Annotated in this window: 43 protein-coding genes and 12 pseudogenes (1 of these 55 only partly in view); 33 read left to right on the top strand and 22 right to left on the bottom strand. The window is 58.9% G+C overall.

The genetic code is table 11. The features are described 5' to 3' along the window. Together DCG74_RS37415 and DCG74_RS37410 are read left to right on the top strand one after the other, a co-directional pair. Positions 1-566: the 3' portion of a TrbI/VirB10 family protein gene (locus tag DCG74_RS37415; RefSeq protein ID WP_172788377.1), read on the top strand. 643 nt of this gene lie to the left of the window's left edge; the window shows 566 of its 1,209 coding nt (coding positions 644-1,209); its start codon lies beyond the left edge, outside the window; the stop codon is at positions 564-566. Between the two features lie 4 nt (positions 567-570). Then, complete coding sequence (locus tag DCG74_RS37410; RefSeq protein WP_172788376.1) at positions 571-819, top strand: DUF2274 domain-containing protein; 249 nt, start codon at positions 571-573, stop codon at positions 817-819. 268 nt (positions 820-1,087) lie between these two features. Here DCG74_RS37410 and DCG74_RS37405 read toward each other — a convergent pair whose 3' ends face one another. Beyond that, the gene (locus tag DCG74_RS37405; RefSeq protein ID WP_172788375.1) at positions 1,088-1,327 is read right to left on the bottom strand and encodes a hypothetical protein; all 240 of its coding nucleotides are present in this window, start codon (positions 1,325-1,327) and stop codon (positions 1,088-1,090) included. Next, entirely contained in the window at positions 1,324-1,722 is a 399-nt protein-coding gene (locus tag DCG74_RS39135) for a TetR/AcrR family transcriptional regulator (protein WP_172788374.1), read from the bottom strand. Before DCG74_RS39135 ends, DCG74_RS37405 begins: the two co-directional genes overlap by 4 nt. Before the next feature lie 99 nt (positions 1,723-1,821). On the opposite strand from DCG74_RS39135, the gene DCG74_RS37400 reads away from it, so the two are divergent. The 9 genes from DCG74_RS37400 (at position 1,822) to DCG74_RS37360 (ending at position 11,048) form a co-directional block, all read left to right on the top strand. After that, a complete protein-coding gene (locus DCG74_RS37400; protein WP_172788386.1) occupies positions 1,822-3,582 on the top strand; it encodes an AMP-binding protein in 1,761 nt (586 codons plus the stop codon). Further along, a complete protein-coding gene (locus DCG74_RS37395; protein WP_172788373.1) occupies positions 3,486-4,298 on the top strand; it encodes a crotonase/enoyl-CoA hydratase family protein in 813 nt (270 codons plus the stop codon). Before DCG74_RS37400 ends, DCG74_RS37395 begins: the two co-directional genes overlap by 97 nt. Positions 4,299-5,117: 819 nt before the next feature. Next, positions 5,118-6,398 (top strand): OpgC domain-containing protein, encoded by a 1,281-nt coding sequence (locus tag DCG74_RS37390; RefSeq protein ID WP_246708977.1) that lies wholly within the window; start codon positions 5,118-5,120, stop codon positions 6,396-6,398. Positions 6,399-6,478: 80 nt separating this feature from the next. Next, the gene (locus tag DCG74_RS37385; RefSeq protein ID WP_306558008.1) at positions 6,479-7,108 is read left to right on the top strand and encodes a DUF411 domain-containing protein; all 630 of its coding nucleotides are present in this window, start codon (positions 6,479-6,481) and stop codon (positions 7,106-7,108) included. A gap of 84 nt (positions 7,109-7,192) precedes the next feature. Then, on the top strand, positions 7,193-7,747 hold the full coding sequence (locus DCG74_RS37380; protein ID WP_172788372.1) for a sigma-70 family RNA polymerase sigma factor: 555 nt from the start codon (positions 7,193-7,195) through the stop codon (positions 7,745-7,747). Then, positions 7,744-8,388 (top strand): NrsF family protein, encoded by a 645-nt coding sequence (locus DCG74_RS37375; protein WP_172788371.1) that lies wholly within the window; start codon positions 7,744-7,746, stop codon positions 8,386-8,388. Before DCG74_RS37380 ends, DCG74_RS37375 begins: the two co-directional genes overlap by 4 nt. An 82-nt stretch (positions 8,389-8,470) precedes the next feature. Next, on the top strand, positions 8,471-8,758 hold the full coding sequence (locus DCG74_RS37370) for a hypothetical protein (RefSeq protein ID WP_246708976.1): 288 nt from the start codon (positions 8,471-8,473) through the stop codon (positions 8,756-8,758). A 1,284-nt stretch (positions 8,759-10,042) separates the two neighbouring features. Further along, the gene (locus DCG74_RS37365; RefSeq protein ID WP_172788370.1) at positions 10,043-10,345 is read left to right on the top strand and encodes a copper-binding protein; all 303 of its coding nucleotides are present in this window, start codon (positions 10,043-10,045) and stop codon (positions 10,343-10,345) included. A gap of 88 nt (positions 10,346-10,433) precedes the next feature. Then, positions 10,434-11,048 carry an RNA polymerase sigma factor gene (locus DCG74_RS37360; RefSeq protein WP_172788369.1) on the top strand — a complete coding sequence of 205 codons (615 nt, stop codon included), beginning with the start codon at positions 10,434-10,436 and terminating at the stop codon, positions 11,046-11,048. An 81-nt stretch (positions 11,049-11,129) separates the two neighbouring features. Here the strand turns inward: DCG74_RS37360 and DCG74_RS37355 are convergent, their stop codons facing one another. Continuing rightward, on the bottom strand, positions 11,130-11,714 hold the full coding sequence (locus DCG74_RS37355; RefSeq protein ID WP_257187508.1) for a MarR family transcriptional regulator: 585 nt from the start codon (positions 11,712-11,714) through the stop codon (positions 11,130-11,132). Between the two features lie 503 nt (positions 11,715-12,217). Continuing rightward, positions 12,218-12,955 carry a flagellar hook-basal body complex protein gene (locus tag DCG74_RS37350; RefSeq protein WP_172788368.1) on the bottom strand — a complete coding sequence of 246 codons (738 nt, stop codon included), beginning with the start codon at positions 12,953-12,955 and terminating at the stop codon, positions 12,218-12,220. Between the two features lie 928 nt (positions 12,956-13,883). On the opposite strand from DCG74_RS37350, the gene DCG74_RS37345 reads away from it, so the two are divergent. Together DCG74_RS37345 and DCG74_RS38905 are read left to right on the top strand one after the other, a co-directional pair. Next, entirely contained in the window at positions 13,884-14,843 is a 960-nt protein-coding gene (locus DCG74_RS37345; RefSeq protein ID WP_306558006.1) for a LysR family transcriptional regulator, read from the top strand. A 94-nt stretch (positions 14,844-14,937) separates the two neighbouring features. Beyond that, a pseudogene (locus tag DCG74_RS38905) lies at positions 14,938-15,336 on the top strand (efflux RND transporter permease subunit); the annotation flags it as partial. A gap of 97 nt (positions 15,337-15,433) precedes the next feature. Here the strand turns inward: DCG74_RS38905 and DCG74_RS37335 are convergent. Next, positions 15,434-15,754: a hypothetical protein gene (locus DCG74_RS37335; protein WP_175421784.1), complete on the bottom strand. Its 321-nt coding sequence runs from the start codon at positions 15,752-15,754 to the stop codon at positions 15,434-15,436. A 607-nt stretch (positions 15,755-16,361) separates the two neighbouring features. Here DCG74_RS37335 and DCG74_RS37330 point away from each other — a divergent pair. From DCG74_RS37330 to DCG74_RS37315, 4 genes and pseudogenes are all read left to right on the top strand, one after another. Further along, positions 16,362-17,777 (top strand): TolC family protein, encoded by a 1,416-nt coding sequence (locus tag DCG74_RS37330; RefSeq protein ID WP_373569541.1) that lies wholly within the window; start codon positions 16,362-16,364, stop codon positions 17,775-17,777. A 12-nt stretch (positions 17,778-17,789) separates the two neighbouring features. Beyond that, positions 17,790-19,172 (top strand): multicopper oxidase family protein, encoded by a 1,383-nt coding sequence (locus DCG74_RS37325; protein ID WP_172788365.1) that lies wholly within the window; start codon positions 17,790-17,792, stop codon positions 19,170-19,172. A gap of 53 nt (positions 19,173-19,225) precedes the next feature. Next, complete coding sequence (locus tag DCG74_RS37320) at positions 19,226-19,708, top strand: plastocyanin/azurin family copper-binding protein (RefSeq protein ID WP_172788364.1); 483 nt, start codon at positions 19,226-19,228, stop codon at positions 19,706-19,708. Between the two features lie 71 nt (positions 19,709-19,779). Then, a pseudogene (locus tag DCG74_RS37315) lies at positions 19,780-20,036 on the top strand (copper-binding protein). 138 nt (positions 20,037-20,174) lie between these two features. Here DCG74_RS37315 and DCG74_RS37310 read toward each other — a convergent pair. Continuing rightward, positions 20,175-21,671, bottom strand: a pseudogene (locus DCG74_RS37310) (TonB-dependent receptor); the annotation flags it as partial. A gap of 2 nt (positions 21,672-21,673) precedes the next feature. Between DCG74_RS37310 and DCG74_RS37305 the strand changes: the two are divergent. The 4 genes and pseudogenes from DCG74_RS37305 to repC all read left to right on the top strand — a co-directional run. Continuing rightward, a pseudogene (locus tag DCG74_RS37305) lies at positions 21,674-22,250 on the top strand (AAA family ATPase); the annotation flags it as partial. A gap of 181 nt (positions 22,251-22,431) precedes the next feature. Further along, entirely contained in the window at positions 22,432-22,683 is a 252-nt protein-coding gene (locus DCG74_RS38900) for a ParB N-terminal domain-containing protein (protein WP_306558005.1), read from the top strand. Further along, positions 22,601-22,906, top strand: a pseudogene (locus tag DCG74_RS39130) (hypothetical protein); the annotation flags it as partial. The gene DCG74_RS38900 and the pseudogene DCG74_RS39130, both read left to right, overlap by 83 nt. After that, positions 22,903-23,616, top strand: coding sequence for a plasmid replication protein RepC (gene repC / locus DCG74_RS37295; protein ID WP_246708975.1), 714 nt, complete (start codon positions 22,903-22,905; stop codon positions 23,614-23,616). The pseudogene DCG74_RS39130 and the gene repC, both read left to right, overlap by 4 nt. A gap of 165 nt (positions 23,617-23,781) precedes the next feature. Here the strand turns inward: repC and htpG are convergent. Further along, positions 23,782-25,071: pseudogene (gene htpG / locus DCG74_RS37290) on the bottom strand (molecular chaperone HtpG); the annotation flags it as partial. A gap of 20 nt (positions 25,072-25,091) precedes the next feature. Here htpG and DCG74_RS37285 point away from each other — a divergent pair. Then, a pseudogene (locus DCG74_RS37285) lies at positions 25,092-25,516 on the top strand (bifunctional uridylyltransferase/uridylyl-removing protein); the annotation flags it as partial. 250 nt (positions 25,517-25,766) lie between these two features. On the opposite strand, the gene DCG74_RS37280 reads toward DCG74_RS37285, so the two are convergent. The 3 genes and pseudogenes from DCG74_RS37280 to DCG74_RS37270 all read right to left on the bottom strand — a co-directional run. Beyond that, complete coding sequence (locus DCG74_RS37280; RefSeq protein WP_172788363.1) at positions 25,767-27,713, bottom strand: glycosyltransferase; 1,947 nt, start codon at positions 27,711-27,713, stop codon at positions 25,767-25,769. Next, entirely contained in the window at positions 27,710-28,060 is a 351-nt protein-coding gene (locus tag DCG74_RS39125; protein WP_373569540.1) for an HlyD family efflux transporter periplasmic adaptor subunit, read from the bottom strand. Before DCG74_RS39125 ends, DCG74_RS37280 begins: the two co-directional genes overlap by 4 nt. Before the next feature lie 1,337 nt (positions 28,061-29,397). Beyond that, positions 29,398-30,305, bottom strand: a pseudogene (locus DCG74_RS37270) (IS5 family transposase); the annotation flags it as partial. Between the two features lie 911 nt (positions 30,306-31,216). On the opposite strand from DCG74_RS37270, the gene DCG74_RS37265 reads away from it, so the two are divergent. Further along, positions 31,217-32,107 carry a reverse transcriptase domain-containing protein gene (locus tag DCG74_RS37265; protein WP_257187507.1) on the top strand — a complete coding sequence of 297 codons (891 nt, stop codon included), beginning with the start codon at positions 31,217-31,219 and terminating at the stop codon, positions 32,105-32,107. 75 nt (positions 32,108-32,182) lie between these two features. Here DCG74_RS37265 and DCG74_RS37260 read toward each other — a convergent pair. Continuing rightward, a pseudogene (locus DCG74_RS37260) lies at positions 32,183-32,623 on the bottom strand (transposase); the annotation flags it as partial. Between the two features lie 400 nt (positions 32,624-33,023). After that, a pseudogene (locus DCG74_RS37255) lies at positions 33,024-34,116 on the bottom strand (transposase). 544 nt (positions 34,117-34,660) lie between these two features. Here DCG74_RS37255 and DCG74_RS37250 point away from each other — a divergent pair. Both DCG74_RS37250 and DCG74_RS37245 read left to right on the top strand, forming a co-directional pair. Continuing rightward, on the top strand, positions 34,661-35,389 hold the full coding sequence (locus DCG74_RS37250) for a reverse transcriptase domain-containing protein (protein ID WP_246708973.1): 729 nt from the start codon (positions 34,661-34,663) through the stop codon (positions 35,387-35,389). A 16-nt stretch (positions 35,390-35,405) separates the two neighbouring features. Continuing rightward, positions 35,406-35,876: a hypothetical protein gene (locus DCG74_RS37245; RefSeq protein WP_246708972.1), complete on the top strand. Its 471-nt coding sequence runs from the start codon at positions 35,406-35,408 to the stop codon at positions 35,874-35,876. Between the two features lie 183 nt (positions 35,877-36,059). Here the strand turns inward: DCG74_RS37245 and DCG74_RS37240 are convergent, their stop codons facing one another. Further along, positions 36,060-36,593: a hypothetical protein gene (locus tag DCG74_RS37240; protein WP_172788362.1), complete on the bottom strand. Its 534-nt coding sequence runs from the start codon at positions 36,591-36,593 to the stop codon at positions 36,060-36,062. A gap of 370 nt (positions 36,594-36,963) precedes the next feature. On the opposite strand from DCG74_RS37240, the pseudogene DCG74_RS37235 reads away from it, so the two are divergent. Then, positions 36,964-37,278, top strand: a pseudogene (locus DCG74_RS37235) (IS5/IS1182 family transposase); the annotation flags it as partial. 90 nt (positions 37,279-37,368) lie between these two features. Here DCG74_RS37235 and DCG74_RS37230 read toward each other — a convergent pair. The 4 genes from DCG74_RS37230 to DCG74_RS37215 all read right to left on the bottom strand — a co-directional run bounded on the left by DCG74_RS37230 (position 37,369) and on the right by DCG74_RS37215 (position 40,265). Further along, a complete protein-coding gene (locus DCG74_RS37230; protein WP_172788361.1) occupies positions 37,369-37,641 on the bottom strand; it encodes a hypothetical protein in 273 nt (90 codons plus the stop codon). A 318-nt stretch (positions 37,642-37,959) separates the two neighbouring features. Continuing rightward, entirely contained in the window at positions 37,960-38,925 is a 966-nt protein-coding gene (locus DCG74_RS37225) for an IS481 family transposase (RefSeq protein WP_172788360.1), read from the bottom strand. 81 nt (positions 38,926-39,006) lie between these two features. Continuing rightward, complete coding sequence (locus DCG74_RS37220) at positions 39,007-39,264, bottom strand: hypothetical protein (protein ID WP_172788324.1); 258 nt, start codon at positions 39,262-39,264, stop codon at positions 39,007-39,009. An 869-nt stretch (positions 39,265-40,133) separates the two neighbouring features. Next, positions 40,134-40,265 carry a hypothetical protein gene (locus tag DCG74_RS37215; RefSeq protein ID WP_257187506.1) on the bottom strand — a complete coding sequence of 44 codons (132 nt, stop codon included), beginning with the start codon at positions 40,263-40,265 and terminating at the stop codon, positions 40,134-40,136. A 599-nt stretch (positions 40,266-40,864) separates the two neighbouring features. Here DCG74_RS37215 and DCG74_RS37210 point away from each other — a divergent pair. The 4 genes and pseudogenes from DCG74_RS37210 (at position 40,865) to DCG74_RS37195 (ending at position 49,253) form a co-directional block, all read left to right on the top strand. Beyond that, positions 40,865-44,635, top strand: a complete 3,771-nt coding sequence (locus DCG74_RS37210; RefSeq protein WP_257187505.1) for an amino acid adenylation domain-containing protein — start codon at positions 40,865-40,867, stop codon at positions 44,633-44,635. Then, the gene (locus DCG74_RS37205) at positions 44,526-47,285 is read left to right on the top strand and encodes an AMP-binding protein (protein ID WP_246708984.1); all 2,760 of its coding nucleotides are present in this window, start codon (positions 44,526-44,528) and stop codon (positions 47,283-47,285) included. Before DCG74_RS37210 ends, DCG74_RS37205 begins: the two co-directional genes overlap by 110 nt. Further along, positions 47,278-48,705: an MATE family efflux transporter gene (locus tag DCG74_RS37200; protein WP_172788359.1), complete on the top strand. Its 1,428-nt coding sequence runs from the start codon at positions 47,278-47,280 to the stop codon at positions 48,703-48,705. Before DCG74_RS37205 ends, DCG74_RS37200 begins: the two co-directional genes overlap by 8 nt. 111 nt (positions 48,706-48,816) lie before the next feature. Beyond that, positions 48,817-49,253, top strand: a pseudogene (locus DCG74_RS37195) (transposase). Between the two features lie 105 nt (positions 49,254-49,358). Here DCG74_RS37195 and DCG74_RS37190 read toward each other — a convergent pair. The 4 genes from DCG74_RS37190 to DCG74_RS37175 form a co-directional block, all read right to left on the bottom strand. Further along, the gene (locus tag DCG74_RS37190) at positions 49,359-50,453 is read right to left on the bottom strand and encodes a cysteine protease StiP domain-containing protein (protein ID WP_172788358.1); all 1,095 of its coding nucleotides are present in this window, start codon (positions 50,451-50,453) and stop codon (positions 49,359-49,361) included. Continuing rightward, a complete protein-coding gene (locus tag DCG74_RS37185) occupies positions 50,443-51,192 on the bottom strand; it encodes a hypothetical protein (RefSeq protein WP_028344164.1) in 750 nt (249 codons plus the stop codon). The genes DCG74_RS37190 and DCG74_RS37185 overlap by 11 nt, the downstream gene beginning before the upstream one ends. Beyond that, the gene (locus DCG74_RS37180; protein WP_210268480.1) at positions 51,189-52,412 is read right to left on the bottom strand and encodes a phosphoribosyltransferase domain-containing protein; all 1,224 of its coding nucleotides are present in this window, start codon (positions 52,410-52,412) and stop codon (positions 51,189-51,191) included. The genes DCG74_RS37185 and DCG74_RS37180 overlap by 4 nt, the downstream gene beginning before the upstream one ends. Before the next feature lie 268 nt (positions 52,413-52,680). Continuing rightward, positions 52,681-52,803, bottom strand: coding sequence for a hypothetical protein (locus tag DCG74_RS37175; protein WP_257187504.1), 123 nt, complete (start codon positions 52,801-52,803; stop codon positions 52,681-52,683). A gap of 524 nt (positions 52,804-53,327) precedes the next feature. Between DCG74_RS37175 and DCG74_RS37170 the strand changes: the two genes are divergently transcribed. After that, positions 53,328-55,130, top strand: coding sequence for an ABC transporter ATP-binding protein (locus DCG74_RS37170; protein WP_172788357.1), 1,803 nt, complete (start codon positions 53,328-53,330; stop codon positions 55,128-55,130). A 930-nt stretch (positions 55,131-56,060) separates the two neighbouring features. On the opposite strand, the gene DCG74_RS37165 is transcribed toward DCG74_RS37170, so the two are convergent. Further along, a complete protein-coding gene (locus tag DCG74_RS37165; RefSeq protein ID WP_172788356.1) occupies positions 56,061-56,279 on the bottom strand; it encodes a hypothetical protein in 219 nt (72 codons plus the stop codon). A 90-nt stretch (positions 56,280-56,369) separates the two neighbouring features. Between DCG74_RS37165 and DCG74_RS37160 the strand changes: the two genes are divergently transcribed. Together DCG74_RS37160 and DCG74_RS37155 are read left to right on the top strand one after the other, a co-directional pair. Next, entirely contained in the window at positions 56,370-56,648 is a 279-nt protein-coding gene (locus DCG74_RS37160; protein ID WP_172788355.1) for a hypothetical protein, read from the top strand. Continuing rightward, entirely contained in the window at positions 56,639-57,133 is a 495-nt protein-coding gene (locus DCG74_RS37155) for a hypothetical protein (RefSeq protein WP_172788354.1), read from the top strand. Before DCG74_RS37160 ends, DCG74_RS37155 begins: the two co-directional genes overlap by 10 nt. Positions 57,134-57,671 lie beyond the last annotated feature (538 nt).

The following is a 57,671-nucleotide window of genomic DNA, read 5'->3' as shown; positions in this document are numbered from 1 at the left end:
TCCTGCAGGCTGGAACTGTCATCCCGGGAGCCCTGATCACCGGAATCAGATCGGACCTTCCAGGGCAGATCACCGCGCAGGTGACCGAAAATGTCTTCGATTCGCCAACCGGGCGCCTCCTGCTCATCCCGCAGGGGGCGCGCCTGATCGGTGTCTACGACAGCCAGGTCGCGTTCGGCCAGTCTCGTGTCCTGTTGGTTTGGACCCGCCTAATAATGCCGAATGGTCGTTCGATCGTTCTGGAGCGACAGCCGGGCGCGGACGCGGCGGGGCATTCAGGATTGGAAGACGAGGTCGACAGTCATTGGGGGGAGCTGTTCAAGGCTGCTGCCCTTTCGACGTTGCTGGCTGTCGGTACCGAACTTGGTGCAGGTTCGGAAGCCAATAGCAACGACAGTGCCATTCTCCAGGCATTACGGCACGGGGCAGGTGCCTCGCTAAATCAAACCGGCCAGCAGGTTGTCCGCCGTAGTCTGAATATTCAGCCGACGCTGACAATTCGTCCGGGATTCCCGGTGCGCGTCATTGTCAACCGTGACCTCGTGCTTGCGTCATACAGAGGGTAACTCGATGCCCAAGCTCAAGATCGGAACGCTGACTGACAATAAGCCAGTCCGACTTACCGTCGACTTGCCGGCCTCTGTGCATCGAGATTTGGTCGCGTACGCGAAAGCTCTTGCAAGTGAATCCGGTCAGACTATTAGCGACCCGGGCAAACTGATCGCTCCCATGTTGGCGCGGTTCATGGCAACGGATCGCGGCTTCGCGAAGCTACGGCGAGCTTTTCAGTCGGGCGATAGCGTTCAGCCAAAAACTTGAGAAAACGCGCCAAGGCAGATTGTGCTATGTGCGCGCCAGTATGCGGAGAGATCAACGTGCGCGAAGGAAACTAGCGACCATATTCGCCGGCCGGGCTGTGCACAGGAGCAGGAGCTTCCAAAAAGTTCCGATCTAATGACAACCGGACACCAGGCGGCCGAATATATCCACCAAACTGGCAAATGGAGATTGGTCGTCAATTGATCAGCAGCTGATGCGGGCACTGTAGCGTTTCTTCCGAGGTCTCTCGTGCAGACACTTTGAACGATCAGTTGCAAGCGCTTGCATATTCCAAACGGGAGACGAGAGCTTCGAGGTGGGCTGATGCAATAGCGTCCAGTGCGCTGTCAAGCATACGCAGGCGACCGGTCTGATGAACGATTAGCGCTCCGATCAGAAAAGCGAAAAGAGCGCTCGTTTCGAGCCGGGCCTTCGCTTCCGTCAGTTGGCCCAATGTCCGAAGAGCATCACGCAACAGATCGAGCGTGCCATTTAAACGTTTGTTCAAGTCCCTATCAAAATCCGGACTGAGCCCTCCGGCCTTAGCCCGTGCCAGAGATAAAGCCCAAGGGCGACCTCATCCGGCTTGTCCTGATAGTACGAGAGAAAAGCGAGCGCTCCTGCTTTCAACTTCATTCGAGGGCCGCGCGCAGTTCGGATTGAACTTTCAACGTATTCGCTCAGTCGGTCCAGGGATTCCGCCAGCAAGTCAGCATAGATAGCTTCCTTCGAAGGAAAGAGAGGATAGATCGCGCCGGTCGTACAGCCCGCCTCAGTGGCAATAGCGCGCATGGTCGCCCCATCGAGGCCGTCACGGGCAAAGACACGCCAGGCTCCATCCAGGACAACCCGACGTCGCGCCTGATTGAGCGCGAAAATAACACTGTTATTTCTATAATCCAACGATATTGCGGGAGGCGGCGCCGAGTGGTTGAGGCGGGACAATCATCAAGCTACGTGGCGGGCTTGGCTGACCAACCGCTACGGGGCGAAACGATCGCAATGGCGCTGGATCGGGCCGCCCAGACCTGGCCTGAGCAACTTGCTGTCGTTGTTCGCGAGCAAGGTTTGCGCCTGAGTTATGCCGCGCTGAGAGATGGGGGCGAGGCGTTCGCCCGCAGTCTCATCGCTCTCGGTCTCACACCCGGAGAAATCGGGATCTGGTCGCCAAACAACATCGAGTGGGTTTTGACGCAATTCGCCGCTGCTAAAGCCGGACTGATCCTGGTCAGCCTCAATCCGGCCTATCGTTCTTCCGAGATCGGATATGCTTTAAGAAAGGTCGGCTGCCGCGCCATCGTATGTGCGACGGCATACAAGAGCAGCCACTACCTTGAAATCTTGGCAGAAGTCGCGCCCGAATTGAAAACGTCAGCGCCTGGTCAACTTCGTGCCGAGGCACTTCCAGAGCTCAAGATCGTAATCCAAATCGGCGGTCCCGCATTTCCGGGAGCGATTTCATTCGAAGACTGTGCGTCAAATCGCAGCGACGCCGGCACGTCTTTGGCTGACATAGCGAGCAAGATTAGCTTTGACGATCCTACAAACATCCAGTCCACCAGCGGCACCACGGGCGCGCCGAAGGGCGCAACGCTCACGGATCACAACATCTTAAACAACGGATACTTTGTCGGTGAAGCGCTCGGGCTGAGTGCCGTGGATCGGGTTTGCATTCCCGTTCCGTTTTATCACTGCTTTGGCATGGTCATGGGCAACCTGGCCTGTCTCACGCACGGCTCAACCATGGTCATACCAGGAGCTGCATTTGAACCGGGCGCGGTGCTCTCCGCCATCGAAGAAGAGGCGTGCGCGGCGCTGTACGGAGTGCCGACAATGTTCATCTCCGTGCTAGAGCACCCTGAACTCGGCCGCTTTCGGCTTGGTTCGCTCCGCACCGGCATCATGGCGGGTGCGCCGTGCCCTATCGAAGTCATGCGACGCGTCGTGGATCAACTGGGCATACGAGAAATTACCATCGCCTACGGAATGACGGAGACTAGTCCGGTCAGCTTTCAAACAAGCCGCACTGACACGCTGGAGCGACGTGTTTCGACCGTCGGACGCATACATCCGCACATCGAGATCAAAATCGTCGACGATAGAGGGGCGATCGTCCCAAGAGGCACAACTGGTCAGCTGTGTACGCGTGGATATTCCGTGATGCGCGGGTACTGGGGCGACGAGCAGCGCACCGCCGAAGTGATCGATGCGGCTGGTTGGATGCATACCGGCGATCTAGCCACTATCAACGGCGACGGCTACTGCAACATCGTTGGCCGCATGAAAGATATGGTTATTCGCGGCGGCGAGAACGTTTATCCACGCGAAGTGGAAGAGTTTCTCCATACCCACCCCGACATCCAAGATGTTCAAGTCTTCGGTGTGCCGGATACTAAATTTGGCGAGGAGTTGTGCGCGTGGGTTCGCCTTCGAGATTCACGCAAACTCGAGGAGGAGGATGTCCGCAACTACTGCCGTGGGAAAATCGCGCACTACAAGGTACCCCGATATGTGCGCATTGTTAAAGAATTCCCCATGACCGTCTCAGGCAAAGTCCAAAAATTCGTCATGCGCGTCCGCCTAGGACGAAACTCGGATTGTTTCGATCGTCTTGACCCCATCGGGGTCAAATACCTATCCAACTCAAACAGGAGAACCAGCCATGAGTGTCTACGTCGAAAAAAAAAGGGCCAGTTACGACGGTCATTAACGACCGGCCCAACGCGCGAAACGCCGGCGATCCGGCAACAGCGGATGCGTTGACCAAGGCATTTCTCGCCTTCGACGCCGATCCGGATGCCAAAGTTGCGGTTTTTTGGGGAGCCGGCGGCGCCTTCTGCGCCGGCTGGGATCTAAAATACGCCGCGGGCCTTTCCGATCGAAAGCGATTCCAAGCAGAGATCGTCGAGGGCCTTGCATTTCCGCTGGGGGCGGCCCCCTCTCCGCGCGGGCCCCTCGGACCATCAAGGCTCGAACTGTCGAAGCCTGTCATCGCTGCCGTAGAGGGCCCCGCCGTCGCCGGTGGCATGGAATTGGCACTCTGGTGCGACATTCGCGTGATGGCCGAGGACGCATATTTCGGTGTCTTTTGCCGACGCTGGGGAATTCCGCTTCTGGATGGAGGCACGGTGAGGTTGCCCAGACTCGTGGGCCAAGGGCGGGCAATGGAAATCATCCTGACGGGCCGCAAAGTTTCCGCGGACGAAGCATACCGTATCGGATTGTGCGAAAAAATCGCGCCAAGGGGGGAGGCAAGGGCAGCCGCTGAAAACATGGCGCAAGAAATCGCTCGCTTCCCACAAGCAGCGGTGAAAGCAGATCGTGCCAACGTTCTCGAGACATACGGACTGCAGGTGCGCGAAGCTCTTAAACGCGAATGGGCGAACGGGATCGAGGCCCATCACAAGCAAGGCGCGAATGGAGCGGCCCGCTTCTCGGCCGGAAAAGGGCGGCACGGCGACTTCGCTGACATCTTGTAGGCCAGCGGCATGTTTCGGGTCGAGCGCTCTCTGGTAAGTGACGCTACGTGCGTCGAATTATTACGTCCGTTCAGCGCAAATAGATCGCTTGGCGCAGCTCTCTGCTTTTGCCATTGGTCACGTGGCGCCTTCGATCGTCCTAGCACCACGCACCAATCATCGGACCGACCACTTGGAATCCACGGACTTGAGTTAGATGAAACTCATCGGTCAAAGAAACTCCTGCGTTAGTCTTTCCTCTCGAAACTGTCGTGGTCTTGTCGATCGTCGCCTGCATCAGTCACCGGATGAACAGCGTCGCCAAGATGGTCTAGCTCAAGAGGTGGCGCTGGAACGGGCTATGAAATCAAGCGAGATGGGATGGAGCACGTTATGGCGGACGAGAAGGTGAGCCGAAAGGTAATGGACGGCGATCACTACCGAAATGGAATTGGGTATCAAGCAGGGCGGCTCGAGCCAGCCCATCAATTCGGGGGCGACGACTACGCTAGTCCTTCCACTAAGCCGTCGAGTGGCACGAAGTAGCGTTGCCGAATGTGAGCAGCTGTTCGCCCGGCAGATCATAATCAGCCCCGGACTGTCGGGCATACTCTGTCGCCGCGAGAGGAGATGATCTTCATCCCTTGAGCGGCGACAGAGAAGGCATGCGAGCACAGTCAGTGAACAGAACTCTGGATCGGCGAAGCCACGGTTCATGCAGACAAAAGCTCCTTGTAACGGCGGAGCCGGGCCGAGGCATTCGCCGTCGATTTGACGTGCTGAGTAGAGCGCAACCGCCGAGGAACGAGACATAATCGTTTGAAATGATGGGAGCAGGCTTTGCCTGACGGGTTAACTGGCCGCACTAACGGCTGGATGCTGCAGATCGCAATGTTCGTTAGGCGGCGGCTTTGGGAAGCGATCACGGTTAGATCCGTGCTGCCGAAGTCGCAGCGCGATCTGCGGTTGGATTTATTCCGAGGGCTCGCGAACTGGCTGATCTTTCTGGGTCATATTCCGGAGTCAATACTCGCCTGGTTCACTACCAGAAACTACGGGTTCAGTGATGGAGCCGATCTATTCGTCTTGATATCCGGCTACACCGCAACCTTTGTATTCGGTAGAATCATGATGGAGCGCGGCTTCGCAATCGGAGCGACCAGGTTGCTTCGCCGTGTGTGGCAACTTTATGCGGCCCATTTGCTTCTGTTTCTATTTTACCTCACTTCGGTGCACTACCTATCGCATAAGTGTGACGATCCTCATCTCATGGATCAATTCAACGTCGCGCACCTCATGAAGTTTCCGGTCGAGACGCTTTCGCAGGGGATGGCGCTGAAGTTCAAGCCGCTCAATCTCGACGTCCTACCACTCTATATCGTTCTGATGGCGGCGTTCCCTATCGTACTTTGGGTCGTGCTGCGATGGCGCAATGTCGTATTGATTGGATCGATCGGGCTATATGCTGCTGCTCGTCAATATGGCTGGAATTTTGCGTCTTATCCTGCGGGAGCATGGTACTTCAACCCTTATACTTGGCAGTTGCTTTTTGTGTCTGGAGCCTGGCTCGCACTCGGTGGGGCTCAGGGCAGCCGTTGGCTGCTCCAGTTTCGCTTCCTGCATGCGCTCGGTTTCGGCTTTTTGCTATTCGCTTTCGTGATCGCGCTCGCGGAGCGGATTCCGGAGTTGCGACAGCTCATTCCAGATGTGATCGACGAGATGTTCATCCCGAATGACAAGACCAATCTCGCGCCCTATCGAGTGATCTACTTGGCGAGCCTAGTGTTCGTCGTCGTCGCACTCATTCCTATCGATTGGCCGGGTCTGCAGTGGTCGATCTTCAAGCCCTTGATTAGATGTGGCCAGCAATCGCTGTCAGTTTTCTGCGTTGGTCTGTTCCTCTCTTTCGTCGCCCATTTTGTACTGGAGCTCGGTTCGGGCGGAGTTCTGGCCCAGCTCCTCGTAGGCGCTGCAGGCCTGTGGATCCTGACGATCATCTCCTACTATCGGACCTGGTCGAAGCAGGTAGATAAAAGTGTGTCTTCTGACCGATCAAACGCAGGGCGTCACTCAGGCTCCGCTGAGCCACTGCGTGTACTTCGCGCAGATGGATCAAAGTGATACGGAGAAGAAATACGCAATCGTGGACCAGCGCTTATTTTGTCACCACACCAAATCGTTAAGCGAGACAAAGGACGTCGATGGTTCAAACGCCTTTCGGAGAAGACTCGATGCCAAGCTCGTTTGGGAAGCTTCGATATTCGCGTAGAATGATTTGTGCTGGAATGATCGGAATGGCGGTAGCACCGCCGCCCCTTCGTGCTGCCACCGACGTCTTGGTTTACAAGGACCCGAACTGCGATTGCTGCGGCGATTGGGTGAAACAAGTCGGCGACGCGGGGTTCTCCGTCCAGATTGAAGAGGCGAGCGATCTGAGCGCGATCCGCAGCCGCCTCGGTGTCCCCCCGGATCTGGCTGGCTGTCATACCGCTGAAGTCGGAGGTTATGTGATCGAGGGACATGTGCCCGTGGCTGCGGTGAGCAGATTGCTTTCCGAGCGGCCTGACGCTGTGGGCATTTCGGCGCCTGGAATGCCTCAAGGATCGCCGGGCATGAGCGGAAGCCCGAAAAGTACTCGGTCATATTGTTCGGACCGCGTGGTCGCCGGACCTTCATGCAGTTCGTCGGCTCGGAAGAGGCAGGCTGACAAGCATGAAATGGGGAAACGAATACCCGCGAACTCCGAATTTACGGGTCCGCAAAACGTGTGCCAAAATTCTGAACACGAGCCTGGCGTGAGACGAATCGAGCGAGGACTTAAGATCGATTGATCTACTGCGTGGCCTCCATCGAGCATTGTTTAGAGCCAACTGTAACCGGAGCAACAAGACTAGCGAACTATTAGCTGAGAAAAGATGACGGCGGAAACAGAGCTCAAGGCGCTCATGGTAGCCAGTCAAGAAGGTGACGCGGTCGCCCATCGTCTGCTGCTTGCTCGATTGAGCAACCATTTGCGTGCATACTACAAAGGCAAGCTTGCCAAGCTCAGCCGCCGTTTGGCGGAATCCGAGGATCTCGTCCAGGAGGCGGTGCTGGCGATCCACACACAGCGACATACCTACGATCCGGTCGAATTGTTCACTCCTTGGGTCCATGCGATCGCACGCTATAAGTTGATTGATTTTCTGCGAAGGGACCGAGCTACTATCGTTGATGTCCCGCTTGATGAGGCTGCCGAAGTAACTGCGCGTGATGATCATATCAGCGCCGAAAGTAGTTTTGATCTCAGCCGACTCTTAAGACGATTGCCGAAGAAGATGAGGTGTTCAATTGAGGCGGTGAAGCTCGAGGGCTTGAGCGTAGCGGAAGCCGCCGAGCGGTGCAGAATCTCGGAGGCAAGTGTAAAGGTCAATATTCATCGCGGGTTGAAGGTTTTGTCGACGTTAATCGCGCGGAGGACGCAGACATGAACACAGATGAGCTAATTGCGGCTCTCAGTAGGAGTGTCGAACCAATCGATCGACAGTTGATCAACCGAAGAATGACTATTGCCCTTGCGATGGCGGTCGTGGTCGCGATCGGGATCGTTCTTATTGCATTGGGCGTTCGCACCGATCTGAGGGCGCCCCGGGCGATTATTTTCATGTCGCTCAAGCTTGCGTTCGCGATTGGCACGGTCGGTGGGGCGTCATATTACCTAGCGCGGCTAATGCGTCCTGGAGGTGAGCGGCGAGCTTCAGTGGTATCGGCCGCGCTTCCATTTGCTGCGACTCTGTTGCTCGCGGCCGTCAGCCTCGGAGGGGCACCAAAATCGCACTGGGACAAGATGGTGATGGGAGATGAGTGGCTCGAATGCCTCATTTCCATTCCCGTCATCGCTATCGTTCCTTTTGCGGTTGTTATCTGGACAGTAAAAAATAATGCAGCTCCGACTAGTCTTGTTCGCGCGGCCGCCATCAGCGGCCTTATTGCCGGCGGCGCAAGCGCAGTTGGCTATGCCCTACACTGCACAGACGACTCGTTACCCTTCGTCGCGCTTTGGTATGGCGGTACAATCGCAATATGTACGATCGTGGGGGCGCTGTTAGGACCGCGGATGCTGCGCTGGTAACCGACAAGTAAAACAGTTGACGTTCCCGTGAATTTGTAACCACCGAGAAATAGGATCCGAACTCCTCATTAGAAGCGCACGCATGCGCCTCGGAAAAATGAATGGAGTGACTATGTGGATCAAAGGTCTTCTCGCAATTGCCTTTTCGGCTGTGTTGTCCGGCACCGCTCAAGCGGGCTCAACCATTACCGACAAGAGCTATTGGCTGAACGAAGCGAGGCGCAGCGTTCAGGCCGGAGCACCTTTCCGGCAGCGCGATCTTTACTCGGCATTCGCCCACAGTCACGGTGCGCCCAAAGGACAGGTTGCGCCAGATGCGACGGGCGGCGGATTCATTTGGCGCTATCAGGGCGGGCCGAAATCTCGCTAATGAGAGCCGGCGACGATGAATCTGCAGCCATATTACGCGGCACATCGCAAAATAGTTTCCTTGGCGCCCCCCCTTGTATGTGGGAATGATCGAAGTGCGGTCGAAGGCGCCTCGTCGTAAGCGCATATTGACGTCAAAGGAGTAGCAGGCCGTGCTAAGACTTGAACGGGGGGCTCGACGTTTCAAAGCGGACGGCTTAATCCTTGGGCCGCCCAGATGTAGGCTCGAAGTTGCGAGCAAATGAAGAATGCCCAACAGGCCTGAAGAGCCCCGGACTGTCGGACTTGCTCCGTAATCCGCAATGGACGGGGTACTCCTCTAGTGATGCGACAGATGAAAGCCGAGTATGTGTCAGGCCTAAAAGTGGGACTTGTAAATAGTTTTGGTTGATTCAGCGACGCTCGAGCACGGTTACAAGATGGGTGGCTTAACAAAGCTAGCGCGCAGATGGTTGGGATGGCTCGCCGCTATCACATATTTGCTCGCGTCGCTGACCCCGACTCTCGCTGTCCGGCTTCCGGCGGATCTGATCGAACCGCTAAATCAAGTCAACCACCTGGCGCCGGATGCCCACGAGCACGCGCATGGTCATAATCTTACGCGTGCGCATGAACAGGGCGGCCACCAACACGGCCCCGCGGGCGCTCTAATGGCTTATGCGGAGCCTGCCGCGGATTCGCCGGATGGGCACGACGGCTGCGATCAACAAAATCAACATGGCAACTGCTGCGGTTCAGTGCTCTGCATGAGCGCCGTCGCTCCTCAATTGCCTTTGCTCGCTCAATTCGAGCCCATGCGATCGCGAGGGGAGTACGAACCGGCCTCCATGTGCGCCGGCGAGAGGTTCGGGCCGCTTTATCGACCCCCCATAGCCTGAAAGCACGTGAATCCATGATGTGTCGCGCTCCCATTCGGAGCGGCTGGATTCGTATGGCGGTCCTTATCAGGAGTCTATTATGCAGGGTCGTATGGTGGCGAGTAACGCCGCCTGGATGACAGCTGGCCGCGCGAGCAATGGAGAAATGCATGCGCTTACGCTGCGCCGTTCTTCTGGCCTCTGTCGTCTCGCTCACAGTCAGCTGCGCGACGACCGGTTTTTTATTGAGGGCGGAATCCTCCGATTCGGGAGCCGAGGTCGCGAACCGCGGTTAGCGGCCCACGCTTGCCACTATACGCCGACCTGCGTCCAACCTCGCGGGTCGGATGGCGAGCCCGGGCCGCCGTGAGTGCGCCTTGAGGAGGAATGTCGTGAAGTGATCGCACCATCAACAAGGAATCGAGAAAATGACGTCTCTTGTGAGATCAGCGCTACTAATTGCCGCTTTCGCGGTCCTCCCGCTCGCTACTTTCGCCCAGACGAATCTTGTCGCCGGCGAGGTCAAGAAAATCGACGAGAGAGCTGGCAAGATCACCCTCAAGCATGGGCCCATAAAGAACCTGGATATGGAAGACGAGGAGATGATCATGGTGTTCCGGGTCTCCGATCCCTCCATGCTCAATCAAGTGAAAGTAGGAGAAAAGGTTCAATTCGACGCTGAGCGGCTGACGGGCGGAATAACAATCACAAAGATTCAGAAGGCAAAGTGAAACGTCGACGGAACGCCTCTTCTCCGAAGCAGCGTTTCGATTCGAACGGGAGAGCAGCAGCCCGTCAAAGCTAGCTTGGTACATCGCCATGAGCTCGTCGCGGAATACGACACCAAGTCCTCAGAGTACATGTGCGGCTCAGCCATCCGGGGTGCCGGACCGCGTGGTTCGAGCGGCAATTGTACGAAGCTATGATCGCGTCCGAAATTATCTGCAAAAGCGCTTCAGCTCGCCGAGTGACGCCGAAGAAGTACTGCAGGTGTTCGTGCTGAGAGCGCTGGAGCGATCCGCCGATATCCGAGACGCGCAGTCGGTCCGTGGGTGGCTCAGCAGGGTTCTAGCGACCACAATAGCGGACTTCCATCGCAAGAGGCTGCGAAATAGTGCGCGAGAAATACCGCTGCCCGAGGAACTGGGCGATCGTATAGCAATCAATCAAGATGCAACATTCGAAAGCGAGATATGTGAATGTCTTTATGCTCATCTTCCCCTATTGAAAATGGAACACGCTGACATTATCCGCCGAATAGACTTGGCAGGCGAACCGAGGGAGGTGGTTGCGACTGATCTCGGGGTGACGGTCAATAATCTCACTGTGCGTTTATTCCGTGCTCGTCAAGCATTGCGGGACCTCCTCGAACGGAAATGCGTAGTGTGCCGCGAAGATAGCTTCGCGGAGTGTCGATGCAATGGAAGTCGATGAATACAGCCGGAGTCGACAGCCCGTTCTGCTAAAGAAACGACAGGTGGCGGCCGCGTGGCGCTTTTGTAACCAAGCGACAGCTCAGCTGGTTCGTCGAAGCGGACGATGGTCATCGAGGCGACTTTGCCGGTGCCCGGCCGAGTTCGACGAGTCAAATTCGGTCGCGATCCGCAGCGAAATCGTTTGAAGACGCTTGTTCACGCTAACTAGGTTGGCGGTGAATGCGGCTAAGCCGTCTTCGTTGAAGCCCTCGAAGACGAACTTGCAAACCGCGCGGAACTGTTCGGCGAGGCTTGTGAGTGACCGTCGCGCTTTTGCAGTCAGAGACATCTTAACGACCCGCACATCGACGCGCGAACGCGTCCGGCGCAACAACCCCTTTTGTTCGAGAAGCTTGGACTGCGTGGTGACGAACGACGAATCGACGTGAAGCAGCTTGGCGACAACGTTAACCGGCAGGCCACGGCTCTTTTCGAGATCGAAGAGGGCGATCAGAATCATCCATTGCGGGCGGCTGATGCCCAGTGCTTTGCCCGAGAGCTTATGAAGCTCTTCCAAGCGGCTATTGATCCCGGACATCTCCAGCATGAAGCGCTTTATGACATCAAGAGTCTCGATGGTGCGCGGATGTGTCGCTTCTTTTTTTGTTGTTAACACCGGCGTCACTTTCCTTCATGCTGAAGGCAGATGGCCTCAGAACATATTTCGCCTCAATCATCAATCTGTCACGTGCACGTTTAAGCACGTGTCACATTTGGCGCGGCTTCAAAACGGTTGGATTACGATGCGTTTCATTGCTTGTTTACCGAGGCATCCAGCTCAGTGCGGCGGACGCAGCGACCGAGACGGCGGCCGCACCCCAAATAGGACGCGTGATCGATCGCCGAGGAGCGTAAAGTCCCTCACGCCATTCCGTAACGGAGTGAACCAGGTGGTCCACCTTTCAATTGGTGGGTCCTGAGGGGCCGTAAGTCGTTGAATGATGGGGAGCATGCTGCACCTCGTCTTCACCGGCGTGTTCCGAGCTTTAGTTGTGACGACTGACGTCGCATCTTTGTGCTCTCGAGGCCTTGCCCCCTTGCCCTGAATTAGGCCGAGCGCCAGGCCGATAAGATACGATTGGAAGAAAGGACCGATGTGCCTTGCCCGGAGCAGACATAAGTACGCGGTCAGTCGGGCACCTTGGCAAGTTTGTTGATATCGTCTGGGTCCAAGGAACTCTTGATCAATTGACCCACCATCTCGTAGTTCCTAGCGATCTCGGAAAGCCGGGTCATCTCGCGGGTACTCTCAACGTCGGACTGTTCAAGTGCGCCACTCAAGATGGTGGAGCCACGATCAGTGACGCCAAGTGGTGGTTGATCGGACCGGAACAGGGCTCCCCCGACCGGCTCTAGTTGTTGCGGGCGCGCAAATCGAACTAGAAGGAGTTGGGCGATAATCCGCCTATCGATGCTCACGAATCCGTCTGCGCTGACGTTGATCGTACCTTCGTTAGACGGAATTTGTACCTGTCCGGCTTTTCCAAGCACGACGTGACCGTCGACTGTCACGAGCCGACCAGTAGGGTCTACCCCAAATTCGCCGCTGCGCGTGTAGCGCTCCCCGCGGTCGGTTTGCACCACAAAGTACCCCTCACCGTCGATTGCTAGGTCGAGTGGATTGCCAGTCCGGCGGATGCTACCTTTCGAGACGAGATTGAATTGCAGGTGCGGGACCACAAGCGAGACCGTGCTTGCCCTTTCGCCGGGATCTTCCGGAGGCATAGGGCGCAGGTACTCTTGAAATGAAAGTCCACGCGCTCGAAAGCCCGTAGTTTCGGCGTTGGCAATGTTATGAGCTGTAACTTCAAGCTGGCGTTCGAGCGCAATCAGGCGCGAGAGATAGACCAGGCTCGTTTCAGCCATCGCTTATGCCTTTCTTCCACAAACTCAGAGGCAACCTGAAGGGAATCAATGACCGAAGGGGCATAGGAGGAGGCACTCCACCTGGGTAGAGGTCAACGATCGAGACAATCACTTCATGCGGAGCCGATTGCGCGGCTGGCAAGGTATCTGGCTCTCAGTTATAGACGGCGCTGCCGGTCGCAATATTACATGGTGTGGTCGAGTTATGTCGGGTGCTCGTCAAATCTGCTGATGTCGGTATTGGAAGCCATTATTGATTGCGCAGTCGGAGCGAACGATGTTGCGTGCTGTCACGCCATGGAAGCCTGACGGATCATAGCTAGTTTCTATTGCCGTCGCGCTCCAACGTGTCGTCTGGAGCATGTCGTCCAAGATGGTAGGCGAATGGTGCAGCGTCCCGCTTCATTGACCAATTCAGCATCCTCTGCGTCATCGGCTCTAACGAAAACGTCAGGCTTGCAGTAATATTACAGAGTAACTGAGCATACCAGCATTCATCGCAAAGCTGTGATAGACTCGATGCGAGAGGCAACGATCATTCGTATACTAATGCTGCGAATCAGTTGCATCCGGATATGCGCTGATGAATGCGAATGTACCGCCTGAATATGGAGGGCTGATAGCGCTCCAAGAGCATTTTGGCAGACGAGCGGAGGTCCCCGTTGATGTCGCTTTTCCGCACTTCCGCGCTCAAGGGAGATCGAGGCTGCTCTTTAGTACCTTGCCGATCACTGAGTAGGCCCGATCGGCTTGGGCAAAAATAGCGACCAATTGAGGTTTCGCGACTGCTGGTGAAGCGGAGGTCGAGTGCCCGTGGTCAAAGGTGGAGCGCAAGTGTGATCAAGAGACTTCCCGCATGCCTTCGGAGATGTGTAGAGAGCCAAGATACGGCGCGTGCATACTCCGCCGATGTCGTTGATCATTGCTCATGGTCATGAGAATGACTGATACAGTAAAGAGCCGCCATAGGCTGGGCAAGTTCGCGATAGATCTGCAGCACCTTCGATTTGCTCTTGTAGCGAGTGACTGCGGAAGTTTACGTCGAGCCGCGGAAAAGCTCTCCGTACGACACTCGGCACTCAGTCGAGCAATTGGTCAGCTGGAACATCTAGTGGGAGCAAGGCTATTCGAACGGTCCGCTGCTGGCATCAAACCTACTCAAGCGGCCTTGGACGTACTAAGGATCGCACGCGTGATCTTAGAGCAGGTTGATGCGCTGGTTGACACCGGGCGAACCTGCGGTCGCGGCGAGGCAGGTCGCCTCTCCGTTGGTATCTGCACCTCGATCTCCACAGGGAATCTTCGTGCAGCCCTCTTGGATTTCAAGCGCCGTTCCCCTTTGGTGGAGGTTGCACCGATTGAACGCTCTCGCATCCAGCTGATGAGTGCGCTTCAAAATGGAACGATTGATATCGTTATTAGTCCTGGCCTTGTTCGATCTGACAGCAAAGCCCACTCGCTCTGGAGTGAACGCATCTTAGTCTCTTTGCCCGATCGCCATGTGTTGGCAAACCGCATGTCGGTGTATTGGACCGATCTCAGAAACGAAACCGTTCTCCTAAGCAAGCGGGATCCAGGACGCGAACTTGAAGAAATGCTCGTATCCAAGCTCTCATCGGCTGAGATTCGGCCGAATATAGTTTACCATGATGTAAGCAGAGCCGTGATTAGCAGCCTCGTAAGCATGGAACTTGGATTAAGCTTGGTAATGGAGTCAGAGATTGGGGCCGGTTCGTCTGGACTGGTTTATCGATCCCTTCGGGACGGAAATGGACCGAGCCGCATCGACTTCTATGCACATTGGCGTTTGGATAACGAGAGCCCGATTTTGAAACGCTTTCTCGCTATCTTGGAGGAGCGTCATCCATCTTCGTCGACTGCTGACTGAGCGCGCCTTGCCGACTCCTGGTTGTTGATGGGTGCGATAGCCTGAAGGGCACCCGCGTTGCTGCACCGAGCTCTCAAAGCGAACGCCATCCCACCGAGACATCGGCAGCTACGTCGGCGACGCTCAGCTGCCGTCACCGAGAGCATCCAGTCTCCTGCCCGGTACTACGTGGTCTGGAGCGCTCTGTACGATACCCCGCGGCGCGCGGCAGCCGCCTTAAGATCGTGTGCCGGTGACGCTCACGATCATCTTCCTGCTGCTGTACTTGAAGTTTCGGGCGATGACCGAGACCTTGTTCGCGATGCTGTCGCTGCCTTTCGCTCTGGTCGGTGGAATCTGGATAATGTGCGGCTCGGCTTCAATCTAACTGTGGCCGTCGCCCTCGGCTTCATCGCGCTCGCAGGCGTCCCGCCGAGACGCCGTCGTGATGTTGACTTATTTCGATCACGAGCTCGTCGAGATGAAGACGAGGCCCAACGCCGAGGGCCACGCCTTCTTCATATCGCGTTATTTTTCTCCGACGACGATGCGCTGCACCTTGCTACCCCTACCCCGTACGGGTATGTTGGTGCCGTGGCCCTAACGAGACTCTAGTTTCCCAACTCTCCGATATCGCGATGTTCATGCGGTTTACCAAAGCAATGCGATCCATGGCAGCTCGGCTGCTTGCGCTGGTCTATTTGCTTTGCATCGTTGCGCCTTCTGTCGGACACGCCTTGTCCGATGGATCGAAGATCGTGCCATGCCACATGGGCGAGAGCCAAGAAGTCGGACCCACGCACGGTTCGCACGTACACCTCCACAATGAAGATCATCGAGGAGATGGCGGTGAACTGTTCGTTGGGTTGCACGGCGCAGCTACTGCCGTAACTGCTAATGATAAATATCACGGCCAGGCCGACAACTCGCATAAAGCACTCGGCATGCAATGCTGCGGTATAGCGTGCTTGAGCGCTCTGCCAGCGACTGTCACGGAAGTTGTCAAGCCTTCGAAAGTGACGTCGATTTGTGACGTAGAAAAGTACACTCGCGTCACGGATAACACGCCTACTCGGCACTATCGCCCTCCCATCCTTTGACCCTGTGAAGTGACGTGGTGACGCGCGTCCGTGAGGACACGCGCGCCTGTAGCTCATCACTAGGTTGGGGATACTTATGCTTGCGCACATATGGGCGAAGTTCGCTGCTGCTCGTTTAGTGGCATATGCAATCTATGGAAGAAGAGGCTGTCTAGTCGCGGGCATCGTGCTGTCAGCCGTTAGCGTTGGGATGTCGGGATGCGCCATCCCACTCTCGCTGGGCCGGGACGATCCTGCAGACCCAGCGGCGAGCGTTGCGAAGATCGAGCACCGATCGAGCGTCGGGCCGTATACGAGCCCTCGCCCGGTGGCTCCAGCGCCGTGGCGTCAGAAAAACGAGAATGTGACTCCACCTCCCAAGTCTGGCGATTAGGAGATCGCTATGACTAGATGGCTCCAGGACAAATCGTTCAACGCTTCCGCACATCAATGCAGACCGATAAGCGTTTGGGTCGCACTCCTTTCGTCCACGCTTCTGCTTTCGGGCTGCGCGAGCTTCTCGCCAGATTCTGGGATGGGTGTGGTGGCAAGTGTCGCCGACCACGCCATCAAGAAAGATGTTGTCGCAATACGAACGGGAGAGGAGGCGGATTGGGCGCACAATTCTATTCAGCGCCTGCTTCGCGGGACCCTGAACGTTGACTCTGCCGTTCAAGTCGCTCTCGCGAACAATAAGGGTCTTCAGGCCGCCTATAACGAGCTGGCATTGGCAGAAGCTGATATGGTTCAGGAGAGCTTGCCGCCGAATCCGACCTTCTCGCTCTCGCGTATTACCGGCAATGGGGCAAGTGAAATCGAGCGCCAAATCGTTGGTGATATCCTCGCCTTAGCGAGACTACCGTTGCGTTCGGAGATAGCGGGCAAGCGCTTTCGCCGAGCGCAGCTTCGAGCTGCGCTAGAAACACTGCGGCTCGCATCTGAGGTCCGGCGCGCGTACTATCGTGCCGTCGCAGCAAACGGACTGGTGGGACTGCTTAGCGATGCCAAAGCGACAGCTGAATCGACAGCGCTGCTAGCGAAGAAGCTCGGCGAAACGGGTTCGATCAACAAACTCGATCAGGCGCGTGAACAGGTCTTCTACGCCGAAGCAACGGCCGATCTCGCGTCTCTGCACCAGGAAGCAGCAAATTCGCGCGAGCGCTTGATTCGGCTCTTAGGGCTTTGGGGTGGCGACCTCAATTTCAAACTTCCGAGTAGCCTACCTGCCTTGCCACGCAAGCCAAGAGCGTTGCCATGGATCGAGGTCGACGCCGTTACCCATCGCATCGATCTGCAGATGGCGCGGATGGAGCTCGATGTGGTGGCGACCTCGCTCAGCCTGACCAAAGCTACTCGCTTCGTGACGTTGCTTGATGTGGCAGAAATATCTAGACGGACCAGAGACCCGGAAAGCCCTCCATTCCGAGAGCGCGGCTTTGACGTTCAATTCCAGATTCCGATTTTCGACGGCGGCGAAGTCCGCGTGAGGCAGGCCACCGAAATATACAACCAGGCCTTCAATCGCTTAGCCGAACAGGCCGTCAACGTGCGATCCGAAGCACGGGATGCTTATCGCGGCTATCGATCAAGCTACGACATCGCCAGTCACTATCAGCGGGAAGTAGTGCCGCTTCGACAGATCATCAGAGAGGAAATGCAGCTCCGATTCAGGAGCATGCAGGTGGACGTTTTCGCACTGTTGGTTGAGGCGCGACAGCGGATCGCAGCACTGCGCGCCGCCATAGAAGCCAAACGCGAATTCTGGCTGGCAAATGCAGATCTGCAAGATGCTGTCAACGGCGGCCGAGCGAACGACGGCCCGAGCGAGTCGCGTCGGACGATCACAGCGCAGGCGGTTGGTGGCGGTGGACAGTGAATGGAGGTGAACATGTTATCTCGTAGAAGCTTTATCGGAACAGCGGCACTGATTGGAGCCAGGGCTGTGAACGGGCGAGTGCAGGCCGGGAGCATCCCCGAAGCGCCGACCATGGACAAGGCGACCATGCAGCCGCCGCTGCATCCCACCAGCGGGCCTCAATATCAGCCTGTTGTGACGCTCAACGGCTGGACATTACCGTGGCGCATGAATGGCGACTGGAAGGAATTTCATCTAGTTGCCGAGCCAGTGGTGCGCGAGTTTGCTGAAGGGATGAAAGCACATCTATGGGGATACAACGGCCAGGCGCCGGGTCCGACCATTGAAGCGGTAGAGGGAGACAAAGTTCGCATCTTCGTCACCAATAAATTGCCGGAGCACACCAGCGTGCACTGGCACGGCATCATTCTGCCGAGTGGCATGGACGGTGTCGGCGGCCTAACGCAACCGCACATTAAGCCGGGCAAGACCTTCGTCTATGAATTTAAGCTGATTAAGAGCGGCACCTTCATGTATCACCCGCACTCCGACGAGATGGTGCAAATGGCCATGGGCATGATGGGAATGTTTATCGTGCATCCGCGCGATCCGTCATTCCGTGCGGTGGACCGCGACTTTGTGTTCATCATGAGCACCTATTTTATCGACCCCGGCACCTATCTCCCAAAAGTCAACGAGATGACTGACTTTAACATGTGGACATGGAATAGCCGCGTGTTTCCCGGCATCGACGTGCTGCCGGTGAGGCTAGGTGACAAGGTGAGGGTAAGAATCGGCAACCTCACCATGACCAATCACCCAATTCACATCCACGGCCACGACATCCGAGTCAGCTGCACCGACGGTGGCTGGGTGCCGGAAACGGCGCAATGGCCGGAGACAACCATTGACGTACCGGTGGGCGCCATTCGCGCCTTCGATATGCTGGCCGACAATCCCGGGGACTGGGCGTTTCACTGCCATAAGTCGCACCACACGATGAACGCAATGGGTCATGACATGCGTAACCTGATTGGCGTGTCGCGCAAGGATCTCGCGAAAGCCGTCGGCCGCCTCGCGCCGGATGCGATGGTGATGGGCTCGACAGGTATGGCAATGGGCGAGATGGAAATGCCCGCGCCAGACAACACGCTGCCCATGATGACAGGCACCGGACAATTCGGCCCAATCGAGATGGGGGGCATGTTCACGGTCATGAAGATCCGCGAGGGGCTCGCAAGCGACGACTACAAGGATCCGGGCACCTACAAGCATCCTCCGGGGACCGTTGCCTACGAGGTCGAGACGCCGCCCCAAGGGACACCGCGCGCGCCGCAGCAACGGGGGCACGATCAATCTCCCGCACCGATTAAGGGGACAAAATCGCCGAAAGGGATGAACATGAAGCAAATGTGACCAAACACTGCATCAAGCCCATCAATCAAGTTCACATTCACTTGGAGAAGAAGATGACTGCTTCAAAACGCATTGCCGTTGCCTTGATGAGCGCGGCGTTTGCTTCAACCGCCTGGGCCGGCGCCGGTCCGACCGGACATCAGCATAACGAGAGTTACTCGGCCGGTGAGCCGGGTGACCCGAAGAAGCCGGCGCGCATTATCCAGATCACCATGGGCGAGATGGATGGCAAGATGGGCTTTATACCGACCAAGATTGAGGTGAATAAAGGCGATCAGATCAAATTCGTGCTGCGAAACAATGGAGAGCTCGACCACGAAGTTATCCTCGCAACGACGGCCGAGAATCTGAAGCACGCCGCAGCCATGATGAAAAATCCGGACATGGAGCACGACGATCCAAACGGTAAGCGTCTTGGCGCCAAGAAGACAGGCGAGATCATCTGGAAGTTCACCAAAACAGGGGAATTCGAATACTCGTGCCTGATCCCGGGGCATCGTGAGGCAGGAATGATCGGCACCGTCACGGTGCGCTAACTTCTAGGAATCCCGAGCAAAGGCAAAATGAAATGAAGAAGGTCTCTCATGCGGCAGTCGTGCTGCTTGCAATGCTGATATCCATGCCGGTCGTCGCCCAGGACACTTTCAGCAATGGAGAAGTCAAGAAGATCGACGAGGCGGCCGGAAAGATCACGCTGAAGCATGGCCCGATCATGAATCTCGACATGGAGGAAAATGGTATGACCATGGTGTTTCGCGTGCGGGATCTATTGATCTTAAGGCAACTTTCGGCGACAAAGTCAGGTTCACGGCCGAGCGCACGGGCGATGGTATCACGGTTACTAAGCTGCAGAAGACGAACTAACCTAATTTAGAGATCTAAGGGGCCACAGTGCGCGCGTTCGTCACCAGGTCGCTACGCAAACGACCTGGTGACGGGTACCAGAGCAGTATGAGCAGCTTGTGATGCTGCTTATTACTGCGTAGAAAAAGCCGCGCCGACCTAAAACCTTATGTTGACGAACGCACGCAGACCAATGCCGGGCATTAGTACCTCGGCCTTGCTATAGGACACCGAATTGCAGATGTTCGCATTCAGGAGATTGTTGCCGGCAAGCCCGACTGTCATCTCTCGCGCGCCAAACCACCTTGAGCCGAGCTTTGTATTGTAGCTGATTTCGGCTTTCAGCAGATTGTACCCCTCTGTTGGGGTCTCTGCGAGTGGAGCGACATGGTTCTGTGTAAATGCCTGCAGGACGTTTATTCGCATTAGCCAATTGTCATCGCGCCAGAATACGCCGCCGCCCAGCCTCAGGGGCGGAATGCGTGGCACATTCGTGCCGTTTCAGTGAAGGTGGCGCGGACCATGTCGAACTGGTTTTCGATTCCCCAGATGCCGCCACGGAATGGCCCGACGTCGAGCTGAGACTGAAATTCACCGCCGCGGAAGATCGCATCGCGCTGCGAATAGATGGCTTGGTTTAGTCCGGCGCCGGGCATGCCACATGAGGCGAAATCATCGTCGCACATCACACTGCTAAGGCGAAATTGTCAAAGCGCGCGTGATAGGCTGTAGCCTCGACTCGGAATGATCCTGTCGCTTTGCTTAGGCCGATCTCGACGGACTTCGCGGTTTCCATGGCTAGGTTCGGATTGCCTATGTCGAACGTCGCAGTGGCGTCGTGGGCGCCGCGCGAGAACAATTCGGCGGGCTTAGGCGCGCGTTCAACATATTGTGCGGTAATGCTGCCGACCATGCCACCGGGCAGGTCTTGGAGCAAGCCGATGCTGCCACTCTTCGGCATAAACGACGGGTTACGCGTGATGCTTGCTTGTGGCGCGCCGTCGGGTAGGAAATCCGCTGGGAAGTTTGGCGTCGAACCGTGCAATCCGATATGCTCGATACGGCCAGAGATCTGCGCTTTGGTGTATTCGCTGAATTTGAATTCATTGAAGACATAGCCCGCGACACGTGTATGGTTATTCGGATCCCATAGGCCATTGAACAACTTACCGGCGTAGTCAGGACTCGGCACCGTCAGTTGCTGATGGCTGGCCTGGACACCGATCGCCGTAGTCACTTCAGCGAAGCGCACGTTGAACGGTACCAACTGTACTTCGGTGCGGATTTCTTGTTCCTTGCTGGTAAGGATCTGCCGTACGCCGTCACTTGCCGGATCGCTGGGATCGGCAAGCCCAACCTCGTTGTGCCGATAATCGGTAGCTCCAGTCCAGAAACGGATGGCATCGACCGCAGCGGCATCGGGGCGGTATTCGCCCTTCAAGTTTACCTTGGTCTGGTGGACGTCCATGCGGGTGTTGCGATCTGCGCCATCGATGGTGGGAATGCGATAGAGCGAATCGTTTTGCGTAATCGCAGCTCCGATGAAGCCGCCCTGGAAGAAATAGGAACCCCGATCGAAGCGCCGTCCGATTGCGTGGCTGAGTTTGGCTGTCGGCCGTTCACCGGCCGCACCGGGGCGAACTGATAGGGGTAACTCAGGCAATCTTGAGATTATGGAGTTCGAGCACACCACGCCCCGAGCAATGGTCGAGCGGCGTGAACGCGGGCGAAGACCTATTCTTTCGCCGCGTCGCCAGCGCTATCGAACCAGGTCGCCGACGATTATGACGTCGTCGTCATCGACTGCCCACCCCAACTTGGTTACTTGACCATGGGCGCGCTAAACGCGGCGACCGCGATGCTCGTGACCATACATCCTCAGATGGTCGCTGTTGCATCCATGAGCCAGTTTCTCCTCATGACGTCGGACCTCCTGTCCGTCATTGAGGAAGCTGGCGGGCGACTCAAGCACGATTTCATCCGGTATGTCATCACGCGTCACGATCCCGATGACCTGCCCGAAGCTCAAATCGTGGCCCTCCTTCGGACCCTGTTTGGATCGGATGTGCTCCAGGCCACGGTGTGGAAATCGACCGCGATAGCCAATGCCGGTCTCACCAAGCAATCACTGTATGAGCTGGAGCGCGGCGCCATAGGGCGAGAGGGCATTGGAATTCGGTCGACACGGTCAATGCTGAAATCGCGCAACTTCTTAAGAATGTGTGGGGTCGATGAGCAAACGTACTGACACCATCAAGAGCCTTTTCACGGCCCCGCAGTCACCTGCGTTGTCAGCTGACAACATGCCCGGTGCCTTGCCGCGGGTCTCCCAGGCTCAGTCCGCTCGCTGAAAGACACTTTTTCCGGAGTCGAGAAAGAGAACGAGGAGCTGCGCGAAAGGATTGCCTCCGGGGCGGTGATCCTTGAAATCGACCCCTCGCTTCTTGATCCGTCACCGCTGGCCGACCGGTTTCGCGACCAGGATGATAGCTCGTTCGATGCACTTAAGCAGTCGATCTCACAGCGCGGCCAAGAAGTGCCCATTATCGTTCGGGAGCATCCTGAAGTAAAAGGGGGGCTACCAGAGCGCCTATGGTCATCGCCGCGTCCGCGCTACGCGGGAATTGGGGATTCTCGTCAAAGCGATCGTGCGATCGCTATCAGATGAAGCGCTTGTCGTGGCGCAAGGACTCGAGAACGCGCCGCGCGAAGACTTGAGCTTCATTGAGCGCGCCTCGTTCGCGATGCATATCGAGGGTGCCGGGCATAGCCGATCTATCGTACAAGGCGGGTTGTCGATCGATCGCGCGGAGGCCTCGAAACCTTGCCCAGCTGAGGCAAAGACATGCAGTCACACTCTCCAACGACGCCTTTTGGGCGGTGATCGTTGACGCTTGCCCATGTGGCAAGCCAAATGGTCGCAACCGAACGCCCTTCCCAAAAGATCGTGCACAAATGGAAGATTTTTCGCGCCATCTGCACGGCACGGCCGCGCCTTGGCGTGTCGGAGCGGGCTCTCTCGGTGTTAAACGCGCTCCTGACCTTCCATCCTGAGACCGCGCTCACAGGAGAGGGTGATCTGATCGTCTTCCTGTCAAACCATCAGCTCAGTCGGCGGCCGCAGGGCATGCCGGCGTCGACGCTGCGGCGTCATCTCGCTGTCCTGGTTGACGCGGGACTGATCGTTCGCTGCGACAGCCCAAATGGCAAGCGGTATGCGCGCAAGGACGAGGCCGGCGAAATCGAGCTCGCCTTCGGCTTCGATCTGTCGCCGCTCGTCATGCGCTCGGAAGAGTTCGAGAGCCTGGCGGCCGACATCGAAGCCGAAGCCCGCGCGCTCAAGCTTGTGCGTGAGCGGATCACGCTGTGCCGGCGCGACATCGCGAAGATGATTGCAACTGGCATCGAGGAAGGCGTTCCAACGCGAAGGGCCGGGCAGGGGCCTGCCGATTGGCAGGAGGTGCATGCCGCCTTCCGCGCAATGGTCGCTCAGATTCCGCGTACCGCGACGCGTCAGGAGCTCGAGCCGATTGCCGATGAGCTGTCGCAACTTGCAGACGACGTCCTCAATCTTCAAATCCAAGAATCCGAGCGCCAATGAGTCCCATTCTGAGCGCCACATAGAGAATTCAAATACGGATCCCTTAATCGATCTTGAACCTAGCCTTCAAGAAGGCAGGGCGGCGGGAGCTGAGCCTAAACCTCAACCATCGCGACTCGCCGAGGGTTCGTATCCATTGGGAATGGTCCTGAGCGCATGCCCGGCGGCGGCCGTCTCGTCCTCCTTCGCCTCGTCCGTTTCGTCGACGCGCGGGATCAGGTCGAGATTGAGGTCGCCCACTCAAGGACTTCAGCGGCTTGCCCTCGAACTCCGACGGCATCGAGGCCAGAACGCGTCGACGGGATCGGACAGCAACAGCACCTCGATGCCGCGCGCGGTGGCGGCCTCCAGCCGCGGATTGGATTTCAGTCGCTCGATGCTGTCACCGACGAGATAATAGATCTCGGTCTGGTTCGGCTTGAAATCGGCGATAATCTGCTTGAGCGAGCGCTTCTCGCCTGACGTGGTGGTGAAGCGCGACAGCGCCAGCAGCTTTTCGCGACGCTCGAAATCCTCGTAGATGCCTTCTTTCAGCACCGCGCCAAAAGCATCCCAGATCTTGGCAAAATTCTCCGGGTCCTTCTCGGCGAGGCTTTCGAGCTCGGACAGGACGCGGGTCGCCACGGCTTTGCGGATCTGCGCGAGCTGCGGATTGTTCTGGAGCATCTCGCGGGAGATGTTGAGCGGGAGATCCTCGCTGTCGACGACGCCCCGGATGAAGCGGAGGTAACCCGGCAGCAGATCGGCATCATCGGTGATGGAGACGCGGCGGACGTAGAGTTTGACGCGGCCCTTGCGATTCGGCTCGAACAGGTCGAATGGCTTCGTCGACGGTGCGAACAGCAACACGGCGTAGGAGTGGCTGCCCTCGGCGCGGTAGTGCAGCATGATCGCGAGGTCGCCGAAGGCGGAAGCGATCTGCTGATAGGCCTTTTTGTAGTCGTCTGCCGTCAGCTCGGACTTCGAGCGCTGCCACAGCGCTTGCCGAATTGATCTGGCGCGGCTCGCCCTCACCGGGCACGAGCTCGATGGGAAACAGGATGTTGTCGGAATAGGCACCAACGATGCGCTCGATCTCGTAAGTCTCGAGATACTTCTTCGCGTCGTCCTTCAGGTGCAGCACGATTTCGGTGCCGCGCGCCACGCGCGCTGCGTCCTCGTCGCTGGCACGGGCGATCTCGAATCCGGAGCCGCCGGAGGACGTCCAGGTCCAGACGTCACTCTCGCCGGCGCGGCGGCTGATCACGACGATCTTCTCGGCGACCATGAAGGCAGAAAGAAGCCAACACCGAACTGACCGATCAGGCCTAGGCCGTCCTTGGCCTCCTTCAGCTTCGACACGAACGCCTGTGTGCCGGAGCGGGCGATCGTACCGAGATGGTCGACCAGCTCCTGCCGCTCCATGCCGACGCCGTTGTGGGCGATCGTCAGCGTATTCGCCGGCTTATTCGGAATGAATACGGACCTTCAGCGCCGATCGCGACGATGACGAAGGCCGCCGCGCGACGCGGATCGGCGAGATGATCGAGCAGGTGCTGGAAGGCAAGCTGCGGCTGCCCGAGGCGGTTGCGGAGCGCGCGGTGCGCAGCAAGGCGCGGCCGTTCATCGTCGAGCCCGACGTGACCATCAGTAACCAGTGGTCCGACCGCTACAGCGTGATGGAGGTCTCTGGCCTCGACCGCCCCGACCTGCTCTATCAGCTCACCACCGCGATCTCGAAGCTCAACCTCAATATCGCCTCGGCCATGTCGCGACCTTCGGCGAACGCGCCCGCGACGTGTTCTATGTCACCGACCTGCTCGGCGCCCAGATCACGGCGCCGACCCGGCAGGCCGCGATCAAGAGCGCGCCGCTGCATCTGCCCGCGAGCGAGGACCAGGCCGCGAAGCCGGCGGCGTAGGTTAAAGCGGAGCATGCACGACCCGTCATCCCGAGGAAGCCGCACGGCGGTCGTCTCGAAGAATCGATGGCCAGGCTCGCGCCGCGTGAGAACCCAACCCGCGGACATATCCGGGCCGTGCATCCTTCGAGACGCGCGAAAGAGCGCGCTCCTCCAGCGACAAAGGCGGAGCCTTTGCGCGGGGATGACGGTGAGAGGCTGCATGACGGTGAGAGACTGCGCCGCCACTCAGGCTTGTCGCCGCTCGTCGTCAGCCGAACAACCGCATCAGCAGGGCCTTGCCGACCGGCGCGGCGCGCACGCCGCTGAAGGCGCGGACATATTCGCCGGCATAGAAGGCGCGCACGACGTTGACCCGGGTCGCGACCGCATCCTCGAAGCGGACGCCGAAGCCGTCGCGGGTGCGGCGGACCACGGTCGCGGTCACGCTCTGGCCGTAGACATTGCATTTGATCGCGGCGCCGATTGCGGGCGGCGCAGGATCGATGAAGCGCGCGCCCGAGATCGAGATGTCAGCCATCCGCACCAGCCGTGGCTCGGCGCCTTCGTGGATCAGGATCGGCTCGTCGCGCTCGAAACGCTCGGCCTTGCGGCGCCGCGGCTGCTCGATGCAGATGAAGCACACGATCGCGAGCACAACGCAATTGTACAGGCTCCAGGCCAGCGCCAGCCCGCCATAGGCGATGTTTTCGCCGCGCAGGTGCAGGATGAAGGCGTAGGCGATCCCCACCAGCGTGATCAGCAAGGCACCGCCATAGAGCCGCAGCAGCGGCCACTCGATGAAGCGGAGGTTGCGGTCGCCGCCCTTGGCGGTCACCTTGAACTTGTGGCCCTGCGGCTTGGCGAGGCCGGTCACGACCGCCTTCAGGACCGCCGGCGCCGCGATGTATTGCGAGACGTCGGTCATGATCGCAAGCGAGCGGCCACGCGATATCCAGGCCATCGTGAAGGCGTGCCAGACATAGAACGGCATGAAATATTTCAGCAGCTCGAACAGATCGGCATGGACCGCCTTGATCCCGAACAGCAGATAAAGCCAGGGCGCCACCAGGCCGAACACCTTGGTGCCGTAGACCGCCGACCAGCTCATGAAGGCATCGATCAGCGACAGCCGGTCGATGAAGGCGAGCCTGGATTGCCGCGAGAACGGCCCGCTGCGGCCTCTGAAGATCTGCATGAAGCCGAGGCACCACCTCCCGCGCTGGGTGATGTATTCCTTCAGTCCCTCCGGCGCGAGGCCGATGGTCAGGCGCTCGTTGAGATAGACCGTGCGCAGCCCCTTCTCCTTCAGCCGCAGCGTGACGAGATAGTCTTCCGTCACCGAATCGGTCGGGAAGCCGCCGATCTGCATCAGGCCGGAGAAGCGGATCAGCGATGAGGTGCCGCAGCAGAATGCGGTGCCCCAAGCATCCTTGGCCGGCATCAGGATATCGAAGAAGAAGCGCTGCTCGTCGGGCCAGACGTCGGTCGCGGCGAGGTTGGTCTGGATCGGATCCGGGTTGATGAAGTGCTGCGGCGTCTGCACGACGCCGACGCTGCCGTCCTGCATCAGGCTGATCGCCCGGGTCAGGAAGTCCGGCATCGGGACGAAGTCGGCATCGAGGATCGAGATGAACTCCGGCCTCTCCGGCAGGGTGGATACGTGCCGGAGCGCATGATTGATGTTGCCGGCCTTGGCGTGGCGGTTGTCCGGACGGGTCAGATAGTTGCAGCCGAGCTCCTGGGCGAGCCGGCGCAGCCAGAGCCGCCGCCCATCGTCGAGCACCCAGACGCGGTAATTGGGATAGTTCAGTCCCGTCGCGCCGATGATGGTGCGTTCCAGGATCGCCTTCTCCTCATTGTAGGTGCAGATGAAGACGTCGACGAGCGGCGCATCTGTCGACGCCCTGGATCGGCGAAGGATCGCATTGACCTCGGGCGAGCGATCGATGGTCCTGGAGAGGAACAGCAATGACAGGCACACCGCGATCATCGAGGCCGCCTCGGCCACCACAAAGGGAAAGCCGACCAGCGCGTCGGCGGTGAAACCCGGAGGCGGCAAGGTCTGGGTCACCCGCCAGACGAAGTAGTGGAGCAGCAGCACGAACGACAGGCCGGTCATCATGACGCGGGCCAGCGTGTGCTCGCGCCGGAGCAGCGGCAGGATCGCAAGGCAGGCGCCAAAGGCGACCAGCCCGGGCGCAAAGGCCGCCATCATGACTTTGCCGCGTCCCCGTTGAACACTACCCGCCCGGTGCGGCCGACCGCGCATTCCTTGCCCGTGCTGTCGAGCGCCGGCATCGAGACCGTCACACGATACGGTTCTTTGTTCAACGCATCCGGATTGATCGCAAGGTTCGCGGGCGCGCCCGATGCGCCGGTGAGATTGACGATCTCACCATGGACCGCCGCACTGCCGTCATTCGGCTCGAAGCTCGCCTGCTCGCCGAGCCGGAGGCGGTTGTAGACGCCTTCGGTGACGTTGGCGGTGACCACGGCGCCGCTGCAATCGAGCAGCTTGAGCAAGGGCTGCCCGGCCCGGACATCCTCGCCCGGCGACGTCATCATCTCCCAGATACGCCCGGCGACCGGCGCCTTGATGTCGGCTTCCGCCCGGTTGACGTAATGCAGCTGCTCGACGGCGATCTCGTGGGTCAGCGAGGACGGCGATCTCGTGGGTCAGCGAGTCGATCTCGGCATCAGCATGTGCCAGATCGGCGCGCAGATCGCTGGCGCGCTGTCGCATCTCCTCTTCGCGTTGAGCGGAGCTCGGCCGGTCGTTGTAGCTGTCGCCGAGATAGGTGCCGCTCCTGACAGCGGTGAGCTCAACCTTGGCGGCATCGAGCCGGCGGCGGGCACCGATCTCGGTCTGCTGGGCGATCGCCTGCTCGCGCGTCAGGCGGGCCATTTCGACCGTCGAGACGCTGCCCGATTTGATCAGTGACGAGGCCCGCTCGACGGCGGCCACTGCCTCCTCCCGTCGCGCGGCCGCGGCCTCGATCGCCGACTGGATTTCGGCGATGCGCGCCTCGAGCTGAAGGATGCGGCCATCGCGGAACTGGCCCGCCTGGCGGGCCAGGTCCTGTTGCGCGGTCTCGGCAGCCGCGAGCTTGGCGGCCAGGCTTGGGCGTTCGTTCTCCAGCCGCGACATCTGCCGCCGGAGGTTATCGAGCCGCACTCGATCGCCGCGTGCGTTGACGACATGAAGGATCGTATCGCCCTCATGAACGACGCTGAGTTGCGCGGAGCCCTGCGGCTTCGCACTCACGGTCCAGTCGATCGGTGACCGCAAGGTCACGATCCTGGCGTTGACCACCGCCTCCACACTCGAGGTCTGCAGCACCGCCTTCAACGGCAGCCATCCGAACACGGCGACGATGGCAAGGCCGATGACGACCTTGAGCAGGCGGCGAACCCATCGGCCGGAGCCTCGGGGCGTTTCGGGATGGGGAGCGCTGTCGCTGACGGGCTCGCTGACCGGCTCGTCGTGCGCCGGCTGCAACCGATCCTGGCGCCGCAACCCTCGTGCGCCCGATTCCTCGTCCTTGCTGACGGACGTATGATCGTCAGGAAAGGGTTTCTGCTGTGCCTGATTCATGATGACCGGCCCCTGAACTGTCAGTGCGCGCGGGGAGCAGAAACCGTAATCCTGAACGGCCAATGTGCTTTTGGGGCGCCCCTTCGACATGGGCGCACCGTCTCACCGAACGGGGCTTTATACGCTGGCCCATTGATGGCCACTGATGCTATCTTGGGTTTCTGAGGCCCAAGCCTACGGTTGCATACAACTTAGACGCTTGCAACAGTCATTTTCTGCTCAGTGCGCGACGAAACCGCGCGCTCTCGTGAAGCGGTTGCAAGGCTCGACGCTGACGGAAGGCACGTTGCTCGATCGTCGTCCGTTAAGAAGGCGAATTGAGCGGGGCGGGACGGCCGAACGTGCGCCATAGCTGGAGCAGGATGAGGCACAAGAGTTCTCTGAGCCAGGCGAGGATGCGGCGGAAGTTGTGGCCGACGGCTGAGAGGATGACGTTAGCCGCATCGCCGGCGCGGCCTTTGAGGTAGCAGCGGCCGAGGTGACCATCGGCCTTCAGGTGTCCGATGATGGGTTCGATGGCGGAGCGGCGGCGCAGCTCGCGCTTGATGACACCGAAGACGCCGCGCTTCTGGCCGGAGATGAAGATCCGTCGGGGATTTTGTGCGTCGTGGCCGCGGTATCCCTTGTCGACATAGGCCCGCTCGATCGCGCAGCCGGTGAGTGTCTCGGTGCGGTCGATGACGTCCCGCAAGGTGTGACCGTCGTACGGGTTATCGGGTAGCCCCCTGGCGTGCAGCACGAACAGGCCCCCGGGAGAACGGCGGTTGTTGGTGACGATGGAGGCTTTGACGCCGAACTCGTAAGGCGCGGCTGCTTTGCCCTTGCCGATGCACTCCACCTCCGGGGCGTGGAAGGAATAAAGCTTGAAGCCGCGCTGGCGCTGCTGCTGCGAGCGGATCTGCGAGGCCCGGCTGAGCGGGAGGGCGAACGTGTTCTCAAGCACAGCCTGACCTTCGATCTTGCGGCGGAATCGCGGATGATCCGGCCCAGTCGGCTGCGCAGGATGCGCAACTGCCGCTGATGCCGCTTGAATTGCTTGGCATGGCCGTAGCGTCCCGCCATCATTGTCGCGGTTTTGGCAATGCGCAGATAGGACTGCCGCAGCTTGACCCCGTGCTTCCTCGCCAGACGGTTGAGTCCCTTGATCGCCGCGTGCAAGAGCTTGGCATCGGTCGGGAAGGTGATCGCCTTCGGCTGCACGGTGGTATGTGCGCCGTGACGGCGCGAAGAAGGAGGTTGAGTATGTAGACCATCTTCCGAGCAGCCTTGCTGCGCAAGAGATGAGGGAAGGCCCCTCGGACTCGGATTGCAGGATCAGAGGCCAAACCGCCACAAGCTGCTTTAGCTCAATGGCTGAGGTGGTGAGCGTTGCTGGAAAAGGCAGGCAATCAGCCTGTCAGGTGAGCCACGGGAAGACGAACGCAAGTAAACCGCCGATGATGCATCGAAAGTACAGTTCAGGTGTTGTCGAAACCAGGGGCGATACCACCTCCTGGGATCAAGCGCGGCGAGAGCCTGTCTATTGGCCGGGCGGCAACCGGTGTAGAGGCGGCGTGATCCCCATGGCAGGCTCTTGCGCGGAACATGGGAACCTGCGTCGCGATGCCAAGGGAGACCCCAAAGGCGGCGGACCCGTCGAGGGCAGAGTACCAATGCGCGACGCAGGGGCGGACGGGTTCGTAATAGTGATGAGGCCGGGTAATACGGGCGGAGCGAAGGGACCCGATCTTCCAGCCAAAGTCACCGGCCAACCGGAAACGGGAGGAGCCGATGACTGAGGCAAAGTCGTATCAGATCCCCAAACATCTCGTTTGGAAGCTTGGAAACAGGTGAAAGCGAACCGCGGGTCAGCGGGTGTGGACGGGGTTTCCATCGAGGAATTCGAAAAGACTTGAAGAGAAACCTCTACAAGATCTGGAATCGAATGTCGTCGGGGGCATACTTTCCGCCTCCCGTCCGTCTCGTGGAAATTCCCAAGGCTAATGGAGGGAAGCGTCCGTTAGGAATATCCTCTATAGCTGACCGCGTGGCTCAGACGGTTGCAAAGATGGTTATGGAGCCGACGATGGAACGAATATTCCATCCCGACTCCTACGGCTATCGGCCCGGCCGCGCTTGACGCAGTGGGGACAGCGCGAAAGCGTTGCTGGAAATTCGACTGGGTTATCGACCTTGATATCAAGTCGTTCTTCGACTCGATTCCTTGGCACCTGATCGAAAAGGCCGCCCACCACACGGAACTGAGCTGGATTCGTCTCTACGTAAAGCGGTGGCTGCAAGCTCCCGTGGAGAAAGAAGACGGAATCCTAGTGGAGAGAACACGCGGAACCCCTCAGGGTTCAGTGGTTTCACCGCTGCTCGCAAATTTGGTTCTGCACTATGCATTCGATCGTTGGATGCAGCAGATCTTCCCTTGTTTGTGTTTCGAAAGATACGCTGACGATGCGATAATCCATTGCAGAACTGAAAGCGAGGCTCGAACCGTGATGGAGGCGATCCGAAAACGTCTTGCGGAATGCGGTCTGGAGCTCCATCCGGAGAAAACCCGGATCGTCTACTGCAAGGATAATAAACGGAGAAAGGAATGCGAACACATCTCGTTTGACTTCCTTGGCTACACCTTCCAGCCGCGCAGCGCTCGCGATCGAAAGGACGAGAAGTTCCTCAACTTCCTCCCGGCAATCAGCAACAAGGCTGCCAAAGGAATCCGACAAACCATTCGCTCATGGCGACTGGGTTCGACGCGAAACCACTGGAGTCTTGAAGAACTCGCCAAGCTGATTGATCCTGTCGTGCAAGGATGGCTGAACTATTACGGACGGTTTTACCGGACGGAATGTGGCAACGTCCTTCGTCACGTAAACGACGCGCTCGCCCGTTGGACGAGGCGGAAATACAAGCGGTTGAAAGGCCGGAAAGTCGCCTCAGTATATTGGTTGGGACGGCTCGCACAGCGCGATCCGAACCCACTCTATTTGTGGCGAGTCGGCATTCGACCTGCGGCTGGAAGATAGAAGCCGGATGAATCGAGAGGTTCACGTCCGGTTTCGTGAGAGCCTCGGGGCGCAATTCCCTGCGGCTACTCGACCGACTGTGACCCGCTTGATGTCCTGGCTGCGTAACGCGCCGGCCTCGTGCGCCACCCGCAGGCTCTCGGCCAAGAGCAGCTCCAGCTTGTCGCCGAGCCGCTTGCGCCAGTGGCTCAGGTCCGAGCGCTCGTGCGGGAAGGCGTGCTGGAGGAACTCTTTGCCGGTTAAGTATTGGAAATATGGGTCGTGGACCCAGCGCTCGCACACCCCCTCATCGGACCGGCCGTAAATGTGCTTGAGCAGCAGCAACCCGATCACGAAGCGGGTCGCTATCCCGGGCCGGCCGTTCTCGCTGTAGAGCGGCGCAATCTCCCCATCGATCCAGTCCCAATCGACCTTGCCAGCGAGCTGAACCAGCTCGTGCTTCATATTGATGATCTGGTCCAGCCTGGCCCGGAACAGGTCGTCCGATCCCGTCGCTTTGGGCTTCTTCGGTCGCATCGCCACCTCCGATGCGAGGACGGAATGATGACTGGCGATTCGATGGAATCTTGAGGGTTCTATGAGGTCGCGGGGCAAAGGCCAACCGCGCGCGATGGCACGTGCGACATCATAGAAGCCGGATTGAACGAAGCCGCGGAGTTGTGGCCCTATGGGGACAGTGCGGCGGGTTCGCCTGCGGCGAAGGCGCGCCTGTGATCACCGCGCGTCCGCGCGACCTTCAGCTGATGTGAGGGGTTCCATTGATCGGGCCAAAGGCGCGATCCAGTGAGAGATTTGCGGCGCTGGGATGCGTGGTCGAACGATCGGCCGGGTGTTCGGTGACGAGTGCACCTACGGCGGCTTCGGACGTTGCCACCGCGAAGGTGATCATGGACGGAGTGGATGGTGCAGGCGTCGCTCATGACGTGTCACAACGAAATGGATGGTCGGGGGCGCAGGCTCGCGGGACGACGTCGACGCGCCGCATGGTGCCGCCGCAATGTGGGCAGGCGGGTATCTCGCATTTGGTGAGGGGATCGTCGCCGGCTTCTTGATCAGTCGGAGCGTTGCGGACGGCAAGGAGTTGACGGCAGAGGACGATTTTATCGTTGCGCCCGCCATTGGCGAGGAAGCCATAGTGGCGGATGCGATGGAAGCCGTCCGGCAGGGTGCGCAGGAGGAGGCGACGAATGAACTCACCGGCATCGAGCGTCATCACTTTGGCTTTACGATTCTGCCGATAGCCCCTTCCAGGCAAAGCTCACCTTGTCGTCGGCAAGCGAGATCAGCCGACTGTTGGCGATGGCGACGCGATGCGTATAGCGGCCGAGATAAGCCAGCACCTGTTCAGGCCCGCCGAATGGCGGCTTGGCGTAGACGACCCAGTCGGTCCGTCGGAGCTGAGCGAGGCGCTCGCAGAAACAGGCGGCGGAACAGCCTGGAGAGGACGCGCACCGGCAGGAAGAAGCCGGGCCGGCAAGCGACCCAGTGTGTGCCGTCGAGTGAAGGTCCACCACCAGGCACGACGCAGTGGATATGCGGATGGTGTTGCAGGGTTTGACCCCAAGTACGAGGACGGCGGTCAGACCGAGCTGAGCGCCGAGATGCTTGGAGTCGGCCGCAATGGTGGTGAGCGTCTCGGCCGCGCAGCGGAACAGAATGGCATAGACCACCGCCTTGTTCTGGAAAGCAATCTCTCTGGCCGGCGCCGGCAAGGTGAAGACGACGTGGAAGTATGGCACGGGAAGGAGTTCGGCTTGTCGCTCAGCAAGCCATTGCGCGCGCGCCGAGCCCTGGCACTTCGGGCAACGCCGATTGCGACAGGAGTTGTAGGCGATCCGGGTGGCACCGCAGTCGCATTGCTCGATGTGGCCGCCAAGCACAGCCGTCCGGCATGCCGTGATCGCGCCCATGACGCGCCGCTCGACGCGGCCCAGATGTCCGGCACGAGCTTGCCGAAACGCTTCGCCGTAGCGGCGGAAGATATCCACCACTTCCAGAACCGGAGCCATCAGGTTCGCTCAGCCGGGCGGCACGACCTCCAGGCGGAGCCGGTCAAGTGGACTTGGCGTATTGACAGCTACACCACTCCTTGGGAGTACGTCATGCCAAGCTGATGATTGCTTGTGGGTGCAAGTCCCATCCGGCCAAAGCCGAAGCAGGCAAGCCGGGACCGAGTCTTGCGGGCGTCGCGGCAACGCGGGGTTCGAAGTGTAGACAGGAGCCATGCGGGGTGCGGGAATGAGCCTCGAAAGGTGGATGTTCACGGAGGCCGAGTGTGTTCCCTAGTCACGAAGGCAACATGAGCATCGTCGTTACGCGAGACGATGCCACTCCGTCGTGGTCGATGGCCGGATCACGCATGGAAGGTAGTCATCGGAACATGAGAGGCCCGACCGGGTCCGCTGGATTGGTCTCCAGCGGGGGACAGCGGCAAGGCACTGCCAGAGCCACTGTCCGAGCTGAGGTCGGGAGTCGGACTGGTCCATAGTACCTGTGAAGCCCCAGGGGAGCCCGCGCGAGAAGGCGAGGGTCCGGACACAGAGCCGGGTTGCCTTGACGCCGAACCTCGATCGGGTGAACGCGGCGGCCAAGCAGGCTGCCCAAACCCGGTTCACAGCCTTGCTGCACCATGTCGACGAGGACGCTCTGCTTCGGGCGTTTCGACGACAAAAGCGGCAGGCCAGCGCAGGGGTCGATGGGGTAACGGTGGCGAAGTACGAAGAGGGGCTCACGGATAACGTCCGTGACCTCTGCGGACGGGTCCACACTGGTCGCTACCGGCCACAGTCGGTGCGGCGAGTCTACATCCCTAAAGCCGACGGCGGTAAGCGGCCTCTCGGTGTGCCGGCGCTGGAGGACAAGATCGTCCAAAGCGCGGTGGCTGAGGTGCTGAGTGCCGTCTATGAGGTCGACTTCCTCGGGTTCTCCTACGGCTTCCGGCTGGGGCGGAATCCTCACATGGCGCTTGATGCCTTGCATACGGCCATCATGAGCCAGCGCGTGAACTGGGTGCTCGATGCCGACATACGCAGCTTCTTCGACTCTGTCGACCACGAGTGGCTGCTGCGGATGTTGGCGCACAGGATCGCCGATCCTCGTATCCTGCGGCTCATCAGGCTGCTGCGGGCTGGCGTTCTTGAGAGCGGCGAGAAGCAAGAGACGGATAGGGGTACGCCGCAAGGGCAGGTATCAGCCCGCTCCTTGCCAACATCTTCCTGCACTACATCCTCGACCTCTGGGTCCATCAATGGCGTCGTCGCCATGCACGCGGTTGCGTCGTGATCGTGCGCACTTCGTCATGGGCTTCGAGAACAAGGCAGATGCGCAGGAAATGCTCTTGGCCCTTAAGGCGCGGCTGGCCAGCTTCGGCCTGATGCTCCATGCGGACAAGACGCGGCTGATCGAGTTTGGCCGGTTCGCGGCCGTCTCGCGTCAGCGGCGCGGCGAGCGGCGGCCAGAGACCTTCGCCTTCCTCGGCTTCACCCACTACTGCGGGTGGACCCGAGATGGCCGGTTCATCGTGAAGCACAAGACGGAAGGGAAACGCCTGACGCGCAAGCTGACGGCGTTGCGCCAGGACGCCTGGCGGCTCATGCACGCGCCACTGGCCACGCAGCACGAGTGGTTCGCCGCCGTTCTGCGCGGGCACTACGGCTACTATGGCAGGCCGCACAATTATCCAGCGCTCAACGGCTTCTACCGCGAAGTGCGTTGGACCCGGCTGCGTTGTCTGAGACGGCGCAGCCAGAAAAGTCGGCGCATGGGCTGACCGGAGTTCGAGACCCTGACGGCACGCTTCCGCCTGCCAACTCCACGCATCACTCGCACATGGGCGCAGGCGCGGATATGACGCGGGTTACTCTCGGGAATAGCCGGGCGCGGGAAAGCCGCCCGCCCGGATCTGTGAGGGCAAAGCCAAATGGCCGAGCTACTCGACCACGACCCATCAGAATTAACCGGTGCCTCGATGAGACGACCTGACCGCAACAATGGGAACACCGCTACGTGAAATGACCCTCAGGCTTTTACGCTTTTCGGCCCAGTTTGTGACAGCCTCCTGTGTTAGGTGAGTGGCAGCTAATTCGGTCCAGGATTTCACGACACGTTTCCAACTCCCTTTTCGAGCGGGCAGAAACTCCAGCATTCTTTGCGCCTTGCGCGCAGCTGCGAACTTTCCGTCGCGCCTCGCCTCTTGGAGAATTTTGCGCACCAGTTCCTCGGTTCGCCTCCACCCGGCGTCCGTCATTCTATCTTCGACAAAGCAACCGAAGCATATTTTAAAGAACAAAGCACGGTCTGCGGCGGTGTCTACTGTTAGGTCCGGCTCATTCAACCACCGATGAAGAGCTTCGAGCTGCCCCGATCCGCCAAGCGTGAGAAACTCGTCATGCTCGAACATCAAGAACGTCGCGAATGCCGCTACCTCAAGGTGCATGTCCAGCTCTAGCGTTTCCAGCCAACTGCTGATTGCTTTTAGTGGGGACATCGCTCCGCTCTCCTTCCCTGCAAGCCTCGATTGGGCTCTCGACTGATAGGGTGGGCTTGATAGCGATTCGGCCCAGAGAACGCCACGCCGGTCAACTACAAGAATTTGCAGGCGGCAGAAATCAGAAGTCGACCGGCGCGCCCACGGACCTGCCACTGAGTATTTCCTCCAGAAGGAGTTATCCGCACCGGCGTGATAGCAGCGAGCAGTGCGTATCGGACGGCGCATTGAATGACCGCCAGCCCGCGCTGAGAATCGCACGCGTGCGCGGCATTCTGACTCAGGTAACTTCCCATCATTTAGCGAACCGGCGCGTCATGGCCGCGGTATCCCTTGTCGACATAGGCCCGCTCGATCGCACAACCGGTGAGTGCAGCCAAAGGCCATCACCTTCCCGACCGATGCCAAGCTGCTGCACGCGGCGATCAAAGGGCTCAACCGTCTGGCGAGGAAGCACGGGATCAGGCTGCGGCAGTCCTATCTTCGCGTTGCCAAGACCGCGGCCATGATGGCGCGCTACGCTCATGCCAAGCAATTCAAACGGCATCAGCGGCAGTTGCGCATCCTGCGCAGCCGCTTGGGCCGGATCATTCGCGATATCTGCCGCAATATCGAAGGTCAGGCCGTGCTCGAGAACGCCTTCGCCCTCCCGCTCGGCCGGGCCTCCCAGATCCGCTCGCATCAGTGAGCGAACTGGCTCTGTTTGCTACTTTCGAAAATGTCACATAACGGTCTTGCAGATTGAAAATTTTGTAGGAGCAGCTAGAGGCTGCAGCTAGGCGTACTCTTCGCGGTTCATCAGTTCGTTCCAAAAGCTCTCCAGCGCATTCAATGCGCTCTTATAGTCCGCCTCGCTTACAAAATGATCGAGTTCGAGGCCCTCTTCGTGCTTCATGACGTTGACTTGTTTTCGCATGTGGTCAATCGCGCTCAGGATCTTCTCCGGTAGCGCGCCGTCGAAAACTAAAAGGGCCTTGCGAACGAAGTTTGTGAAGGGTTTCTCGTTCTGATTTATTGTCATCAGCTGGTTGTTGTTCCGGTTGGTCATGAGGGTAAAGTACGCCTTACAGTCCTTTTCCCAAAGATGATATTCGCGAACATACGCTCCCTGGAGAAGGCTTTCGATGACCCTGGTCCCTTCCATATCTGCGCTTAGTGGATCGCGACCAAGCAAGCGAGATTGGCATCGTGAATTTTTTGAACACCCGCGATCGCATACTCGACTGCTGTGCGACGATGGCCAATCTGTATGTAGTTGACCATTGCGCCCGATTCCAAATGTCGTCTGATTAGCTTCATGGTTGAGGCATCGCCTTATTCAGCCGAAAACTACGTTTGCACCGCCCCCAAATTGTTGACTTTGATGCTAGTTGTTTAGTCCCGGCATTTGCTGGACCGGGTTGAGTTTGAATCGTTCTGGCTGGGAAGTCCAGCATTTGCAAATGTATTCGTAGGGTGTGAGGCCATTCAGGGTCTTCAGCCGCCGAGCATAGTTGTAGGCGTTGATGAAGTCGGCAAGGTGAGCTTCGAGCTGATCGTGTCGATCGTAGTAATAGCGTTGGACGGTCGCTTCCTTGATCGTGCGGTTCATTCGTTCGACCTGGCCATTGGTCCAGGGATGCTTGATCTTAGTCAGCCGATGCTCGATCCCGTTCTCCCGGCAGCGCATGTCGAACATATGCGTGGCGTATCTTGCTGTCGGGCCGTCCGCATAGCGCGGTGGGAAGGTGAACTGGATCCCATTGTCGGTGAGAACCGTGTGGATCTTGTAGGGGACGGCCGCAATAAGGGCTTCGAGGAAGGCCGCGGCCGAGGTCCTTCCGGTCTTCCTGGCCAGTTGCACGAACGCGAACTTGCTGGTGCGATCGATTGCGACGTAGAGGTAGAGCTTGCCTTTGGCGGTCCGGAGCTCGGCGATGTCGATGTGGAAGTAGCCGATCGGATAAGCCTTGAACTTCTTCTTCGAGGGCTTGCCACCCCCGACTTCCGGCAATCGGCTGATGCCGTGACGCTGGAGGCAGCGATGCAGGGATGACCGCGTCAGATGCGGGATGGTCGGCTGCAGCGCATAGAGGCAATCGTCGAGTGGCAGCAGCGTATGCTGCCGGAAAGCAACGATGATCGCCTCCTCCTCGATGGAAAGGACAGTCGACTTGGCTTCCTTGGGGCCAGTCGAACGATCGGTGACAGTCTCGCGCTGCTTCCACTTCGCGACAGTCTTCTGGTTGATCCCGTAGCGCTTGGCGAGACCTCTCAGGCTCTCTTGACTATTTTGTATTGCTCGACGGACTGCCTCCGTCGTGGTGGCGCAGCCGTGTAAAATCTGTCCCATAGCGCTTCCTTCGAATCGTGCGACAAGGATGCACCATCAAAGTCTGGGACTAAACACCTAGCACGACCGCTGGAGACAGAGTCAGGAATGCACTTCGCTTCCTTTGCCGAGGATAGAGCGTCGGGCGCCGGATGGAAGCGAACCGAAGTGTTGGTGCGGAAAAGTCGGAGGGCTATCGATTATCTTGAGCGCAGCTTCGAGTTCATCTCGAAGACGCTTCGTAATCCGCAGAATGCCGCTCGCGAGTTCCTCGCGGCTGATTTCTGCACCGTGAGCAACTTTTTCTTCGAGGTCGCGTATAGCTTCGTCGATCGTGTGCAGCGAGAATGTGCTAGGCATCGTCCGGCTCCGTCGTGATTAAGGGGCCGGCATCCGCCGAACCACGGCGTAAAAGGCGTCCGCTACACGGTTGAGTAAAGCGGGTGGCGTTGCGGGAAAATCTGTCCCCATCTCGCGTCTGAGCGCCTCGAATTCGGATAAGGTCGAAAGAGGGCAATCCGCCACCGCGTTCATTTTTGAGCAGATAACTTCGACCCGGCATCGCCAATCGGCCAGCTGTTCTTCAGTTCGCTGTGGCCCGTACGTGTCTTCTGCCGGTGTATGGCTTGGCCTACGGACGTAATCCGTGAATGCTTGGATTGCCGCTACCACTTCCGTCCTGGGCACGGCGCTTACTCCTATGAGTGGAGCCAGCTCGACAATGGCAGGCCCAGCGCTCTGATATGGCATGCCCGCGGGGGCGCGGCAACCCACTGGTGCTGATAGGTGCCCTCCGGTACTTTTCGACGATATTGCTTTGTTGGCCCCCTTGCGAATTAGCCCGGTCAGCCTTGCCAATCCACGGGCGAAGGCTGGCCGCCGAAGTCTGCGGCACGTGATAGGGACAGCGCGCTGCCGCGAGCTTTACGGCAGCGCGGGTGTGGCAGGGACAGCGGCGCTCGCATTGTCGGCGCCGAGGCGCGCCCGCGCTGCTTCAATCGCGGGCTAAGCCCCGTTACGGTAGTTATGCTCGTTCTGCGAGCGATAAGCTCAGGTCAGCTTATTTCGCTGCTTGAGGCTGGCCGTGTGGGGAGTTAGCGCTGTCTCCGCCCCGCTAGCTTTCCCGCTGTTTAGATCGAAGGGGCCACCCACCTCGAGCGGCCTGCCGAACCGGGGCCGGTGTGATCCTTTAGACTATCGATTACCTTGAGCGGAGCTTCGAGTTCATCTCAAAGATGCTTCGAAATCCGCAGAACGTCGCTCGCAAGCTCCTCATGGCTGATTTCTGCACCGTAAGCGACTTTTTGCTCCAGGTCGCGTATAGCGTTGTCGATCTTGTGCGGCGAGAACGTGCTGGGCATCATCCGGCTCCCCGTCTACAAGGTTATCTCTACGAACCCCAGGAAGACGAGCCGCTTGCCGGGACCGAGGACTTTCTCTGCAATGCCCACCTCGATATTCCAGCGGCCGTCGAGGCGCTGGGTCCAATACTGAATGGCGCTGCGCACGCACCTGCTGATCCCTGCTACGTGGGAGCTCATACCGGTTACGTCTTGTCCAGCCACGACGGCAGTTAACCCGACATGACACTGTTCGGTTGAAGACGCCCCCTATGTTCGGAGCCTGACACAAAGATGCGAGGCCGCCGCCGGGCCGGCGCAAAGCGCATGAATTGTCTTTGCCAAAGCTGGCACGTCAGTTGCTGTGGGTCGGCGAGGATTCAGTTCACTGAGTGTACTTCACTGCTGCACAGAACTGCTTTGATGGCGATAAGAATGCCCTCGTCGTTTCCGGGAAGTATGGCAAGACCAAACGGCCCGGGACAGATCCGAATGACGCGATTCTGGCCGCAGAGCAATTGCGTGAACGCGGGGGGGGGGCTACCAACAAGTTTCTGATTTGAGGGCCGTAGAAGGGGATGAATGGCGGGACGCGTATGCCTATAGAAACTCGATCCGGCGTGGAACGTCAACCTATCGATGCGATCAAGGCGATTGATCGCTTTGCACTATCGCATCCAGAGAGGGTTGCGCTGAGGTACAGGGCAGCCGAACTCACCTACGATGCGCTGCGATTAAGATCGGATGCCCTCGCAAGGACCTTACGAGCGCAGGGTGCCTACGATGCGGTCGTCGGCTATTGGGGTGAGCGCGACCTCGACTGGGCGACAGCGGTAGTTGCAATCGTGAAAGCTGGATCAACGTACCTGCCGCTCGATCCGTCGTTGCCGGTTTCGCGTGCATCATTCATGATCGAGCAGAGCCGCTGCGCTCTGATTGTTGGCCCACACCAGCTGGATTCGCTCGGCCTGTTCTTCCAGGCGAATAGCAAGGGCGCCACGCCATTCATGCCGATGGAGGCGGCGTTACGACAGGGTCAGACTTCGTCTGTGGTGCCATCGTCAAGTGATAATGGGCCCGCCTACATTCTATTTACGTCTGGTTCGACCGGCCAGCCTAAGGGCGCAATGATCGAGCGCGCAGCCCTCAACAATCATTTGGCGGCAAAGATTGATGCCTTAGCCCTCTCTCGGACCGATTGCATCGCTCAGACGGCATCGCACTGCTTTGACATATCGCTGTGGCAGCTGCTGGCAGGGCTTTGTGTAGGAGGCTGTGTCGCGATTATTGATGATACGACACTGAGATCGCCGGTGACCCTCCTCAAAGCAATTCAAGGTAACGGCGTGACGGTTGTTCAATTCGTTCCCTCGATGCTTGCGGTTTTTGTTGACTATCTGCAGTCGCTTGCGGCGGTTGAGCGGGCTCTGAGCTTGCGAATCATTTCTACGGTCGGAGAACCCTTAACACCCGGATTGGCCCGCGCCTGGCTTGGCTTGTATCCCGAGGTCCCCATTCTTAACCACTATGGGCCGACCGAGTGCGCGGACGGAGTTACGCATCATCTGGTTTCCGTGCCGCCTGGGCTGGCTGACTCTTATGTTCCGATCGGCGAACCGATTTCGAACCTTGAGGTTTATGTCGCCGACGGACCGCGGCTGTGCAACACGGGAGAGGTCGGCGAAATCTGTGTTAGCGGCGTTGGTGTCGCTGCTGGTTACGTCAATGACGATGTCCGCACCAAGGATGCCTTTGGGCCAAACCCGTTCTCGAGCGACCCATCCTTTCAGCGCCTATACAGGACAGGTGATCTCGGGCGCGTTCGTTCTGATGGTCTTTTGGAATGTCTCGGTCGACGGGATCGTCAGGTCAAAATCCGCGGGCACAGAATTGAGTTGGGAGAAATCGAAGCCCGCCTCTCCGCTCATCATCTAGTGCGCGGCGCCGTCGTGGTCGCCTCCTGCGCAGGCGCAAAGCTTACGGCGAGAGATATAACGAGGGCCGGGGGGGAAGAAAGTGGCTCGAGACGCCTCTTCGCGTATGTATCAGCTCCCGCTGAACTGGCGCAAAGCGAGCTTCAGGACTTTCTTGCCGAAGCGCTTCCCACCTACATGCTTCCAGAACGGATCATCCACGTCGACGATATCCCACTGACAAGAAACGGAAAGGTTGATTTTGGAGCATTGCCGGACCCGACCAGTGTCCGCCCTCTCTTGCCGACGCCATTTGCAGAGCCGCAAACAGAGCTCGAAGCCAAGCTGTGTCAGATCTGGTCCGCCGTTCTACGTATTAGGAACATCGGCGTGAATGACCAGTTCATAACCCTCGGCGGCGACTCGCTCCGGGCAATGCTCATATTGGGTCAGTTGCAGATCCAGCTCGGAGTGAGACCGGATTTCAGGCTCGTCCTGAATGGAACGATCCGATCTCTTGCGGCGTCGATCTCGGCCCAAATCGAATCCGAACCGTGCATAGCCCCGGCAACCGGAAAGCTTGCGCGATCGCCTCTGACGCGGGTTCAGGAGCACCTATGGTTTCTCTCGCAGCTCGATCCGTCTGCCCGGAACTACGTCATTCAAGGTGGAATACGAATAAGGAATCTCATCGATCTGGCCGCATTCAATCGCGCCTGGAGCGATGTCATTCATGCCCATCAGGCACTTTCGGCCCGCTTTATCGACGAGGACGGTCCGGTTCAGCTTTTTGAGGCTCCGCAATGCGCTCTTGAATTGACTGATGCATCTCATCTGACACCTCAGCAAGCGGAGGAGTTGGTCGCTGAGTTACGGCGAATGGAGCTGAACGGCAGCTTTGATCTCTGCCAAGGCCATTTGTTTCGCGCGCGCATGATCCGTTTTGGCCCTGACAATCATCTCATACTAATCACCGCTCACGAAATTATCATCGATGCATGGTCGATCTCAGTTCTACTTAGGGATCTTCGGCAAAGGTACGCGGATGCCGCGGCATTTTTGCCAGAGAACCGGGCGTCACTCTCGACTTACGCGGTCTGGGAAACACAGCACGCTACCCCAGAGGCGCTGGCCAACCAACGGAGCTATTGGCGTGGTCAAATCGGTGATAATCCGCCGGTGCTTTCGCTTGGAACGGGACGCGCGCGGCCGCAGACCAATTCCTATCGCGGCACCTCGCATCCGGTGCTGCTTGATAGCGAGCTCTCCAATCAGATACGGGAGTTTGCGTATCGACATAGGTGCACCACCTCGACAACACTCCTGGCATGCTTCAAGCTGCTGCTGCGGATGTATAGCGGTCAGGACGATATTATCGTTGGCATACCGCACGTGGTACGAGATCAACCTGGCAGCGCTGATATTGTTGGCTTTTTCCTCAATATGCTGCCAATCCGCACCGCGATCGATGTCGAGCAGTCCTTTACAGCTCATGCCTTGCGCATCCATAGCTTGGTCAGCGATGCCATCGCAAATTCGGCATATCCTTTCGGCTGGATGGTAAGGGATACCCAGCTACATCGCGAAGCGGATCGATCGCCGATCTTCCAGGTCATGTTCAACATGTACTCCGAGGCCGCGGAGCCACATGGCCCACATGAGCTGGATCTGTCATTCCGCGAATATGACACCGGCTATGTAAAATTCGACCTGACATTGTACGCACAAGAGCAGGGCGACGAAATTGCCCTTCAGCTAGCGTATGCGGAAGACATATTTTCCAGCGATCTGATTCTTCGCATGGCAGAGAATTTACGCTGTCTGATTGCAGCCTGCATTGAGAAGCCGCTTGCGCCAATTAACGATCTGAGTTGCGTCAGCGCGTCAGATATCACGATGCTGGACTCGCTGGATGGGGCGGCGCAGCCATATACGAATGAATGTCCGCTTATTGAAGCGTTCGAGCAAATAAGTGCCTCCCATCCCAACCAAGTGGCGTATTTTGGTGATTTCGGTGAAATCACATTCAACCACCTGCGTGAGCGTGTAACAGCTATCAGGTCGCAACTGTTGGCTTCGGGCCTAGGGGCTGGTGATATGGTCGCCATGCTGGTCGACCGATCGCCCGACGTGGCAGCTGTTATTCTTGCCGCACGAGCATTGCAGTCCATTGTTGTCCCTATATCCCCCGATTATCCACGTGATCGCATCGAACACATCCTCCGAGATAGTCAGGCAAAGCTGTTGGTTCACGCAAATAGGTTCGACCTCGGTTTTGACATGCCGTCGATTTGTCTATTAACCTTGGGAGGGAGCTGCGCGCCAGCGCAGAAGCTTGAGCGCGACGGCACACCGCCGGCTCAGCGAATTGCTTATATACACGTCATCTTCAACCGGAAAGGCGAAGGGGGTTCTTATACCAGAGTCGGCAATTCTCAATCGATTGCACTGGATGTGGCGACGCTTTCCCTTCGATAGTACAGACGTCATAGCTGTCCAGAAGTCCGCATCACTTGTCGCCTCCGCTTGGGAGTACCTTGGGGGACTTCTGAGAGGTGTACCCGCGCTGATCCTGACCCAAGAGCAGTTGCTGGATCCAGATCTATTGTTGTGCACGCTGGCTAGACATCGCGTGACACGCTTATTTGCCTCGCCGCCGCTTTTGTCCGGCCTCATTGCTTCCCAGGAACGGCACCCGCAACCGACGACCTTGCGGTTGGTTACAAGCAGCGCTGAACCGATGCCTTCCTCGCTCCCCGTTCGCTGGCGTGCGCATTTCCCGGACGTGCCCTTGTGGAACTTCTATGGTGCTACGGAATGTGCATCCAATGCAGCAGTCTATGATACGTCGGACCACGACGGCTCGTCGCTCGTCCCTGTTGGGCGTCCAATCGATAACGTCAAGCTCTACGTGCTCGATGCTCATTTGAAGAGAGTCCCTGTCGGAGCTTCTGGCGAATTGTGCATCGCGGGACGCTGCTTGAGCGCTGGGTACTGGCAGGATCAAGATCGGACCAACCGCTGTTTCGTACCCAATCCGCATGATCACGGACAATACAGCGTTCTTTATCGAACTGGCGATATCGCACGCATCTCAACCAGCGGTCTCCTCCAGATTTTCGGCCGCTCGGACAACCAGATCAAGGTTCGCGGCTTTCGTATCGAGCTGGAGGAGGTCGAAACAGCCCTCGAGTCACATCCGGCAATCGCAAAGGCTGCAGTCTTCGCAGAGGGCATGGATGACCAGCGTCGCTTGAGCGCAAGCGTGGTTCCGGCTCGCGAAAGTCTAAGTTCTGGAGATCTTGTCACCCACCTGCGCCAAACATTGCCATCCTACATGATTCCCTCCGCCTTCCGTTTGGTTGACAGCATCCCCCTTACGGCGAGTGGAAAGGTAGATCGAGCTCGATTGTCGTCCGTTCCTTACCGCGAATTCGGGCCTTCTCGATCTGCTGAACCTTGCACGAGGGAGGAGCTTATCCTTGCTGGGATCTGGCAGGATCTATTAGGCGCTAAGCGGGTCGGAATCGATCGGAGCTTCTTTGATATCGGCGGAAACTCGCTTCTGAGCGTGCGCTGCGTCACGCTGGCGCGCAAAGCGGGGTTAAATCTCACTGTCAATCAACTCTATCGAACACCCACCATCAGGGAATTGGCGGCAGCGGGAGCGGCGGTTACACTGCATAGCTCCCCTTCCGCAGATGGCTCATTGCGAGTTACCCCCGCAATCTCATCTTGGAACCGTCTTTCAGGCTTTGACGAGCATTTCAACATCGGCGATCTGTTCTTCTTGCCCGGCGTGGTCCTGAATATCACGCTCCTGGAGCGTGCCCTTACCCAGGTCATAGACAGGCACGAAGGCCTCAGACTCCGTATTACCCGAATCGACGATGGTCTACGCCTGACAATAAAACCTTCTGTGGCCCAACGCCTCGTTGAGGAAATCGATCTTGTCGGAATGACCGGCCTACAGCAGCGTGAGGCCATCGAAAGCATCTCTGCAAGACGTCAACATACCTTTCGGTTTGATGGCCAGACGTCTCTTGTTCACGTCACGGCGTTCCGCACATCGGAAAGGGGCGATTACTATCTGCTGGTCTTGATGCATCATTTTGTGGCGGACGGGATAGGCTATCGATTGTTCTTGGAAGCATTGGATGCGGCGTACAACGCCCTTGCCTCAGGCCACGCCGTGAGCGGTCCCGAGAGCATACAAACGCTCTCTGGATGGTTGAAGCGCCTCGAGCACTACGCTAACAGCGAAGCGCCAACCGAACTCAAATACTGGGAGAGCATCGACTACGATCAGTTCGATTTGCACGTCAGCGACACTTCATCGGGCGGCGCGAGCTTTTCGGAAGTGAGTGCGAGAGAGCTTTACTATGCACGTCTTGAAGGCCGCACGGATGAGGCGAACTGCCAAGCGCTTTGGGAAGATCAGGCCAAGTACCATTTCGAGATTGATAGAATCGCCACAGCTGATCTCCTCAATATTGCAGCCAGATCTGCGGACTGTCAGGACTTTGATGTGTTTCTTGCCGCCATATCTGGTTCCTTTGGACGCGTTTTCGGCAACTATTCGCTCTGGATTGATAGCCTTATTTCAACCAGAGGTCGGCTCTTTGATGATCTCGATCCATCTCAGATTATCGGGGTTGTCAGCGAGATGGTTCCGCTTCCCTTGATTCTCGCGAGATCGGATCTCCGTGCCGATCGTGCTCGTTCAATATATCGCCAGCGCAATGCCATGCCCCGCAGCGGCATAGGCTTTCGGGCCATGAAATTCCTAAATCGAGATCCAGCCGTGCGGAGCCGGATCGATCGCCTGCCCTTACCCAAAATTGGATTGAATTATCGAGCGGGTTTGCAGCGCCACTTTCCACGACGTCTCCTAACCAAGGCACCTTCTCCACTCTGGATTGGCCAAGATGTAGATGAGGCGGCTGTGAAATACCTCTTTTGGTTCAGAGTCGGATATCGAGACGGCCGTCTACAGATCGATACGACGTACAATTCGACCAAGCTCGGCTATGAAATGACCCGCAATCTTTGCACGGTGTTGCAACGGGAGCTGTTGCAGACGATCAAGGAATTCGGAAAAGTGGACGACGCAGTAATCCATGGATAATCCAGATACGGATTTCGCCGTCGAGAACGATCGCGATGTAATGCCAAGGAATAAGCAGCACATCAATCTATCGGACCCCAACCTTTCGAGCCTTATGCTGCGGCTCGCCATTCCGTCTATTATTGGCTTATCGATCAACGCGTCTCAGCAGGTCGTCAACTTTGTCTTTGTTGGCGCACTTGGCGTGCAGGCGATGGCAGCTGTCAGCATGACCTTGCCCATCGTGGTCTTGCTTACGGCAGTCGGACAGGGAATCGGGGTTGGAACAGCGTCGTTCATATCTCGTCATTTTGGCGCTGGTGACTACCTGGAGGCGAGCCGAGGCGCGAGCACCGCGCTCGCGCTCGCCGCGCCAATCGGCATCACCTTGACTGTCGCTTTGCTTCTAAACCTGCGAGGGATCTTTGTAACGCTCGGAGCAACTCCAACCATTGCGCCCATGGCGCTCGACTACGCGGCGACGCTTTTGTTCGGGTACACCGTGATGCTTCTAAACATGGTCAGCGGCTTCATCGTCAGAGCCGAGGGTAACACACGATTCAGCATGTGGACGATGATGACCGCCTTCATCCTGAACGCGGTGCTCGATCCGGTCTTCATATTCTTACTAGACTTGGGCGTGCGAGGCGCAGCCCTCGCAACGCTGGTATCTCAGATCGCAGCCATAAGCCTCTATATCGCGTATTTTATGAATGATCGCGGAACAGTCCGCGTCAGGGCATCTCACATCTCGGCGCGAGGAGATCGCATCAGACAGCTCGCATTCATAGGGGCGCCGGCGAGTATAACCAGCATTTTATCTGCCGTTAGCTTTATGCTCTTATACGGAGCTGCTGCGCCGTTCGGCGACGATTCGATCGCCGCCGTGGGAATAGCTGTGCGATTGCTGACGATCGGCGCACTGCCTGTCACCGGCTTCTGTATAGGCTCTCAAGCCGTCCTGGGTTTCGGTTGGGGCGCACGAGACTTTGCTCGCGTATTGAAGGCTGCGAAGTTGATGCTTTCGATGACTGTCGCTCTTTCCGTTGCCTATTCTGCGGCCATTGTGATTTTTGCCCGGCCCTTGGTCGGGCTGTTCAGTGATAGCGAGAATGTCACGAAAATTGCGGTCTCGACCTGCATCGTCTTCCATCTCTTTTTTGGGCTTTTTGGTATTCAGAGCGTCGTGACAACGATGCTTCAGTCGTTCGGGAGAGCACGACTCAGTGCAGTTGTTTCGTTGGCGAGGCAGGGATATCTCTTCATACCGGCCGTACTGCTGTTCCCGCTCATGTGGGGTTTCAACGGACTTTTGGCCAGTCAAGCAATCGCTGAGCTGGGCACCGGAATGATCGCGCTATTTGTCATGTTCCACCAATTCGCTCAGATCGGACGAGCGCTCCGGCACCCCGCTTCAAAAGCGATCGAGATCGCGGGTTGAGCTGACAACGGACATCATCGGGAATCCAGCGCATCGAGCCTACGTAGCCGAGGAGGCGTTGCGCTCCAAGAAAATGACGAGCGTAACCGGATTCGAGATCACCTGGGGGAGATGGTCCGCGGGACGGTGGAAGAGCCACTGAACGCGATGCTGGAGGCCGAAGCGGACGAGCTGTGCGGGGCTGGGCGGTATGAGCGCAGCCCGGCCCAGCAGGACACGCGGGCAGGCAGCTACGAGCGAACGCTGCACACGAAGGCGGGCGACTTCAATCTGAAGGTTTCGAGACGGCGATTATCGAGCGCTACCGAAGGCGGGAGAGCTCGGTCGAGGAGGCGCTGATCGAGATGTATCTGGCCGGGATTTCGGTTCGGCGGGTCGAAGACATCATGGAGGCGCGGTGGGGCACCCGGGTCAGCCCGAGCACAGTGTCGAATCTGAACAAGAAGATCTATACCAAGATCGAGGCGTGGCGGAATCGCAGGATCGAAGGCGAGCATCCGTATCTCTACCTCTACGGCATCGTGATGAAGCGCAGCTGGGGCTGGTGAGGGTCGCAACGTGTTGCTGCTGGTGGCCTCGGCGATCAATGCTGAGGGGTTCCGGAAGATCCTCGGCATCTGTGAAGGCGCCAAGGGCGAGGACGGAAACCCGGCTCATGCGTCGTCGCCCAGGCTACGGATAATTGCGACCGCGCGATACTGCGATTCCCCGCCCAGCGTATCGACCGGAATGGCATGCGCGGCGGCGAGATGGAGCAAGTGCCCCACATCGGCGTCCTCGAAATCGCGAACCAGCAGCCGTTCCGGCACCCGCCGCAGCAGGGCGCGCGTCGCTTCGGCTATGCCGGGCTTGATCCGGTTGCGGTCACGCGTTCCGCTTTCCGCCAGCAACTGCCGCATCATCGCCTCGCATTCCTGTTTCAGCGCCGCTCGGCGGGCGCCGTGCCCGTCTACCGGTTGCGGTATCGCCGCAGCGGCCAACGGCGCGATCGTGTCCACGAAGGCACGTGAGAGATCAGCACCGGCATATTGCGGGTAGGTGACACAGGCGTGGAAATCGCCCGGCCCCACCGACGCGGCGTTGAGGATCGAGCGACTGACCAGGCCCGAAACGATGCCGTTCAGCAAGCCCGAGGCGATCAGATAATCATCCGCCGTCGCGGCGATGTCTGCCTGTCCTGCAGGGTCAGCAATCACGGCTAAGTCCGGTGTGAAGCCGAATGGCGCATTGGTCAGGGCCGCGCGAAGTTCGCCGGCAATCGCCCCCTTGCCGGTCCAGCCATCGACAAACACCGCGTCGCGCGGATCGTGCCGGCCGGCGATATGCGCGAGCGCGACGCGGTCGACACCCCGATCGCGGATAATGCTGATTGAATAATGGGCTGCGCGATGTCCGTGCGCCCGCAAGGTCCGCGCGAGCAAGACGCCGATCGGCGTCCCCGCACGCGCCAGCGAGACGATTACCAGCTCGCGCCCCGGCCTGCGTGCGGCGAGCTGCGCAGCGAGGGTGGCGACATCCTGCGCCAGGCGGGCACCGTTCCGCGCAAGCGCGGCGTGATAGAGGGATAGATAGCTGTCGTCCGGCACCCTCTCCGGCGCGATCATCTCCGAATAGTGGTGGCGGCCGGACTGGATCGCCGCTTCCTTTTCGGCGACGGAAGTCGGGGCCATTACCACTGGCTTGAGCAGGAAGGTGACGTCGGCCGGGTCGTAGCTGCCCGAGAACGGGGGCGCGACCTCAGTCCGCATGGAACATGCCGCCGGCCAGCTGCGAACGGGTGGGCATCATGGCGAAATCGCAAAGGCCCATGAAGGGCGCATCGGTGCGGCTGTCGCCGATGCCGATTACCGGCGCATCAGGGAAGCGTGCGCGGAGGCCGGGTAGGATATATGCCACCGCATGGGCCTTGCCGAGATAGGGTGGCGTCAGCGCCACGTTGTTGCCGTTGCGGTGGTCCGTCCAGCCCTTGGGCAAGGACGGCACGGCAGCGTCGACCACCGCAAAAAGTGCCGCGGCATCCGCATCTTCATGCTTGGCCACGGTGTAGAGCGGCAGCGCGTCCTCGACCAGCACACGGGCGTTGACCGCGATGCCGCGGTCGCGCGCCCTGCGCCTGATCGCCTCCGCCAGGCCAGCAAGCTGCGACGCGAAGGGCGCGGCGCGGTCGGCGATCGTCGCAGCCCAGTCCATGTCGACCTGACCGCTGTCATCCAGCACGACGCCGCCATGCGCGCACACCGCTGCGCGGAATGGAATGCGCGCCCGCCGCAATGCGTCCAGGCTGCGGGCGGTGACGGGGACGAGATGCGTCGTATCGGCCAGCCATTCCAGGAACTGCATCTGCCGCGGGGTCGCATAGCTCAGCGGCGATCCGTCGCGCGCGAAGCCCAGCGGCGTCAACCGGTCGGCCGGCAAATCGGGCGGGCATTTGCGCAGCGTCTGGAACAGCGTGTCGTCCAGATCGACCAGGGCGATGGCACGCGTCATGCCGTCCAGCCGATCAGTTCGGCACGGAGAGCGGCAATCAGCCCGGGGTCGATTGTCGCCGCGCCGGTCTCATGCGCGATCCAGTTCGCGCGTCCATCGGCCCGGTCGGCATTGTAGAGGTAATTGGGCACGCCCGTTCCATAATTGTCGGCAAAGCGGAGCTTGGTCGCCATCGCGGCACCGGGGAGTGCGGGGCTTCGGCCGGTCGCCTGCACGACGACATCATGCCCTTCTTCTGCGAGGCGTTCCGCCAGCAGGAATGGGGGATAGGTGAACTCGCCGGTTCCGATGATCCGCAGTGGGCCGAGGATCTCGGGCACAGCGGTATCGGGTTCGGGCAAGACGGGCCGGTCGAGTCCCAGCCGACCGAAATTGCGATGCGTCGCCATGCGCCCGAGTGAAGCGGCAGCGGTGTCGAACGCGCTGTTGAGCACCGTCGTCGTCTCCTGCGTCCACTCCATGCGTCCGCGCAGCAGCGCCGCGATGCACGTGGGACGCGGCATGCGTGCTTGCCACGCCTTGCCGGCCGACCAGTCGGTCAGCGTCGCTACCGCCATCGCTTCGATCCGCGGCCAAGCAGTGGCGAGCGCCTGGGCGAGGTTGCAAAGGGTCGTTCCTGTCGAGATCTCGTCGTCGACCAATACCAGTGATCGCGGCTCCGGAAGCGCCGGCCTGTAGATCAGATGCGCGGAGGCGTGGCTGTGCGGTTCTTCGAAGCGGCACAGCAACGGATGATCCAGTTGCTGTCGCGTCGAATGCAGGAAGTGGATGTCGACCCGGCCCGTTGCGAGGCGAAATTCCTCGTGCACCGTCTGGGCAAGGCACACGGCGGTCTCGGCCAGGCCGACGACGAGCACCGGCCCCGGTAGATCGTCAGGAAGCCGCGCCGCGAGATCGCGGGCGCTCTGCCGCATCATCTGCGGCGTGGCGGGCAAATGGCGCCCTAGCACGCGGGATACGACCAGGAACCCCCGCCGCGGATTTTCGCGCGCCGCAAACGCGCAAAGGCTGTCCAGCGGCCAGGCTGCCTTGTCCACGGCGATATCGAGCCGGCCCGTAGCCAACTGGATCGACTGGGTCCTGTCGGCGGCGGTCAACATTCGCAGGTGACGCGAGCGATCATGTCGCGGGCTTGGCGGACCCACGTCTGCGCGGCCAAGCAGCCGCGCTTTGTGCGCCATCTGCGGCTCAATGCCAAACGAATCGAGGAAGCTGAGCATCAAGTACGCTCCACGTTGCTTGAGCGATAGCTCGCGATCCCCACAACGGCGATTGCAGGGTTTTGCGTTCTCGCCTCGGTGATGTTCGCAAAACGACGATCGGAAGGAAGGGTAAAGCGAGAGCGGATATTGAATTGAGGGTATGTCCCTCGGATTCGAGGGTGCATTTCAGCCGCATCTTTTACATCGAACCATGCGACGTACCTGCCGCCCCAAATTTCGATGATCTCCTTCAAAGGGCACGCTAGGCGCAGCTTTCTCTTGGTTATTATTTGCGCGCGTCTAGCCATTGATAAGCAATCCTGACGCTGTCGTCGTTTTCGTGGAGAACGTTTGCATGTTGATACCTGACGCGCTTTTTGGCGTCCGCAATTTCGGCGGCGGTCAGCACGATTGAAGGCTCCTCGGACATGCTTCGCGCCGACTGCTAATCAGTCTCGCGAGATTAGCTGTCACGGTTGTCCGGGGTTACTGTCAAGTCTGGTAGTAGTCGAGCCCTTCCAAGAACTTGACGGTAACCGTAGCTTTGATAGTTTCTCGCGTCACCGATGGTTCGCCAACCAACACGCTGAACTTCACCCCGTTTTCACTGGACACCCGCGTTAGCCGGAGGAGCTAGGCCTGGTCCTAGGCATACGCCTATGTCTGAGATGTTTTCGAAGGTGGAAGTCAACACCGGCGCTGCCGTGCTGGCGTCGGTTTACGATGGCTTCCACGGAACTTTCATCCAGCGCCGGTTGGAGGTTGGTACGCCAAGTGACACGGGTGGAGCAACGGACGATCGGCGGAGCTGGTCGACCCGATAGCGATTTCGCAATCGATGCGAAGAAGGAACCAACATATGGTCGCGTCTTTGCGCGGAGTTTCCATTTCAGCTTTCCTGGGATCGATCGCATGGATGCGATTGTATAGACCATGAGCCGTTTCCATATTGGCCCGCGCGTCGATGCTTTTCGCGACGTTCTCGCCTTCACTGGCAGCCACTGGAGCTGGCAGCCGGCCCGGGTCGCAATTATCATGATCGCGATGTTCGCCTGCACATTGGCTGACGTGCTGACGCCGCTCTATACGGGCCGGCTGGTCGACGCAGTTGCGAACGCAGCTGCAACGGAGGCCGTCGCATGGCATGCCGCGCTTGCCGCGTTCTACATGCTGGTTGGGCTCGCACTCGGAGCCATTGTTATGCGTCACGTTGCCTTCACCTGCATCATCGATCTGACGCTGAAGATGTTGTGCGGCATCTCGAGCGACGCATTTGATCGGGTCCAGCGCTTTTCGACCGATTGGCATGCCAACGGTTTCACCGGCTCGACGGTACGCCAGATCACGCGCGGCATGGGCGCGCTCGACCTATTGAACAGCACGATCCTCATCGCGTTGTTCCCCTCGCTCATCATGCTCATCGGTTCGGCCGTGCTGCTCGGTTGGCACTGGCCGATGATGGGCCTTATCATTGCCTGCGGCTCTCTCGCCTATGTCGGATTGACGATCACGTTATCACTCAGATATATCGCGCCGTCGGCGAGCCTTGCGAACAGCTGGGATAGCAGGCTTGGCGGCGCGCTCGCCGACGCGATCAGTTGCAACCCGGTGGTCAAAGGCTTCGCAGCCGAACAACGGGAAAACGAGCGCCTCGCAAAGGTCATCGCGAAGTGGCGACGTCGGATGCGTCGGAGCTGGGTGCGTGGAGCGATCAGCGGCACGATGCAAGGCGCAACTCTGCTCGCGCTCCGGGCGGCGGTGATCTGCTATGCCTTGCTTCTGTGCTCACGCGGCCAGGCAACCGCGGGCGATATCGCCCTGGTGCTTACCTCTTTCTTTGTGCTGCAGGGTTACCTGCGCGACGTGGGCATGCACGTCCGCAACGTGCAGCGCTCAGTGAATGATATGGAGGAGCTGGTCTATATCCAGAGCCAGCCGCTCGACATTGCTGATTGTCCCGAGGCTAAGCAGATCCGGATCATGAAGGGTCGCATCGATTTTAAGAAAGTCCATTTCCACTATGGAAATGATGGATTGCCGCTCTTCAGGGACTTCTCAGTGTCGATAAAGGCCGGCGAACGGGTCGGTCTGGTCGGCCCCTCCGGCTCCGGCAAGACCACATTTGTGAAGCTCATCCAGCGGCTTTACGACGTGAACGGCGGTCGGATCCAGATCGATGAGCAAGACATTTCGAAGGTGACGCAGGCTTCGCTGCGCTCTCAGATTGCGGTTGTGCAGCAGGAATGCCTCTTGTTCCACCGAACGCTAGCCGAGAACATAGCTTACGGCCAGCCGGGCGCCAGCCAGGCCGAGATTGAGGAGGCAGCACAACTCGCCAGCGCGCATGAATTCATCGCGCGCCTGCCGAAGGGTTATGGTACGCTGGTCGGTGAGCGCGGCATAAAGCTTTCCGGTGGCGAGCGCCAGCGGGTGGCGATCGCGCGCGCCTTCCTTGCGGACGCGCCGATTCTAATTCTGGACGAGGCAACCTCGAGCCTTGATACGGAGTCGGAAGTGCTGATCCAGAACGCGATGGAGCGGCTAATGGTCGGGCGCACCACGCTGATCATCGCGCACCGGCTCTCGACCGTGCGCGCGCTCGATCGGCTACTCGTCTTCGATCGCGGCCGTATCATCGAGGAGGGCGACCACGCCGCGCTAATTCATCTAAACAGCGGCATCTACCGCCGTCTTTTCGAGCGGCAGCGCTGGAGCGTGGCTAAGGAGCTGCTTTGAGGCCGATGCGAAGGGTCGGATGAGGCGTGATTCACTCGTTTTTGCGAGGGATCTCAACGGTTTTGTGAGGCGCGGCGACGGGCTCGTGAGTCAGCGGTATGAGCTCCCACGTCCGCGGTCATCAACGTGCGTGGCGGATCCTGCATCCACTATCGGCGCAACGCCTCGACGGCTCCGCTGGGATATCAAGGTGAGAGCCACGGAGAAAGTCCTCGATCTCGCGGCCGCTTCGCGACGGTCCGAGCAGCGGACGGCTCTGATCGTCGCGACTGTGCCACAGGATGAGCGTCAAAGGAACTCCTTGGTGCATTGAGGCGCGAAACTAACCATGGTGCAGCGGTTTCGCCCGATCCGCATCCCTGTGACGCTCGCTGCCTTCTTGGCGCATGTCGTGTTCCCGACTGTTCGATTGGTCGTGTTCGCAACGTGATGGTCGAGCGGCCCGCTGCACGTGCCCTGTCAAGCTGCAAATGCTGCGCGCGGTTGGCCCGAGGCTTGCGTCTCCTGCGTTCTCGGCAGCAGCAGTTGCTGACCGGCAAGAGTGCGAAAGGAGAAAGCATGGAAAGCGATGTATCAGCCTATGGCGTGAACGAATTGACGAAGCATGTGCGACTTCGGGAGGTCACGACGTGATGCCGCCCCACTGTCACCCCGGTGATTGGAACGTCCCAGGCTGCCCGGAGCTCAATAACTAAGCGCAAACATTTTGGCGAGCCGGTGAGCGGTACGCGATACCGTTCACCGTCTCATTTCAGTCCGATGAAATTACAGACGTAGTGCTTCGCCAAGCTTAAGAAAACGGCTCTGTCTCGGCTGCGGGGCCAAGGTGTCGCCGGTGTGCGGCGAGGCCCTTATTTGATCGGATGAATGAGTGCAAAACGGCTTTCCTTGGTATTCGGCGCAATTGCGAGTCTCTTCTCTCTCTCTCGTCTAGCCGAAGAACGGTATCCCTCCGGCGGCGAGCGGCTTGGTGACGACGTTGAGCGGATCGACGATGCGGCCAGCCGTGCCCGCGACCTTCGCGGACTTGCCTACGAGCCCCGGCAAGCGCGCCAGCGCGGTCTCGCCGCCCGTGAGCACGGTCGAGATGTCACCAAATACACCGGCAGGGTCTTCCGCCAGCGCGCGCTGTGAGCTGATCAGCGCCAAGCGGATCAAGGCCTACAAATTCGACACCCGGACTCTCGTTGACCTAGATTCCATCGATACCATGTTCGCCTCACTGCCGGAGATGTAGCAGTGGGGACTGCCATGATCCATGTGAGCTGGATAGATCGCGGCAGCGAGGCGACGCAGCCGCCGAACCCCGATTATCTGGACGGCGTCGACCTTGATCTGATGCGCGGCGCCAACCCGTTCTGCGAAACGCCGTTGCCGTATCCGGCGGAGCGCTGCGGCTATTACACCATCGTCTGCGACGTGTGCGGCTTCACCGCCATGATCACGACGGCAGGTAGGCCGGACGATCCGCCGAGCATCAAGCTCCCTTGCAAGCTGGAGCCGGTCAAATGGCGCTGACCGCATTCAAGCGCCTGCCGGTGTCAGCGAGCGGGTTCTATGTCCTTTGGTTCGTCGCGTGGATCGACAGAGAGCCCGATTTCCGTGTGATCGGTCCCGGCAAGCTCGCGCAGGCCGTCAATCGCAAGCTCTGCTGGGTTTGTGGCCAGCCGCTCGGTGTCTACAAGGCGTTCCCCATCGGGCCGATGTGCGCGATCAACCGCAACATCTCGGAGCCGCCGTCGCATTGGAAATGCGCCGAGTATGCGGTGCAGGCCTGTCCCTTCCTGTCGAACCCGCGCATGCGGCGCAACGAAAAGGATCTGCCGCCCGATCACTTCGAGCCTGCGGGCCACATGATCCGTCGCAATCCCGGGGTGATCGGCATCTGGGTGACCAAGACCTATAGCGCGGAGCGGGTCGGCCATTCCGGGCGTCCTCTTCCGGCTGGGCCATCCGGAGCGCGTCGGGTGCAATGCGCCTACATTCACCGGAGGAGGCTTTGATCTGCAAGAAGTCTCGCTTGAAGTCGTCCGCGGTCGGATTGGTCTCAGAAGGGAAGTACGACCCCGGCACCTGGCAAGTGTCTATCCTGACACTGCAAGGCCAAAATGGAGTACGTGTGCTCCCTCGCTGGGAAGCGTTTGATTGCCCCCCACATCCACGCTGTTGTGGAGCCGGGCCTTGCCCCCCTTGAGAATGGCGGAGTTCTCCTCGGCTGGCGCGCGGGGGAAGACCGGGTGGTAATCGACCTTCGCGGTCCCGGCCCGCACGCCCTTCATGGGCCGACACTGTTTCGTGCCTGATCACGCTTGGCATCTCGCAGAGATTCGGCGGGCTTTTCAGGATAGCGGGGGTGACGTTGATGCGATTGGCACTCGCATCCTGGTGGCGTCGCGGCAATGAGCGATCTGGACTCGGCTACGCTGCGGCGCATTGCTCGCCGCGTGTCTCATGCTGATCGTGGCAGGCAGCGAGATCAATCAAGACTGGTCAGCGCGTTGTTGGAAAGGGCGCATTGATGGGCGATTTCCGAGGCGCCGC

It is taken from the genome of Bradyrhizobium sp. WBAH42 (assembly GCF_024585265.1).
Classification (GTDB): Bacteria; Pseudomonadota; Alphaproteobacteria; order Rhizobiales; family Xanthobacteraceae; genus Bradyrhizobium.
This window is presented reverse-complemented; position numbering and strand designations above follow the sequence as displayed.

Excerpts from the sequence above, each read along its gene's own strand:
- DCG74_RS37155 (WP_172788354.1), top strand. The coding sequence starts at position 56,639 with ATGGCGCTGACCGCATTCAAGCGCCTGCCGGTGTCAGCGAGCGGGTTC.
- DCG74_RS37220 (WP_172788324.1), bottom strand. The coding sequence starts at position 39,264 with ATGCCTAGCACATTCTCGCTGCACACGATCGACGAAGCTATACGCGAC.
- DCG74_RS37360 (WP_172788369.1), top strand. The coding sequence starts at position 10,434 with ATGAGCTCGTCGCGGAATACGACACCAAGTCCTCAGAGTACATGTGCG.
- DCG74_RS37335 (WP_175421784.1), bottom strand. The coding sequence starts at position 15,754 with ATGCGAGTTGTCGGCCTGGCCGTGATATTTATCATTAGCAGTTACGGC.
- DCG74_RS37185 (WP_028344164.1), bottom strand. The coding sequence starts at position 51,192 with ATGACGCGTGCCATCGCCCTGGTCGATCTGGACGACACGCTGTTCCAG.
- DCG74_RS37345 (WP_306558006.1), top strand. The coding sequence starts at position 13,884 with ATGGTCATGAGAATGACTGATACAGTAAAGAGCCGCCATAGGCTGGGC.
- DCG74_RS37385 (WP_306558008.1), top strand. The coding sequence starts at position 6,479 with ATGGTTCAAACGCCTTTCGGAGAAGACTCGATGCCAAGCTCGTTTGGG.
- DCG74_RS37230 (WP_172788361.1), bottom strand. The coding sequence starts at position 37,641 with ATGACCAACCGGAACAACAACCAGCTGATGACAATAAATCAGAACGAG.
- DCG74_RS39125 (WP_373569540.1), bottom strand. The coding sequence starts at position 28,060 with ATGACGTCGCCGGGCGAGGATGTCCGGGCCGGGCAGCCCTTGCTCAAG.
- DCG74_RS37350 (WP_172788368.1), bottom strand. The coding sequence starts at position 12,955 with ATGGCTGAAACGAGCCTGGTCTATCTCTCGCGCCTGATTGCGCTCGAA.
- DCG74_RS37240 (WP_172788362.1), bottom strand. The coding sequence starts at position 36,593 with ATGTCCCCACTAAAAGCAATCAGCAGTTGGCTGGAAACGCTAGAGCTG.
- DCG74_RS37365 (WP_172788370.1), top strand. The coding sequence starts at position 10,043 with ATGACGTCTCTTGTGAGATCAGCGCTACTAATTGCCGCTTTCGCGGTC.
- DCG74_RS37380 (WP_172788372.1), top strand. The coding sequence starts at position 7,193 with ATGACGGCGGAAACAGAGCTCAAGGCGCTCATGGTAGCCAGTCAAGAA.
- DCG74_RS37280 (WP_172788363.1), bottom strand. The coding sequence starts at position 27,713 with ATGATGGCGGCCTTTGCGCCCGGGCTGGTCGCCTTTGGCGCCTGCCTT.
- DCG74_RS37400 (WP_172788386.1), top strand. The coding sequence starts at position 1,822 with ATGGCGCTGGATCGGGCCGCCCAGACCTGGCCTGAGCAACTTGCTGTC.
- DCG74_RS37375 (WP_172788371.1), top strand. The coding sequence starts at position 7,744 with ATGAACACAGATGAGCTAATTGCGGCTCTCAGTAGGAGTGTCGAACCA.
- DCG74_RS37320 (WP_172788364.1), top strand. The coding sequence starts at position 19,226 with ATGACTGCTTCAAAACGCATTGCCGTTGCCTTGATGAGCGCGGCGTTT.
- DCG74_RS37200 (WP_172788359.1), top strand. The coding sequence starts at position 47,278 with ATGGATAATCCAGATACGGATTTCGCCGTCGAGAACGATCGCGATGTA.
- DCG74_RS37370 (WP_246708976.1), top strand. The coding sequence starts at position 8,471 with ATGCGCCTCGGAAAAATGAATGGAGTGACTATGTGGATCAAAGGTCTT.
- DCG74_RS37190 (WP_172788358.1), bottom strand. The coding sequence starts at position 50,453 with ATGCGGACTGAGGTCGCGCCCCCGTTCTCGGGCAGCTACGACCCGGCC.
- DCG74_RS37215 (WP_257187506.1), bottom strand. The coding sequence starts at position 40,265 with ATGCCCAGCACGTTCTCGCCGCACAAGATCGACAACGCTATACGCGAC.
- DCG74_RS37170 (WP_172788357.1), top strand. The coding sequence starts at position 53,328 with ATGAGCCGTTTCCATATTGGCCCGCGCGTCGATGCTTTTCGCGACGTT.
- DCG74_RS37180 (WP_210268480.1), bottom strand. The coding sequence starts at position 52,412 with ATGCTCAGCTTCCTCGATTCGTTTGGCATTGAGCCGCAGATGGCGCAC.
- DCG74_RS37325 (WP_172788365.1), top strand. The coding sequence starts at position 17,790 with ATGTTATCTCGTAGAAGCTTTATCGGAACAGCGGCACTGATTGGAGCC.
- DCG74_RS37410 (WP_172788376.1), top strand. The coding sequence starts at position 571 with ATGCCCAAGCTCAAGATCGGAACGCTGACTGACAATAAGCCAGTCCGA.
- DCG74_RS37245 (WP_246708972.1), top strand. The coding sequence starts at position 35,406 with ATGGGCTTCGAGAACAAGGCAGATGCGCAGGAAATGCTCTTGGCCCTT.
- DCG74_RS37225 (WP_172788360.1), bottom strand. The coding sequence starts at position 38,925 with ATGGGACAGATTTTACACGGCTGCGCCACCACGACGGAGGCAGTCCGT.